Here is a 51,772-nt window from a genome sequence, read left to right on the forward strand (position 1 = left end):
ACGGACGTCCATATCGCACGATACGAGCGAAACGCCGGATGCCGATTTTGGCATCCACCAGCGCTGGAACAGCTCGGGCTGGCTCCACGCCCTGTAAACCGTGCTCGGCGGCGCATTGAATGTCCGCGTTACGACGAGTTCGCGATCCCCTCTGCGCTCGACTGAGGTGCGGTTCTCAGCACCACCTGCACTGTCAACTTGCTGGCTCATCACGTCCCTCCCGGTTCAATTCGCTGATGATGTCGTCCAATGCTTCGAAGCGGGCCTCGAACAGCTTGCGATGCGCCTCGATCCATTCGGCCTCCGCCTTGAGGCCGCGTTTCCCAAGCTTGCAGGTTCTCACCCGTCCGACCTTCTGCGTGACGACGAGCCCCGCCCGCTCGAGAACCTGGACGTGCTTCTTCATGCCGGTCAGCGTCATCTGGAACTTATCCGCGAGACTGGTGATCGACGCGTCCTCTCGCCCAAGCTGATCGATGATCCCGCGGCGGGTCGCATCGGACAGCGCCGCAAACGAGAGATCGAGGGGAGGGCTTACATACTGAACCATATAGTTCAGTGTTTACCCCACTCGCGCAGGAAGCGCAAGCGTCCCGAACTTTCCATGCCGTGGGCCCGCGCCGTGCAGGACACGAATGTTCGTATTCCTCAAGGCATTTCCTCGCCCTTATGCCATGATCCCAACTGCAATCGCGCCGCTTAAAAAGGCGGAGCTTTGCAGCAAAGTTGAATGTTGCGCAGCAGGTTCGTAACGGTGCATGATTCTTGCGGCGGTATCACGCTAAGGAAATTCTGGCCTAAATACGGAGCTAAAGAGATGAAGAACCAGGGCCAGAGTGAGCTGTCTGGTATCGGTGAAATCCGAGCCCAGCTCGGCGGCTGGCCCATATCGACGGCAGGCATGTCGTCTACCTCTCGCGGCCTGCACTTTGATGTGAGAGACGGGAGCCACGGCGTCGAACTGGTTGTGCCTGGGTGTGATCATCATGCAGTGTTGGTGGCGCTGGGATCATCAAGGCAATTCCGTTTTCAAACGCACATAGCGTCCCGCGAGGTATCTTGCAGAGCAGGGGATCTGATTGTTGTCCCGGCCGGTAGCCCAGCACGGCTTGGGGGCGCTATCCCGCCTATGCTTCGGATCGGCATCGACCCGGAGCAACTCAGCGATGGCTCCCGGTTGCGTGAGCCCCTCCGCGGCAGGGATGATCAGACGGGTTCTATCCTTCACGCCAACGATTTGTTTGCACTGTACATCGGCGGCGCGATCCTCGAGGAGATGCGCAAGCCGGATTTTGAATGGCGGATGCCTCTGTTGCGTCACCTTGCGGAAGCGCTAACCGTGCATTTCGTTACAACGTATGGTGTTTACACAGTCTCCGATCACACCGGCGAAATCAGCGACAGGGAAGCCATCCGACGGGTAATCGAGCATCTTGGGCGGACAACACACGACTTTCCTGACCTCGCCTCGCTCGCGAAGCGAACCGGTCTCAGCCGCTTTCACTTCATCCGGGTTTTTAAAGCAGAGATTGGCATGACGCCTGCGCGATACGTGGAGCAATGCAGAATTGAACAAGCGAAGTCATTGATCGAGACAGCCGAAATATCGTTGGCCGATATTGCCGACAAGCTTGGGTTTGTCGATCAAAGCCACCTGACCCGACGTTTCAAAAAGGTCGTAGGTAGCACCCCTGCTGCATATGCACGCGCACAGGGCCGCCGGCATTTGTCAGAGTTATAACAATAATATACAAAGTAATCAATAAACTACCATATACGCGAGGTAACTTCGATACTCATCAAGCGAAAAAGCAGATTTTTCGTCTCATTGTCCTAATTTAAGCAATAACATCCCATATGCAGCAATAAAATGCCATGACCTAATCTCCAAGGTAGTTCATATGTATTGCCAGCAGACGACATCAAGGCAGGAGATATAAACGTGAATATTAGAAACGTTATTCTTGTGCACGGATATTTCCTCGATGGTAATTCTTGGAATAAAGTTATACCGTTACTGTCGGAGCGAAGCATTGATGCAATCGCTGTTCAGATTTCATTGACCTCGTTCTCTGAGGACGTGGCGATTGTTCATCGCGCCATTGAAATGCAGGACGGTCCGGTTATCCTCGTGGGGCAGTCTTATGGTGGCGCGGTCATTACCGAGGCGGGCAACCATGCCCGAGTTGCCGGCCTCGTCTACATCGCCGGCGCTGCGCCAGACAGTGGCCAGTCCGTCGACGACTGGTGGAGCGGTTATGCGACTGCGGCTGTTGTGAATGAACTGAGGCCCTGGGGCGACGCGCATGTTACGCTCACCCGCGAAGGGGTGCGCAAATACCTGGGCCAGGATCTTCCGACCGCAGAAGCCGATATTGTCTACGCCACTCAGGGACCGCTTGGAACACGCAGTAAATTAGAGAAGATCTCAAAAAGCGCGTGGCACACCAAGCCTTCTTGGTACATGGTCACAACGCTCGACCACACGATGCCGCCCGCGGTACAGCAGGATTCAGCCGAACGTATGGGTGCCGAGATCATGGTTGTTCAGGCAAGCCACTTGCCTATGCTTTCACAACCGAAAGTCGTTGCCGAGTTCATCGCCAACGCCGCCGCGTCTTTTGACTGATAATTCGGTCCCAAGCCGAAGCATCATTCGAAACAACATATTCCGGAACGACCTCGCCACAGCGGCGAAACGACGACCCATTCCTGAGCGGCCCATTCCTGAGCGGCCCATTCCTGAGCGGCCCATTCCTGAGCGGAGTGTGTCTGTTCGACCAAGTTCGACCCGGCGCACATCGCCTGGTCACAAAAGCTTCGAAAGAAGCCGTTGGCTCGCTTGCCCCCCAACGGAATTATTTACCCAATCCAAGAAGGAACAGGATCATGTCTACATCACCGAAACCCACCATCGTTTTTTGCCACGGCATTTGGGCCGATGGCTCATGCTTCAGCAAAGTCATCCCTGCATTGCAGGCGGACGGGCACGAAGTCATCGCCGTCCAGTACGGCCTGGACTCCTACGAGGAGGACGTGGCGACGGTTAAGCGGACGCTCAATCGTGTCGGCAGCCCCGTCATCCTCGTCGGGCATTCCTACGGCGGCGCAACGATCACGGCCGCCGGCATCGACGAGCGTGTCGTTGGTCTGGTTTACATCGCCGCGGTCGCCCCGGATGTCGGCGAGACCGTGCAGGATCAGCTCGCCAAGTATCCGTCGGACATCTTCAACCATGTCGAGGCAGCGGACGGCCGGGCCTGGATGCTGCCGAGCGGAACCAAGTTCTTCGCTGGAGACCTCTCGGAGGAAGAGCAGAAGCTTGTATGGGCCACGCACTATGCGCCGGTCGCCGATCTGTTCAACCAGCAAAAGCTCAGTGCCGGCGAGATCGCGTGGAAGTCCAAGCCAAGCTGGTATGTCTTGGCGACGCAGGACCACACGGTGCACCCCGATCTCCAGCGCTGGGTTTCCAAGCGTATGAACGCGACGGTGACCGAGGTGGAAAGCAGCCACGTGCCGATGCTCTCTCAACCCGACGTGGTCATCGATGTCATCCGCAAGGCAGCGGCGGCCGTCCAGCGTCGCTGATATATCGTGGAAATGCATAGGAAGAGACCGTCATGAGGCGGTCTTTTCTGTTATTGGCAGATGCACCTATAAGCGCGTCCGCCAACTGTTCGCCGTGCGAGGGGGATCAGGGAAGGGGTGCGGGGGAGGCGTGGAGCTCGCAATGGGCCTTCAACCCTCCTTGCGACGTGCAAGGAGGGTTGAAACTCAAGGCCGGTTAGGCGGTCCGCCGATACCGGTCGCGCTCTTGCGCGATCTGCTCGGGGGCGTATGGATCGAGCGAAGCCATATGCGACGACGTTAGCGCACAAACGGGTCCAGAGTGCCCCCTCAAAGGGCGGCAGGTGGCACCACCCACCAACCCCAGAGTGTCAGATCATGCTCGACATGCCGAGCGCGCTGAGCAGGTCGTTCTGAATTGGGCTTACCGCGTCGTTCAGCCGCTGGACACCGAGGTCCATGCCCTCAGGCATGACGACCGTGCGCAATGGACGCCGTTCCGTGGCCTCGACCAGCCGTGCGATGGCATCGGCAACCATTTGGGGTCGAGGTGGATTGGCCGAATCGTGGGCGTGGCTGGAGCTGTCTTTGATTTGGCCCGGGATCGCCGCGACCTCGCCATATGATGCCAGCACGCTTTCGTCGGACGGCTCCGGACTGGACGAAAGAAGGTTGCTCGGGAATGGCCCTGGCTCGACGATGACAGAGTCGATTCCGAAGCTCTTCAGCTCGTACCGATAGGCTTCGGCAAGCGCTTCGAGCGCGAACTTGCTCGCGGAATAGGTGCCGAAGAACGGAAAGACCACCCGACCCATCAGCGATGTCACATGAACGAGGAGTCCGCTGCCGGCGGCACGCATATGCGGCAGAACGGCGCGGTCGGCCCGCACGGCGCCGAAGAAGTTGACCGCAAATAGCCGTTCGACGTCCGCGACAGTGTAGGCTTCCGTGACCCCGACGGGCATTATTCCGGCATTGTTGATCAGGGCATCGATCTTTCCGTGCTGCTTAACGACCTGGTCGATCGTCGAATTGACCGACGCCTCGTCGGCAACGTCCATTTCAAGGACCTGCAGCACATGCCCTTTAGCTTTCACCGCGTCGATAAGATCGCTCCGCACTTGGGCATTTCGTCCTTCGACGTCCCGCATGGTCGCAACCACCGTATGGCCCCGCCTTGCAAGCTCCAATACCGTGAGTTTTCCAAAACCACTGCTCGCGCCGGTCACAACAACGACTTTTCCGCTCATCTTAAGTCCTTCTCTGAAATCTAAGGGGCGTCGCACCATATAGACAGACCTGTATGTACTTGCAATCCTAAAATTGACAGAATAGTCTGTCTATATGCGGGCGAAGAATCTGAGGTGATGGAAGATGCAAACGCGCAGCGTGCTTGAGTTTGTGGATGTGGAGGGACAACCGCTTAACGCCCTCGCCCCGCGAGAACGTATATTAAAGACGGCATCGGACCTGTTTTACCGGTTCAGCATCCACTCTGTCGGGATCGACCGCATCATTGCCGAAAGCGGCGTGGCCAAGATGACGTTCTACAAACACTTTCCATCGAAGGCCAGCCTGATCGCCACCTATTTGCGTTACAAAAGTGACATCTGGTTTCAGATGCTCGTGACCTCCACTGAAAGAACCGGACTATCGCCGCTGGAGCGCGTCCTCGCTATTTTTGACGCGTTGGAGGAACCGTTCCGTTCGCCTTCTTTCCGCGGCTGCCCATTCGTAAAGGGGTTAGCCGAGTTCGGACCGGAGGCCAACTCCCCAGACGTACAGGCGACCATCGGCGCGTATTTTAGGGGCTTACATGAATTTGTTGCGTCACTCATCGAGCCATTGGCATTCAGCAAACCCGAAAGAGCCGTGCTCCAGATCCTGTCGCTCTTCCAAGGCGCGATCGTGATCGCACAATCGACGCGCGATCCTGCTATAGTGGACGCAAACCGCGATGCAGCCAGAGTGTTGCTGGAAGATGGCTTGATCTCGTCGTCCGAACCCCGAGTTCGTAAGGTGGTGCGGTAGACGACCCGGCGCCAGCGTCGCTCGAGGTCGCGGCCTCCTTGTGATCAGGCGATGCACAACGGACAGCCACCGAAATGGTTTTCATCGCTTACGCCGGATCTTGCGGCACCGCGGCACGCGCGTCACGTCGCATGAACGCCCAGTCGATTAGTTCCGCCATGGATGGACCGAGTGCGATCCCCATCTCACTCAGTGCATATTCGACCCTTGGCGGGACCTGTGGATAGACGGTTCTTGTCACGATACCGTCCTTCTCCAACTCCTTGAGTTGCTGGATCAGCATCTTCTGATTCACGCCCTCGACGCGCTTTTCGAGCTCCGAAAATCTTAGCGGACCCTTTGCGGCGAAAAGCTGGCAGATGATGACGATCTTCCACTTCCCTTCAAGAGCCCGCAGAGCATCCCGAGTTGCCGCCGCCCATACCATTCGCTGCTTCGGGTCGTCGCAGCGCCAGTCTCGTTCAACTGCCATACTTACCTCTAGGCGGGTTACCCACTTTTTGGTCGGTTCTTGCCGTACCAGGTAGTTAAACCTATTCTTCGGAGCACAACAAGTCACGCCTCCGTTGGGGTGCGTTGAATGCAATATTCACAGCAGGGAAATGGTATGAACATCGGAATTATCGGCGCAGGGAACATTGGGGCAACGCTGGCACGCAAGCTCGCGGCGGCAGGTCACGAGGTCAAACTTGCCAACTCAAAGGACCCGGAATCTATCCGCGACCTCGCTGCGGACGTTCGTGCGACGGCAACGACCAAGCAAGATGCCGTGACGGGGGTGGATATTGTGATCCTTTCCATCCCGTTTTCGGCTCATCGCGATCTTGCCAATTTGTTCGAAAATGTTCCCGAGAACGTCGTTGTCGTAGACACGTCCAATTACTACCCGTTCCGTGACGGAACGATCACCGACGTCGATGATGGCAAACCGGAAGCGGTCTGGGTCACCGAGCAGATCAGGCGACCGATCATAAAAGCCTGGAATGCGGTGCTTTCTGCGACTCTCGCGGAAAAAGGCGTAGACAAGTCGCAACCCGGCCGCATCGCCCTTCCGGTAGCTGGTGATGACCTCGAAAAGAAGTTGCTTGTCATGCAACTGGTAGAGGCGACGGGCTTCGACGCCCTCGATGCCGGGAGCCTTGAGACCTCATGGCGACAACAGCCAGGCACCCCTGCCTATTGCACGGAACTGACTGCTGACGAACTGCAAGCGGCGCTCGAAAAAGCTGACCAAACCCGCTCGGCGGGTAACCGCGAGGCCCTAATCAAGGTCTTCATGGAAAAAGGCGGCAGCCTTACTCACAATGAGATTGTAGCCCAAAACCGCGCCGGGACCGCGTGAGCGATAAGGAGACATCATGCGTGAGATCAACGCTTCAACCCTCCTTGCGACGTGCAAGGAGGGTTGAACTCAAGGCCGGTTAGATCGTCCGCCGATAGCGGTCGCGCTCCTGCGCGATCTGCTCGGGGGCGTATGGATCGAGCGTCTCGTCGAACCGGGTCCATCCCTGCTCGTTATAGGCACGCCGGCGTTCGATCGGGTCGACCCAGTTTGAACCCTGGAGAATAGCCTGCGCCTCGGGCGCGCGGGTGTCGTCGACCTTGGCGGTGACCAAGCTGCCGCCACGGCGGACACCTTCGGCATAGAGGTGGGCATCATCTTCCGAGACGCCGGAGTCGGTGAGGGCGCCGATCAGGCCACCAGCCGCACCGCCAGCGACGGCGCCGGCGACAGCCCCGGCCGCAGTCGCGGCCAGCCAGCCTGCGGCAACCACCGGCCCGACACCGGGGATGGCCATCAGGCCCAGTCCGGTGAGCAGGCCGCCGGCGCCACCGACGGCAGCGCCAATGCCGGCGCCGGTCGCGGCATCCTCGCCAACGTCAGAGTCGCGATCGATGCGGCCAGCCTTGTTGGAGACGATACTGATGTCGCTTGAGGGAATGCCTGCCGCTTCCAATTTGCTGACGGCGGAGCGAGCGTCCGAATAGTCGTCGAAAAGTCCGGTTACAGTTCTCATCATGCTTCTCCTTGGGTTACTTGGCGACGATGTTGCCTTGATAATCGAGGGCGATGGCGACGGCTTTGCCGTCCTTCATGCCGGAGGCCATCCAGATCCCCTTGTCATCGAGCTTGAGATCCTTGACGTCGGTGTAGCCCGCTTCCGCAATGCGATCCTTCGCCTGAGCTTCGGTAAAGCTATTGGCGCCCTCAACGGGCGCGGCCGGATTTTTGGTATCTGGAGTTGCAACCGCAGGTGTATTTCCATCCTTGGATGGAGCGGGTGTGGTTTGGGCAAAGGCTGCAATGGCAGACGCGCCGAGAATTGCCGCCGCGAAGACGATCTTCTTCATAGGTGTTTTCTCCATTTGCGGATCAGATGACGATCCATGCGCTCAAAACACGCAGGAGAGATCTTTGTTCCCAGAGATTATGCAATTGATTTTTATAAATATATGGCAGGGCGGCACGCTGCGGCTCATTCTCTGCGGCGCCGGGGCAATGTAAGCAGGCAGTAACGGTGTGGGGTAACCGACGATCCACGAGCGCCTTGAGGAAACCTCTCGGTGTGAGGTCGGTCCTCTAACTCCTAAAGTTGTGCTGCTGTCAAATATCCCAGGGGGTGGAGGCGCGGGGCCACTTTCCTGCCGGCACTTCTTGCGGTAACGGATGCGGCCCCGGCAATGTCAGTGACTTCACGGAATACGGGCGATGACCTTTATCTCGAAGTCGAAGCCGGCGAGCCAGTTGACGCCGAGCGCAGTCCAGTTCGGGTAGGGTGGTTTGCTGAAAATCTCCTGCTTGACGGCCATGATCGTTCCGAACTGGTTTTCAGGATCGGTGTGGAAGCTGGTGACATCGACAATATCATCCCACGTGCAGCCGGCGGCGCTCAGCGTGGCCTTCAGGTTTTCAAAGGCGAGCCGCACTTGCTGCTCGAAATCGGGTTCGGGTGTTCCGTCCGGACGGCTGCCGACCTGTCCGGAGACAAACAGCAGATCGCCGGACCGGATCGCGGCGGAGTAGCCATGCTCTTCGTAAAGGGCGTGCCGGTTGGCAGGAAAGATTGCTTCGCGTTGGGTCATTCTGATCTCTCTTCATTGTTGACAACGACCGATGAGCGCGGCGTAACGCTTCACAGCTCGCGCCCAATTTGGTATACGGTTCGTATGTGAAATATGCGGCATGCAGAGCGTATGTCAAGTCCAGATACGCTTCGTATATGAAATTGAGGAATGGAATGGCGAAGAAGCGCAGCGAAACGATGCAGGAAAACCGCGTCAAATTGATCGCGGCGGCGCGAAAGGCATTTGCGGAAAAGGGGTACTCCGCAGCCTCCATGGACGAGCTGACGGCCGATGTCGGACTGACAAGGGGCGCGCTTTACCACAACTTCCAAGACAAGCGCGGGCTGCTGGCGGCGGTTGTCGATCAGATCGACACGGAGATGGCGGTGCGCGCTCAGGAGATCGGCGCGCGCGCGGGGGCCGATTGGCAGGGCCTGCTCGCCGAGGGGGCGGCCTATATCGAGATGGCGCTCAATCCGGAAGTCCAGCGCATCGTCCTGCTCGACGGACCTGCGGTGTTGGGGGATCCCTCGCAGTGGCCGAGCCAGAACAATTGTCTGCAGGTGACCAAGAGCACGGTGGAGCGCTTGATCGCCCAAGGCATCCTCAAGCCGCTTGACCCGGAGGCGGCGGCCCGGTTGCTGAGCGGCGCGGCTCTCAATGCTGCGCTTTGGATCGCCGCCAGCGAAGATCCGCAGAGCGTGCTGCCAAAGGCGGTCGAGGCTTTTCATGCCTTGGCGGCAGGTCTGCTGGTGGAGCGTTTGTGAGGGCCAAAGTCGAGCGAAGGGACGTTCACCGCAGTAACGGCGAAGGTGGGTCCTTCTCGTTACTCGCTCTTCGAAGCGAGAGAAGGGAAGCGGCACGGGCTCGATCGGTGGTCGTCGGTTTACCTTCGCCACTGGATGATGATGGAGGAATGGTCTGCTTTCGGCCGATTGTGTTGAAAAACTCCGATGTTGCCTACATCGCAAAACGCTGATTCACTTCGAATATCTGAAGTGGAGCGAAGCAGATGCTGGGACCGAGGCAAGTCGATCAGGCGATGTTGTTTTATGAGTTTTCACTCGAAGGTCACATCCCCGCAGATCATATGCTTCGTTCGATCGACCGCTTCGTTGATCTGTCGGCAGTACGGGGAGAGCTGGCGGGTTTTTACAGTCACACGGGTCGGCCATCGGTCGATCCGGAGCTTATGATCCGCATGCTGCTCGTCGGCTATTGCTTTGGTATACGTTCGGAACGTCGGTTGTGCGAAGAGGTCCATCTGAACTTGGCATATCGCTGGTTCTGTCGTCTCGGTCTTGATGGCCGGGTACCGGATCATTCGACCTTTTCGAAGAACCGTCACGGGCGCTTCAGGGAGTGCGATCTCTTTCGACGTGTGTTCGGGATGGTTGTGTCTCGCTGCATGGAAGAAGGGTTCGTTGGCGGGGAAGGCTTTGCCGTGGATGGCAGTCTTATCAAGGCAGATGCCAATCGCCAGAGCGGTATCGAAGGGACCACCTGGACGGTGCCGGAGAAGGCCAATCGTGCCGTCAAGGAATACGTGGCAGCCTTGGATGACGCGGCGTTCGGGTCAGCAACCGCAGTCACACCGAAGTTCATCTCTCCTGCCGATCCTGCGGCACGTTGGACTGCCGCCAACGGCGGGGCAGCCTTCTTTGCCTATACCGCCAACTACATGATCGATCTCGACCACGCGATCATCGTCGATATCGAGACGACAACCGCCATTCGCCAAGCAGAGGTTACAGCCGCCAAGCGTATGATTGAGCGCACCAGAACGGAGTTTGACCTTTATCCGGCCCGGCTCGCCGCTGACAGCGGATATGGATCGGCAGAAATGCTCGGTTGGCTGGTGCACGAGCAAGGCATCGAGCCGCACATTCCGGTCTTCGATAAGTCGGGCAGAACAGATGGCACATTCTCGCGAAAAGACTTCACGTGGGATCGGCAGAATGACATCTACCGCTGTCCTGCAGACAAGGTGTTGACCACCAGCGGCACCGTCGTCAACGACAACCAGTTCCTGTATCGCGCCAGCAAACGCGACTGCGAGGTCTGCGAACTCAAAGCGAGATGCTGCCCGAAGGAACCGGCACGAAAGGTTCCGCGATCAATCCATGAGGGCGCGCGGGACATGGCACGCGATATCGCCAAAACGGACGCCTATGCGACGTCGAGGCGGCAGAGGAAGAAGATCGAGATGCTGTTTGCCCATCTCAAGCGCATTCTCAAACTGGATCGATTGCGATTAAGAGGGCCGAATGGCGCAAGGGATGAATTCCATCTCGCAGCCACCGCCCAAAACCTCAGAAAGCTCGCTAAACTGATCCCGATGCCGGAGCCCAAGCCAGCTTAAAGGCGGCAAACCCTCGCAAAACCTGGCTGACCATCTATCGTCTCAAGGCGCAGGCCCAAACCGCGCCGACTTTTTCAACGAAATCGGCCCGAAGCGGACTTTTTTCGTTGTCGAAGGACAAGGCTGCTTTGCGCCGTCATAATGGTCATCGAGCCACCCACCCGTCGCTGTTGCTGCAAAGCGGACATGACGCATGTGACAACGCGGGTCGCAGTTGCGCCAAAAGCCGCCATTCCGCCCCATGCGGGTGATTAGATCACGAATTCCTCCTCGTACGTCTGTGGCTCGGGAACGACAGTAACCTCCACCGGAACGATCCAATTGGCCGCGTAGCTCTCGCAGTCGGAACGCTGGAGGTCGGGCTGCACGCACCCCGCCCCATCGATCGCGCGACATCGCAGTATATATCGCCCCACTTCTTCAGGGGTCCACATGTACTCCCACAAGCGCCATGCAAAGGGACGTTCTGTTTCGAGGAGCCTTCCCTCGCGCCAGCCCCTGCCATCTCCGGTGCAGACCTGCACCTGCCGGATAACAGCCTCTCCGCTCCAGGCGGCTCCGAAAATCCGATACGGTTGGCCGGCGATGAGACGCGCCCCCTGCACGGGACGCGCGATCTGCGCTTTGACCTCCATCTCCGCGAGGGGGACCAGCCTGGGTTCCCCGAGGCTGCGCTCCCAACGGAAATAGTCGCGCGCCTGCCAGTAGCCAAGGAACGGTTGTTCCACAACCGTGATATCAGTGATCCACTTGACCCAAGCCATGCCGAACCAGCCACCCACGACCGCGCGTAGCGGGTAGCCGTGATCGCGCGTCAACGGCTCCTCGTTCATCGAATAGGCAAGGATCGTGCTGTCAGCGATGGCCTTCTCAAGCGGTAAACTGCGCGCAAAAGCGATGGGGCCGGGAGAAGCCGTTTTCTTGTTCGCGTCGACGACGCCGCTGTCTGCGCCTACGAGCAGAACCTCACGTGCGGTTCGCTTGACGCCCGCCATTTCTAAAATCTCGCGCAGAAGAACACCTGTCCACGCAGCATTGCCGACGGCTCCGTTCTGCCACTGCAACCCCTCCTTCGGCGGCACATAGTAGACGCGGCCGTTCCCTGCGCACTCGACGACGGCGGTGAAAGTCGTGCTCCGCATCGCCTTGATGCTGTCGAGGTCAAGTTCGATCGGCCGCTCCACCGCCCCGCCAACGCGCAATCTCCAGTCTCGCGCATCGAGGTCCGGCGACGGGAAATGGTTTCGCACGAAGAACAGCTCGGTTGGGATCAGCCAATCGGAGAGCGACGCAAACGGAAACTCGATATTCTCAGGGGATTTCTGTCGAACTATTAGACTGGGTTGCTCTGGTGTCGGCATCGTCCTCGTCTCCCCTTCCAAGAGCACAACGTTGGCACTCGGTCGCGCGAATTCCGGTTCGATCACACCGCCCCTCGCAGTGCGTCTGTCGCGTTCCGCCTTCGGGCCGGCATTCTAGAGCAATTCCAGGAAAAGTGCGAAGCGGTTTTCCCAGGCAAAGCGCGAAGCGGTTTTGCCGGGAATTGCGTAAAAACAAAAGGATAGAGCGGTTCTGCGCTTCCGTTAAAAGCTGAACCGCTCTAGCATATACCGCACGTTCCTCGGATCGACCTCGAACGGCAGCAAAGGGCCCGGATGCTGCTATGGGCCTACGTCTCTTTCGCGCCCGCTTGTCGTTCAGGCACTACCGCTGGAGAAGACCAGCAACATATTGTTGGTCGGCATCTCGATCGTCTCGCGGAGATTAAGTCCAGCGGCCTCACCCACTTGTTCAAGATCAGCGGTATCACGCACCCCCCAGGATGGGTTGCGCTCCTTTAGAGCCGCGTCGAAAGCAGCGTTCGAGGGGGCGTTGTGTGCCCCGTCGCGCATGAATGGGCCGTAGAGAAGAAGAAGCCCACCAGCGTGAAGCAAACGGCCGGCTCCTGCGAACAATCCTAAGCTTGCCGCCCACGGCGCGATATGGATCATATTGATCGACACGATGGCGTCAAAATGCCCCGTTTGTTCGACGCCCCATTGTCCTGAGCACACCTCAATATCCCGCGGTGCCAGCACATTCTTCAGCCCTGCAAATTTGATCCAGCTAGACGTGCTGGTGCGGGCGTCGGCATCCGGATCGCTCGGCTGCCAGGTGAGGTTGGGCATTGCTCCCGCAAAACACACGGCGTGCTCGCCGGTCCCGCATCCAATCTCCAGCACGGCGCCACGTGTTGGAAGGACACGTTTTAGGACCGCGACGATCGGCGCCGAATTTCGCGCAACGGAAGGTGAGAACATGCGCTGGTCGGCGCTTATGTCGCGCTGTTCCAGCGCAACAGGCGAACGGTCCTTCTTCTCTGGGGGCATTGGCCTTGAATCCCCTTTGGGCGATGTTTCCCACCTTATAGCTGAAATGATGGGACAGAAACCAAGGATTTCGGACTTACGAAGGGGGTCGCCGGCGCGTGCGTTCGGCCGAGGGCGACCGAACGTCCACTTCGCGTCAGAAACAGACTTGCGAATCGCATAAGTGTGTGCTTATGTGTGTGCATGATCGAGAATGACATTTTCCGAGCCTTGGCTGACCCTACCCGCCGCGCGATCTTCGAGAAGCTGGCGGCGGGCGGCATGAACGCCAGTGCCCTGCGTGAGGGCATGGAGATCAGCCAGCCGGCAATGTCGCAACACCTCTCGGTTTTGCGGAGCGCAAAGCTCGTGAGGGAAGAACGGCAGGGGCGTTTCGTGAATTACGAAGTCGATCCGGAGGGTCTGGCTCTCATCGCACAATGGTTGGCGAAATATCGCGCCTACTGGCCTGCCCGCATCGAAGCTCTCAAGGTCTTGCTGAAGGATATGGACCAATGAACGATGGAAAGGCCAAGGAGCAGAAAGACGGCATCGAACTGGAATTCGATCTGGATGAACCGCCGCAAAAGGTCTGGCGTGCCATCAGCATTCCGGAATTTCGGGAAAACTGGTTGCCGAAAGACGCTTTGGCCGATCCCGCCCCGGTCACCATCACACCTGGCGAGGAAGTCCGTTATAACATGCGCGACGACGCTCCACCTTTCCTTGAAAGCACGGTGACGTTCACGATCGTCCCGAACGCGACCGGCGGCACCCGCCTGCGCATTATCCACGAGCTAACCGACGCGAGGCTTGACCGGATGGCCAAAACGGCCGCGAACAGCAACAGTCCGACCCTCATGCTCGCCGCCTGACGCGGCAAGCTCTCCCCTTTAATTTCCGGAAGATTGGAGTTCGCCGATGCGCGAAGCGATGCAACTCGTCCCTATGGTCATAGAACAATCCAGCAGAGGGGAGCGGTCTTTTGACATTTACTCCCGCCTTCTGCGCGAACGCATCATCTTCCTCAACGGCGAGGTCAACGATAGCGTTTCCGCTCTGGTCTGCGCGCAGTTGCTGTTCCTTGAGGCCGAGAATCCAAAGAAGCCGATCAATCTTTACATCAATTCTCCGGGCGGCGTCGTGACCAGCGGCCTCGCCATGTACGACACCATGCGCTTTATCCGCGCGCCCGTTCATACGCTTTGCATGGGGACAGCCCGTTCTATGGGATCGTTCCTGCTGATGGCAGGCGAGGCCGGCGGAAGAGCTGCTTTGCCCAATGCCAGTATCCTCATTCACCAGCCATCCGGTGGCTTCCAAGGGCAGGCTTCCGACATGATGATTCATGCCGAAGAAATTCTGAAGACCAAGCAGCGCATGACGCGGCTCTACGCGGAGCATTGCGGACGCTCCTATGAAGACTTTGAGCGCGGGATGGATCGCGACCGCTTCATGACGGCGGAAGAAGCATTGGAATGGGGTCTTATCGACCGTATTCTAACGGTTCGGGAGGACACGGACAGCCTATAGCCTGTCGCGAAACTTCAACTTTTGCGACAGAGCTTTGCGGCGAGAATGCTCGAACGCTTTCAGGAAAGACCTGTAAACGCTCACCCTGTTTGGCGGCTTTCCGATCACGCTATCTGGCGCATAAGGAAGGGCTGAAATGGGGTGGCAACCAGACGGTCGGCTTTGGCGCGCCAAGTCGTTAAAGCCGAGTGGAAGGGCAACGCCGGCCTATAGTGGCTTTCGGAAGAACACGACGCGCTGCGTCTCCTCAAATCCTAAAGCGGTATGGAGCGCATGGCTGGCTGAATTCTCAAGCGGCGCGTCAGAGCCAAACTCAACACACCCAAGCGACTTCCCCCAATCGGCAACGGCATTGCAAAGCAATCGTGCGATACCCTTTCGCCTGTCAACGGGCCGGATATAAATCCCTTCGAGGAAGAGAACGGGCGAGCTGCTGCATCCATTCACATAATCATGTCGCAAAGTGGCCTCAGCAAACCCGACAGCGTCATTCGCAGCATTTCGAGCGATGAACGCGACGGCTTCTCCACTTTCTGAAAGAAACGCCCGGCTCAACTCCGCCCGATGATCTTCGAGCGAGTGATGCGGCCACAGCGCAACGCGAAGCTCCGCCCACGATTCAACATCCTTTATGGTCCCAATCTCGATAATCGATTCCATGGTGTGGTTCTCTTTTGTCGCGAAATTCCCGATGAAAGCGACACATGTTTTCCTGACTTTTGCACCCTCGCAGAGTAGACGGTTTTGCGATGCCGGCAATGTCCGCCATTGGCGCGAAGCGGCCGGCCTCACTCGTAACACCGCAAACTCCTCGCCGCGAGGCCGTGTCGTCGCCGCTGATATCGTCTTGGAAGAACTGAGCTTTGTGCGCTCAATCCGCCTCTAATGGAAATGCCGGGTCTTCACCGTAAGCGGTGTTTCGGTCCCACGTTGCCCTGCTCGCCCTGAGCTGTGATCGACTCTCCCAGGACGCGCAACGGGAGTTTCTCCATGGAGACTAATGGGCGACCGCCGCAGCGTTGCTGGCCGGAATTTGCAAAACCTGCGCCGGCCCCGGATCGGACAGGCACTATCGGTCAGATTCCAGTTCTGCGGCGCAAAACGATCGTGTATCGTTCCAGTGCTGAAAGGGAGACGTCGATTGGGCAAGCTCGACAGCAGGGTGGACGCCGTCTTCGCAGATATGGACGTGCCACAGCACCCCGGCGCGGCGTTGCTCGTCATCGACCGTGACGAGATTGTCTACAGCAAGTGTTATGGCCTCGCTGATCTTGAGACCTTGCGGCCGATTACAACCGACACCTCGTTTTATCTGGCCTCGATCTCCAAGCAGTTCACCGCAATGGCGGCCATGTTGCTGGCTGAGCAGGGGAGATTGAGCTTCGACGACCGCCTGTCTGTCTATTTCCCGCAGCTTCCCTCATGGAGTGCGGAAATTTCGCTTCGCCATTTGCTGCACCACACTGCCGGTCTGCCCGATTATTTTCAGCTATTCAGCTCCAGTGCGACGGTCTCCAAATGGACCCGTGACATGACGGACGTTACCAACGCGGCCGTACTCGACCGGCTCGTGACGGCTGAACCAGATTTCGCTACGGGGGCAAAGCACGCCTACAGCAACACGGGTTACGTGATACTCTCGATGATCGTCGCGATGGTCTCCGGTCAGTCCTTTGCCGACTTCCTGAAAGCCAATGTTTTCGATCCGCTTGGCATGGAGCATACCGTCGTCTTTGACGCCTCCCGTCCCGCGCGCTACAAGCTGGCTCATGGCTATTGGGATGAAAACGCTCGGTTCGAGCGCTGGGATTATCCCCTGCTGACAACGGGCGACGGCGGCATCTTCTCGACGCTCGACGATTTGTTCCTTTGGGACCGAGCTTTGAATACCGAACGCCTCGTCTCGAAAGCTACAATGGATGAAGCCTTCACCTCCGGTGCAACTCATGACGGGGAGACTGTAGGCTACGGCTTCGGCTGGATCACGGATGTCTCGTCATATTTGACGGAAGCCGAACCCGAACAACTACTCACACTTGGCGGGGCTGGTCTGCGCTATGTCGCTCATGGTGGAAACTTGGTTGCCTACAACAACTATGTCGTCCGCTTCCTCGATACTCGGCGCACAATCATCGTGATGACCAATCACCGTGGCGTTCCAGGTCCACGCATCCGAGCGCATCAGGTCGGGCAAATCCTCTTCAGCGAATGAGGACTTGCATATCGCCTCTAGAGGTGAAGGCGAGACAGTTTCACCCACGCAAAGAGTCCAGGCAGGGCGGAACCGTTGCTGCGGCTATCGGTTAATCCGTCGAGGTCGTGGCGTGCCAATCGGACGTGACGGAGATGGTGAACGCACCGGTTTTTCCGATTTCTCGGTGCGGGCGGAAACGCCAGGAGAGCACCTTACCCGTTCGCCGCGACCTCATCCCGCAGAACAGGATTTCGCGATGATCGAACCCGCCAACCAGGGCCACACATCGATCACTGTCTCCTACGCGCGGAAGCCGCCGCCTGCCCATTAAAGGCGGTGGAACACGCGAGCGACGATGCTCCGTGTGGATCGATCAGAGGAGGAGAAGGTCATGAGCAAAAACAATTGGAAGGCCGGGCTTCGCGCGAAGCTGGAGCATCTCGTCGACGACTGCGTTGTGGCCGGGGCCAGGCAGCAGGACGTCTTCGATACGATTATCACGGAGATCGGCAATTTGCGCGCAGCCCTTGAGCGCGATCCCGACCCTGCGGAGGACGACACTGCCGTCATAGAGGAGCCTGCGAACGATTGGCCCGCGGCCGACAAGTGACCTGAATCAGATCGAGAGGGGCACGTGACCTCCTGGGGACGGGGGCTTGTGGAACCAACTGACGCCGCGGAAGGTTATAGTCCTGTCGCTTGGCAATCGGTTTAGCTCGACCTGCGAGACGTGATTGCCCGCGCCGGCCGCTCATCATTCACAAGGGGGAATTGCTATGGAAAGTGCAGGTATCGGCTGGATCGCCGCAATCATCATCGGCGGCATTGCCGGCTGGCTCGCCGAAATGCTTATGAAGAGCAACATGGGCGTGCTGATGAACATCATTCTCGGTATTGTCGGCGCCATCGTCGCCAACTTTATCCTCTCGCTCTTCGGCGTCGTCCTTGGCGGATGGCTGGGTTATCTGATCGCGGGCTTTATCGGAGCCTGCATCCTCATCGCTATTGCGAGAATGGTCAGACGAACGGCCTGATCAAACAGGAGGCGGCTTCGCAAACCGGCCGCCTTCATCACGTTTTCGGGTTGCGCTCACGCGTGGTCGTCCGGCGTTCACGGATTGACCCAGCGGGAGGAAGTCAGCGTGCCCAGTTTGTCGTAGGCAAAGACTGCGCGTCGGTTGTCGGCGTGGCGCAGCTGGAACCAGTCCAGCGTCTCGGCCCGGAATATCAGCACCCCGAAGAAGGCCCGTCCATCGGCGTCTCCGACCGCTGCCTCGCTTACCGGCCGCTTGCCGATCTCGTCGCCGGGCGGCCCGCCCATGTAGGTGCTGCGCGTCGATCGCGGCAGCAGGCTCCAGGCTTCAGTCGCGCACTCGCTTGCCGGTCCATTGAGTTCGGCCGATCCCTGAAGGCGAAGCTGCACTTTCGGCTGCGGCCCATAGCCGAGGATGGTGACCAAGGGATTGGCCGATATTTCCTGCCATTTCGGGCTTCTGACATCCGTATGGATTTCCAGGACGCGCCGCGCCACATCCACGCGCCGCAGCACGACCATGCGGGCCTGCGGCCGGCCGCCGGCATCGACCGAACAGAGGTTCAGATAGCGGAAGGCCGACTGCGGATCGGCGGCAGCACCTTCCAGCTCGGCCCAGGCCGATGCATCGACCTCAGCGAGGTTCACTGTGTCGCCTCCGCCTCAGCCTTCTTGATCTCGCCGGCCTTGACGTTCCAGTTGAAGCACATCGCTGTTCTCCTTGGCGTTGAAGCGATCCTGTCAGACGGACCGGGTAAGGCCGCCGTCGATCTTGAGGCTCTGGCCGGTGATATAACCCGCCCCATCGGAAACGAGGAAGGAAATCGTCGCGGCCACTTCGGCGCTGGTGCCGTAGCGCTTCATCGGCACGCTGTCGCGGCGCTCCTCCGTCGGCGGCAGGCTGTCGATCCAGCCCGGCAACACATTGTTGATGCGGATGCCGTCGCCCGCATAGGTATCGGCGTAAATCTTGGTGTAGGCGGCGAGCCCGGCGCGGAAGACCGCCGAGGTCGGGAACATCGCCGACGGTTCAGCCACCCAGGCGGTGGAGATATTGACGATTGCGCCCGACTTCTGCGCCTGCATGATCGGCGTGACCAGCCGAACCGAACGGATGACGTTCATCAGATAGACGTCGAGGCCGGTATGCCACTGTTCGTCGGTGATCTCGGTGATCGGCGCACGGGGACCGTGACCTGCGCTGTTGACGAGAGCGTCGATCCGACCCCACTTATCCATGCATGCGTCGACCAGGCGCTTCAGGTCGTCGTTGGACTGGTTCGAGCCGGTGACGCCGATGCCGCCCAGTTCGTTGGCAAGCGCCTCGCCCTTGCCTGACGAGGACAGGATGGCGATCTTGAAGCCATCGGCCGCCAGCCGCTTGGCGGCTTCCGCACCCATGCCGCTGCCGCCAGCCGTAATGATCGCTACCTTTTCTACTGTCATCGTCGCTATCCCTATTCGATTTTGCACCCATTGCCGGGCTCTAATCCTTCGAATACCATGGGCTTCAAGCGAGAGCGAACCAGTTTTCGTGAAATATCCCAGTAGAAAAACTATCGGATGTCCATGTCCATCGGTAATCTTCCGTCCCTCAACGGCCTCAAGGCCTTCGACGTGGCGGCGCGTCATCTGAACTTCCGGCTCGCGGCCGAAGAGCTCGGCGTCACCCAGGGAGCCGTCGCCCAGCACGTGCGAGGGCTTGAGGCGGAACTCGGAGTGACATTGTTCGAGCGCCTGCCGAAGTCATTGGCGCTGACGGGCGAGGGGCGAAGCTATGTCGCCGACGTCAGGCGCGCCTTCGAACTGCTTTCAAACGCGACGGCGAACCTGAAGCCTCAGCCGGTCAAACTGGTGGTCAGCACGACACCGACCTTCGCCTCGAGGTGGCTGATCCCGCGTCTTCCGGATTTCACCTCGAGGCATCCCGATCTCGATCTCCACATCCTGGCGACCGACCGCATTTCCAGCTTCCAGCTCGACGGCGTCGATCTTGCCGTGCGATATGGCAGCCCTCCCTTCGGTCCCGGCCTCGCCGCCGAACTGCTGTTCGAGCAGGAGATCATCGCCATCTGCAATCCAAATCTCGTCGCCGAGGGAGCCGAGCCTGAGAACGCGGAAGAACTCTCGAATTACACGCTGCTTCACGATGCCCATAATTCCTGGCCCGAATATATCGATCGCTTCCTCGGCGGCGGCGATCCCACGCTGTTTCGGGGCATCAGCTTCTCACAGACATCGCACGCGATCGAAGCTGCAATCGCCGGGCAGGGCATCGCTACGGCAACCCGCGCTTTCGTCTCGACCGACATCGAGGCGGGCAGGCTGAGGCAAGTCTTCGACGGCGCCCTCAGGGCGAGGTCGCACTTCTATCTGGTGAAGCCGCGATATCGGAAGTCTGAAGCAGTCGAAAAGCTTCAGGACTGGCTGCGGTCAAAGGTGGAGAGCTGACGGTCGGACAGCCATCGCTCAAGGAATGGACCAACTGCGGCAGGTTTGCGCCAATTGCGGCCTGAGGTTGTATTTTGAGATGAAATGATTAAATAAGCGGATAGCCGAAGGAGGATACAGGTGGCGCTATTAAGGTACGTTTCAATCTTTGCAGCGGCCTATTTTCTGATGGCGCTCATAAGCACGGTGATTTTTGGAGAACCGCGGTGGGGAGGTTGCTTCATACTTCTGCTGTTCGCCGAGTTTTCGCGTCTCTTTACGGTGTGGTTCAACTTCGCTTTGCGCGGAAAATAGCACCGACGTTATGGCAGCTTTGGGCCGACAGGTGAGGATGCTCGTCAGGATCGCGTCCAATTGCGGACGGTCACTGCCGGTCCACCGCTTCACCTCGTGCACAACGCAGCATTGCGAGCCACTGAAAGTAACCTGCGACGATGATGAGCGAGAGTGCCAATCCTAGTGCAATCCATAGCAATAACATTGGTGTTGGATCAGTCCCAAATGAAGGCATGCTCCATAGAACCCAAAGCGGTCGGACTATGCAGTAGACAATGTAAACTGCAAATAACTTGGACAAGTAGCTCCAAAACCGACGGTCGAATGTCTCGATGTCAAACCCATAGGTTATGACGGCGGCAACGCCAAAAAACTGCATTACGCCGCCGACTAGCATCTCAACAGTGGGCTCGTCGGTATAGAGAAGATAGATGCAATCTAAGAGGTAGAGAGAAAGCGCCCCTGCAAATAGCTTCCACAGCATGATGTGTCCCGAGGTTTGCCGATTATTGAGGTGGTGTCGCCCTGTAATATCAATTTTTCCGAGCATTCAACCGCGAACTTTGAAGTGTGGTAAACGCAATCGCAAAGGTCGCATTACGGCCATGAACGTCTGCTTCGGGCCAACAGAGGCCGGTGGCCCCCACGTGCTGATATCCCCGACAAGCTCCCGACCTTCTCGGGCGTCTCTTGACCTGCACCAGGAGTGGGCGAAGGTCGAAGCGATCGCCGACTGCGCCGGCGCACCGCCCGCTGTGGGCACTGTCTTCGTTCACCTCTGGGGCTGCTACTCCGATCCTCCGGCTGCCGAGCAGATCTGAGTTCAAAACAGGCGGTCGACGCATCGCTCGGACTCCCACTGCCTGAGGAAATTCGCTTCCCGGGCAATCCAGCCGACCGTCTCGCTTCCCCATTCCTGTGCCCGGCTTGCATACTCGCCCATCAGCCAGATGTGGCGAACGATTACAAACCGATGGGCGGCTTCGAAGTCGTCCGGCGTGATCGGCCGGACGGCCCGATAGGCATCGACGAAGGCGTCCCACATGGCGGTCGACCTTCGCCCGAAGGATATTTGCGCCCACAAAAACACCGACAAGTCGTAGGCGAGGTATCCCGGACCGCCGTCATCGAAGTCGAAAAATACGGCTTCGCCGGCATCGTTGATCCGCGCATTGAAGCCGTGGCAGTCGCCATGGCAATAAGTCCAGCTCAAATTGGCGAAGGCTTCAATCGCCTTTGCCGTCCGCGCCGCGATGTTTTCAAGATCGCTGCGGACCTCGGCGTCGTCCACGACGCCGCTGTCGCCTATGCGGGCGAGCGGGAGATGCAGCAAGTGTTCGAGGTCAAGCCGATAGAGCGCTCCCTCCGGCTGGAATGTCTCGGCGGCGTTGTGCAGCAAAGCAAGGGTCTTGCCGTTGGCCCGTGCATCGCCGGCATCCGTCGCATCCGGCTTGCGGCCGTCGATCGCCCGGAAAAGCACTGCCTGGCGCACGCCCTCCGGCGCCTGTCCCTCAACGAACAAGCTGCCATCGCGTGTCGGGATGGGTGCTGCGACCGGAACACCCGATTGCGAGAGATGCGCCAGGAAAGCTGTTTCGGTCCTGACGTCGGCTGGACCACGCGCGCGGCGATGGGAAAGCCGGAACACATAACGCTCGCCCTTGCTCCCGAGGGCCAGATACACATCATTCAAGCCGCGTTGCAGCATCCGGCAGGAAACCGGCCCTGCTGACGGATAGTGCTGATCGATGAACTGTTCGATAGCCGCAACCTGTGGGGTCGAATAAAGCGGATCGAAGTCGAGCATGGGCGCTGTACCATCGGGCTTTGCTGGAAGGCTGCTTCCGCGGTGAGAAGACCATAGAGGCGGGCGTGGCGCACGCCTGTACCATTGCAATAAGCTGCTGATTGAATAAGGTGAAGCACGCTATTTATAAAACTATGAGATGAAAAACAAAATGCTGGGTTCGCGATTTTTTCGCGCACAGGCGAACCTCCGTCGGCAGCGGCCATTGGGGGCTATGCTGCTCTATCTCTTTGTTTTCACGCAATTCCGGACGGAAAACCGCTTCGCACTTTTCCTGGAATTCCTCTAAGGGCGATTAGTCCGTCTTCGGTTGCACGGGAAGCTGGCCGTAAGCCGTCAGGATGGCCTTGATCAGGCCCGGGAAGCGTTCGTCCAGCTCGGTGCAGCGCGTTTGATTGCGCATCTCCACACCCTGGCGCTCGCTCAGGATCAGCCCGGACTCGCGCAGCACCTTGAAATGGTTGGACAGCGATGACTTTGGAATGACGCGGTCGCCGAGATCGGCAAGCGCGGAGCACGTCCCGCCACTGCTGGCGCCGGCAAGCTTTGCATAAATGGCAACGCGCTCCGGATCGGACAGCGCATAGAGGATCGCCTCGGGCTTGATGTCCTCCAGGGCTGGGTGAAAGAGCGGTCTCATGAATTTTATATAGCGTCCCTTGACATCGAGATCAACAGTTCCGAATTTCTGAACTATGGAACAAGCCTGCCAATCCCGGCGGCTATCCAGATCTGAAGGAACGAGAAATGGCTAAGCTCACAGGAAAGGTCGCTGTCGTAACGGGCGCCTCCAAAGGCATTGGCGCTGCGATTGCCAAGGCGTTCGCGGCGGAAGGTGCGCAAGTGGTGGTCAACTACGCTTCGAGCAAGGCGGGAGCGGACGCCGTGGTCGAGGCGATCGGCGCGGCCGGTGGCAGAGCCATCGCGGTGCAGGGCGATGTTTCGAAGGCCGGTGAGGCACAGGGACTGGTCGATGCTGCGGTCAGGGAGTTCGGCAAGCTCGACGTGCTGGTCAACAACTCGGGCGTCTATGAATTCGCGCCGATCGGTGAGGTGACCGAGGAACAGTATCGTCGCATGTTCGACGTGAATGTTCTCGGCGTTCTCTTGACCAGCCAGGCAGCGGTCAAGCATCTCGGCGAGGGCGGTAGCATCATCAACGTCTCCTCGGTGGTCACCAGCCTAGGGCTGCCGGCCTCGGCCGTCTATACCGGGACGAAGGGAGCCGTCGAGGGCATCAACAGCGTGCTCGCCAAGGAACTCGGCACGCGCAAGATCCGCGTCAACGCCATTCTGCCGGGCATGGTCGAGACTGAGGGCACGCACTCGGCCGGCGTCATCGGCTCGGATTTGCAGCAGACCATGGTTGCCCAGACGCCGCTCGGCCGCATCGGCCAGCCGGACGATATCGCCGACATTGCCGTCTTCCTCGCTTCCGACGATGCCCGCTGGCTGACCGGCGAACGACTGGTTGCCAGCGGCGGTTTCCGCTAGCGCAGGATGGTTTAAGGCCGGGTCGGCCTCAAACCTGAATCTTGTTCTGAATTAAACTGCTAAAGCGCGTCGCGCTCTTTCAGATCGCTCCTCGCGCTTTAGGTCTTTATTTTACGCATGTCGTTATCGCAAAACCGCTGCACACTTTTCCGCGACATGCTCTAGCTGTGGCGATGGTGTGCGTGCGCCAAGCCGCAATGCGGGCTGGCTCGGCGTCTTGGAGATTGGCCCGCCGCAGACGGCTAAGCCACCGTCGGGTGTTCAATCGCTTGACGCATCTCCTGGACATGCCGCGCCGGCGGCGCGCCAAATTGCCGAAGATATTCGCGGCTGAATTGGGAGGCGCTCTCGTATCCGACCGCGAACGCCGCATCCGACGCGCTATGGCCGCCCGCTAGCAACAGTTGGCGGGCTTCCTGCAATCTGAGCTGCTTTTGATACTGAAGAGGACTGAAGCCAGTGATCGCCAGGAAATGGCGATGCAAGCTTGCGCGGCTCATCCCGCTGGCATCGCAAAGGGCTTCGATGCGAAGCTGCGCGTCGGGGTTGTCCCTAATCCACGCGATGGCGCGCCGGACGCGGGCCAAGGCGCCTTCAGGCCGTGCGATCTGACGCAGCAATCGCCCCTGTGGGCCCTGCAGCAACCGGTAGAGTAGCTCGCGCTCGATCATCGGGCTGAGAATGGGAATATCCGCCGGATTATCGAGCAACGACAGCAACCGGAGCAAGGTATCGCGAAGCGGAGCGATCATTGGATTGACCGCGACGCCCATGCCTTTCTGATCGCTCTCTCGTACGGAGGGCATGGTCGCAGCCAGCTCTGCCAACAGCCCCGGCTCCAGGACGAGTGAGACCGCGACATAGGGGCGACCCTTGCCGGCATCCAGGATCTGCCCAGTCAGCGGTAGGTCGAGAGCGCTGATGAAATACTGCGCGCTGTCGTAACTCAGAAGGGTGTCGCCGATTGCAACGCGCTTAGACCCTTGCAGAATGAAGCAGATCATCGAGCGATAAAGGCAAGGCACCTTGCCCGTGGTGTCTTGTCCTACGAACATGTCGAGGCGGGGGATCAGTGTGTCCGTCGAGCCCGTCGCGGCATGACGCAACACAATGTCCAGATGCGGCGCGAGATCGTCTGTCATTTCTCCAGTGTGCCACGGCCCCGCGAAAAAGCAAAGGTTTTGAGACAATCAGGCAAGAGGTTGAGCCGATCGGGCGTGTTCCCAACCCGGCGTTTGCCTATCTTGGATCCAACAAAAGCGCCTGAGGGCGCCACATCCGAGAAAGGCAGCCATGACCCACCCTATCGCACTTATCACCGGCGCAAGCCGCGGCCTTGGCCGCAACATGGCCCTTCACCTGGCCAGGCGGGGGGTCCATATTATCGGCACCTACCGCAATGGTTTGACCGAGGCCAACGCCTTGCGTCAGGAAATAGAAGCGCTGGGCGGCAAGGCGTCGATGCTGGCGCTCGATGTAACCGACACGGCGAGCTTCCCGGCATTCGTTGGCGCCGTCACCGAGACGCTCAGGTCGGACTTCCACCGAGATCGTTTCGACTATCTTGTCAATAATGCCGGCAACGGCCTGTTCTCGAACTTTGTCGATGCGACCGAGGAGCAGTTTGCTTCCCTGGTTTCTACCCATCTACAGGGGCCGATTTTCCTGACCCAGAAGCTTCTGCCGCTGATCGCGGATGGCGGGCGCATCCTGAACGTCTCGTCCGGCTTCGTGCGCTTCACCTTGCCGGGATACAGCCTCTACGCAGCAATGAAGGCGGCGGTCGAGGTGCTTTCACGTTATCTGGCTGTGGAGTTGGGTGAACGCAGGATTCGCGTCAACGCCATCGCGCCGGGCGCCATTGCAACCGATTTTGGTGGCGGCGCAGTGCGCGATAATGAGGGCGTGAACGCATACGTGGCGCAGGGCATCGCGCTGGGCCGCGTCGGCCTGCCGGACGATGTGGGCGGCGCCGTCGCTGCGATCCTGTCCAACGACATGGCTTGGGCCAATGGCACTACGTTCGACATCTCGGGAGGACAATTGCTTTAGACCAGGCAAGTGCTCCCCAGATTGTGGTTATCGAGAGGCCATCATGACGACCAGCAAGCTCACCCTCATCAGCCATCCGCTTTGCCCGTTCGTTCAGCGTGCGGCGATCGTCCTTTTGGAGAAGGGCGTGTCGTTCGACAGGATCGACGTCGATCTCGCTGACAAACCGGACTGGTTCCTGGCGCTTTCTCCGACAGGCAAGGTGCCCTTGCTGAAGGTGGAGCGGGCGGATGACAGGGACGCAATCCTGTTCGAAAGCATGGTGATCTGCGAATATCTCGAAGAGACGCAGGGCGGCGGCAAGCTCTACTCCGAGGATGCGCTGTCGCGCGCACAGCAGCGCGCGTGGATCGAATATGGCACGGCGACCCTCGCCGAAGCCTGGCAATTCCTAAACGCCAAGGATCGTGCGACCGCAGACGCCAAGCGGGCAGCGTTCCGAAACCGGCTAGAGAGGCTCGAGGATGTGCTTGACCAGGGGCCCTACTTCTCTGGATCGACGTTCAGCATGGTCGATGCGGTGTTCGCGCCTCTGTTCCGGTATTTCGACCTCATCAACCCGACCGTGACGCAGATGATATTTCAGGGTCTCCCACGCGTATCGCTATGGCGTGAGGCTTTGGCATTACGAGAGAGCGTCGTCGCGGCCGTGGGGCGGGACTACGGTCGCCGTTTCAAGCAACATCTGGCCGAGCAACAAGCGATCTTGGCCGATTGATTCCCCCCAAGCCCGCTTTCGCTCTCTCGGTGTCTTGACCCGGCGGCGCTCCGAAGAGACGCTTGTACTCACGGCTGAACTGCGAGGCGCTTTCATAGCCGACCGCAAACCCCACCTCGGCTGCACTCACCTGGTTCGCGATCATGCGACGGCGGGCCTCGTGGAGCCGGATATATTTCTGATACTGAAGCGGGCTGACGGCGGCAACGGCTTTAAAGCGGTCGTAAAAGACGGATACGCTCATGCCCGCGAGCGCAGCGACCGCCTTGAAATTGAGGCGCTCGGTGTAGTGGTCGCGGATCCAAGCCATGGCCTTTCGGATGTGCAACAGGCGCGAGTCAGATCCGGCAATCTGACGGAGCAGGCCGCCGTGCGGTCCCATCAGCAGCCGAAACATGAGCTCGTGCTCCAGAGACTGAGCCATGACCGGGATTTCGGTTGGGCGATCGAGTAGTTCCAGTAGTCTTCCCCAAGCGCCCAGAAGCGACGCGCTCGCGGTGCTAACGCCGTATCCCGATTCAATCGGCAACTCTGGTATCGCTGCCATTTCAAGCACGAGATCCGACAGCAGGGCTGGGTCCAAAAACAGACCGATTGCGAGAAACGGTTGATCCTCTGACGCCTCACAGATCTGACCCAACGCAGCGATCTCAGCGGCGACGATCATGCTTTGACCAGGGCCGTACTCAAACATCTTGTCGCCGATAAACATGCGCTGAGTTCCCTGGATCACCAGGGACGCCGCAGGATCGTAGATCAGCGGGTCGATCTCGGTTGTATGGTCGAGGGTGTAAGCGAACAGTCTCGGCAGTTGAGGACTCTGACGGCCAGCGTGGCGCACCGCCATGGCGCGGATTTTGTCGAGTTCGCTCATCAAGGCATCTTAACTCGATTGCCCAGAATTATCAATCATTCCGGAAAATCAGGCAATGGTGGCGGAAGATCTGGCATCGTGGCGTCGCGATTCAAAGCCTATCTTCAGGCTCAACACCGAGGCCATGAGGCTTCTAAATCACCTACGAGGAACTGCCATGCCCAACCCAATCGAAACTGTTTCGGCTTTTTGCGCCACGTTCGTTGAAGACGGCGGAAGGCCAGCCGTCCGTCGCTGGTTCACACCCAACACGCGCTGGGTCAACGAAGGCGTTTCAGTCACGAACGGCGTCGAAGAGGCTATCGCCATGATCGACGGACTGGAGACGTCGATGGGCATCTCGACGGTCCATATCGACATGCTCGCGATTGCCGCCGACGGATCTCGCGTTCTCACCGAAAGGCTCGACCGGTTCGAGCGTGCCGACGGCAGCGAAATCGGACGCGTGATGATCATGGGCATTTTCGAGATCGAAGGTGACAAGATTGTCGAGTGGCGGGACTATTTCGACGTTACAGCCGTCCAGAAGTTCTCTGCCGTCTGAGACGCCTGCTTGTGAACGATGGGGCTGATCGCGGAGATTATTGTCTCCGCGATCAGCACAACGCGCCCAATTAAACTCTCGACGAAAGGCCGTAATCCTGCCCGCGGAGATGGGTCATTGTTCCAAAGATCGACGAAACCTCCGCTACGCTGGTCGTCTCCGCTGATGTCAAATCTTCTGCATTGAGAAATGGAGGCTGTTCAATGTGGCATGCGCTCATAGCCCTGGTCGTTGTTATGTTTTCCACGGTTGCCTGGTCGCCGATCATGTCCGGATGCGTCGCTGTCCTTGCTCCAAGCTCACCCCACGCTCCGTCCTCCTCGGGCTTGACCCGAGGATCCACACTCTCGCCTCCACCGGCGGCGAAGCGCGTCGCGATCTTTCAGATTCGCTTGTCGCTTTAGGCCTTTGTTTTTACGCATGTCGTTATCGCAAAACCGCTGCACACTTTTGCGCGACATGCTTTAGTAGGGCGAGACGCACGCCCGTCGCCGACCGTAGTAGGGCTGGAACGTGTTGTCGTAAGCCCTGTAAGACCGGTAGCGCGCATAGCACCAGCTCGTATGTCCGTTGCCGCCACTATAGACCTGGCGGTAATAGCGCGGCGCGTAGTAGCGCGGACGGTAAAGAGTCGACCCGTAGTAGCGCGGAGCACCGTAATAGGTGGATCCGTAATAGCCCCGGTCGTAGTAGCCCCGATTGTAGTACCCTTGACCGTAGTAGCCTTGACCGTAGTACCCTTGACCGTAATACGGCTGCGCCAGCATTCCGCCGATGATTGCGCCGGCCGCGAGCCCGCCGAGTCCCCAGGCCCAGCCGTTGTTGTGACCACCGTGTCCATGCCCGTAGTAGCCGCCATGGCCGTGGCCGCCGCCGTGATGTCTGTACTGGACCGGCTGCGCCTGTGCGCCTTCGATCTTCGGCACGGCAATGGTGGGAAACGCCATGGCCGGCGGGACGCTCGTCAGCGCCGTCACCAGCGACAGGGTAACGATTGCTAACCTATTCATTGGCTCATCTTTCCTTCTACAGCACCGCGCGTCGAAGTCGGCGCGCAAGGACGTTTCAGTCCTCTAGGTAAACTGATCGATTTTACTCTAAAATTGACTTTGATTCGAGGAATTATGCATGAGCAGGGCAGCTTTCTTCGAAGGAGGGGCCCGGCGAAAGCACGCCCCACCCTCCGTCATCTCATCTGAGCCGGTGGGCGCTCCATGAATCATGCGGCGCGGGGTCATCCATGACGCCGGCAAAGCGCGGTCATCACCGGCCGATATAGGCGGCCAATTCGTCGGCCGTCCCATTGGGGAAGGCCTGCTTGAGAAAGTCCAGGAACGCCGACACGCGCGCGCTGAGCAGCCGCCTGGAGGGGTAGAGCGTCCAGAGGGCGATCTCGGGGCCGTCGATATCCCCCCAATTGACCAGAGTGCCGTCAGCCAGGTCGTGGCTCACCAGCGAAATGGGAAGACGTCCTGCACCGACGCCGGCGCGTACCGCATCGCGGACCATGATGAGCGTCGCCAAGGTGAGCACAGGTTCGATCCTGATCGTCGACCGGCCGCCTTCTGTCTTCACCTGCCATGTTTGGGCTTCGCCAGCGCCGCGCGCAACGCCGGGAGCGGCAAGTCCACCGGTCGGGCGGGGAAGCTCGGGGCTTGCCACCACCACCAGCCGGTCGCGGAGAAACGCCCGTCCGACCAGGCTTTCGTCGGGATCCGGATTGACCCGGATGACCAGATCGTAGCCTTCCTCGATCATATCGACAGGCCGGTCCTCACTCGTCACCTCAAGCCTCACCTCCGGATATTGGAGGGCAAAGCCCGCAGCGATCCTGCCCATCGCGGTCTGGGAAAAATGCAACGGTGCGCTGATCCGCAATCTTCCCTTGGGCTTTTGACCGCCCGAGGCAATTGCCGACGCCGTCTCGTCCAGTTCGGCGAGCAACGCCCCTGTCCGCTCGAACAGCGCCCGTCCTTCCTCGGTGAGCTTCAGGTTACGCGCACCCCGTTCAAACAGCCGCAGAGCGAGGCTGCTTTCCAGCTCGGCAACACGCCGCGACAGGGTTGCCTTCGGCCGGCCCGTCGCCCTTGCCGCTTTGCCGAAGCCACCATGGCGGGCAACGAGATTGAAATCGGCAAGCGCAAGAAGATCCATGAGTGTTCCACCAGCGAGACGGCGTGTCCAAAATTGCCGTCTATCGGACTACCAGTGAACCACACATATTTGACGTGTCAAGCAACCCAACACGGAGAAAGACCATGACCATTCTCGTTACCGGCGCCACAGGCAATGTCGGCCGCCAAGTCGTCGAGCACCTCGTCAAGCGTGGCGCCGATGTCCGCGCTCTTGTCCGCGACCCGTCGAAAGCCGAATTCCCGGCTGGCGTCAGCGTCGTGCAGGGCGACTTCCTCGACGTCGATGCCCTGCGCAACGCCATGTCCGGCGTGCCGACCCTGTTCCTGCTCAACGCCGTGGTGCCGGACGAATTCACCCAGGCCTTGATTGCGCTGAACGTCGCCCGATCGGCCGGCATCGAGCGGATCGTCTACCTCTCGGTGATCCACGCCGACCTCTATGTGAACGTGCCGCATTTCGCCGGAAAGTTCGGGGTCGAGCGGATGATCGAGCAGATGGGCTTCAAGGCGACCATCCTGCGCCCGGCCTACTTCATCCAGAACGATCTGACGGTCAAAGACGTCATCACCGGCTACGGCGCCTACCCGATGCCGGTCGGGCCCAAAGGTCTCGCCATGATCGACGTGCGTGATATCGCCGAGATCGCCGCCCTTGAGCTGCTGCGCCGCGAACAGGCTGCAGAGCCGCTGGCGCTCGAGCGGATCAACCTCGTCGGTCCGCAGACACTGACCGGAGCCGATATCGCCGCCATCTGGTCAGACGTGCTCGCCCGCCCGATCCACTACGGCGGCGATAATACCGAGGGCTTCGAGCAGAATCTCAAGCAGTTCATGCCTGCCTGGATGGCCTACGACATGCGGCTGATGGGCGAGCGCTTCCTGACTGACGGGATGCTGCCTGAGGCCGGCGACGTCGAGCGTCTGACAAAGCTGCTCGGACGCCCGCTGCGCTCCTATCGCGCCTTCGCCTCCGAAACCGTTGCCTCCGCCTGAGGCAGCAACAGCGATCTCAAAAGGATTGTCACCATGATTTATTCCACAGCCACAGTTCCGGTGAACCCGGAAGGCGAAACCCTTTTGACGCGCGCCGAGGCCTGGCAAGGTCTCGAACGCAAGGCACGCGACGCCCGGCTCTTTCTTCCCGCCGGTCTCTGCACCCGTTGCGATGTCGTCGAGGAAAGCCCGACCCACTTCGTGCGCGAGGCGACGATTGCCGGGCAGGATCTGCGCGAGATCATCACCCTCGAACAGCAAAGCAAGGTCACCTTCTTTCAGGCGGCGGGGCCACGCGAGGGAGCGATCATCAACGAACTCTTCGAGGATGAAGAAGGTCAGCTGCAGCTGCGCTTCTACTGCTATCTCGGCCTGCGCGGCAAACAGCCGAACGGCCCGGAAGAGCAGGCCGAGCAGGCGCAATTCGATGGCGAAACGGGCTACAGGGCCGCCCTGCTGTCGACGCTGAAGCGGACCCGCGAGCTGCTGGCAGAGGGAAAGCTCTAAGCCACGACGGGGCGGCTGGGCCTTGATAGATCCGGCCGACCGGCCGCTGCGTGGAAATGCTGGAGACGCTGAAATAAGGTAGAGGTCACATCCATTCCCCTGGCAATAAGGAGAGGCAGCAGGGCGTCGGATTTCCACCGGCGCCCTTGGCTTTATCACAAGGAATGTTGATCAAGCGGCCTTTGCCGCCGTCACGGCGGCGAGCAGAATGCCGGCGGTCTCCACCGATGAACCGGGGTTCTGCCCGGTGATCAGCAGGCCGTCCTGGACGGCATAGGACGACCAGTCATCGCCGCTGGAATAGATGCCGCCGTTCTCCTTCAACATGTCCTCGACGAGGAACGGCACCACCTGGGTCAGACCGACGCCGTCTTCTTCGGAGTTCTTGAAGCCGGTGACTTGTCTGCCCTGAACCAACGGCGTGCCGTCGGCAGCCTTGACGTGGCGCAGCACACCCGGTGCGTGGCAGACGAAGGCGACGGGCTTGCCGGCCTGATAGAGCGATTGGATGAGAGCGATCGAATTCTTGTCTTCCGCCAGATCCCACAGCGGGCCATGGCCGCCCGGATAAAAGACGGCATCGTATTCGTCATGGGAGACCGAAGCGAGCTTTACGGTCGAGGCGAGCACGGCCCGGGCATCCGGGTCGGCATGGAAGCGACGGGTCTGGTCGGTCTGGAAGCCGGGTTCGTCGCTCTTCGGGTCAAGCGGCGGCTGTCCGCCCTTGGGCGATGCGACGGTGATATCGGCGCCGGCTTCGAGGAAGGCATAATAGGGGGCGGCGAACTCTTCGAGCCAGAAGCCGGTCTTCCGGCCGGTGTCGCCCAGTTGGTCGTGCGAGGTGAGAACCATGAGGATTTTCATCTGGAGATCCTTTCGAGACAGATGTCATCGGTTGCTTTCTATGAGGGGATCATGCCTCGGCCATTCTCATTCCTGAAATTTATTTCTTTGATTTCAGTTATGCGTTCGGCAATATATCTGGATGAAGTATGACCTCAACCTTCTCCCTGTCTTCGTGGCGCTCATGGAAGAGCGCAATGTCACGCGCGCAGCCGAACAACTGGGCATGACGCAGCCAGCCGTCTCCAACGCCTTGAACCGCCTTCGCGAGACGCTGCGTGATCCGCTGTTCATCCGCGAGCGCTATGGCATGAAGCCGACTGAAATGGCGCAGGCACTTGCTCCAGTGATCCGCGGGGCCTTGGCGAGCCTGGATGATGTCATTCTCGGTCAGCAGGCGTTCGATCCGGCGCAAGCGACACGGCAGTTCACCATCGCCCCGAACAGCTACGTCGAGTTCGTCCTGATGCCGGTGATCGTGGCGCGGCTGCGCGAATGCGCTCCCGGGATCAGGCTTCGCCTGACGCCCTTCGGCAATGATCTGGCCGAGACCGGCGCGATCTCAGGGGCGACGGAAATGGTGCTCGGCCGGATCGTCGAGCCGCCTGATAACATGGTCGTGCAGCATCTCATGGATGATGGACTGGCCTGTGTCGTGCGTAGAGATCATCCCGAGATCGCCGAAAGCATCTCAGAGGAACAGTATCAACGGATGCGGCATGTGAACGTGCTTCCACCCGGCCGGATGCGCGTCGGCCTGTTCCAGATGCTGCAGCAGGCCGGTCTCAGGCGCGACGTCTCGGTCTCCGTCACCCATTTCCTGGCCGTCCCGGAAATGGTGGCCGTCACCGACTACTGCGCGACACTGCCCCGGCTGATCTGTCAGCGCCTTGCCCGCGACCCGCGTCTCAAAGTCCTGCCCGCGCCGGTCGATCTCGGCAGCTTCCCGGTCGAGCTGGCATGGCATGTCCGCTATCGAAACGATCCCGCCCATCGGTGGTTGCGGTCATTGATATCAGAAGTGGCAAAGGATGTTTCCGACGCTCCGGTGGCAGAAGCGATGGCTGGAAACTGAAAACGCGTGTTCGAGACCTCTGCGAGGCCTTCATGGGCGAAACTGCGGGGCAAAAATCGGTGTTGATGACACCCGATTATGTTGGGATACGTCGCTGTTCCCACTGCAGACGCCACCCCGCGCTCCGTCATCCTCGGGCTTGACCCGAGGATCCACTCTGGCCTCCTCGATCAGCAGCGGGCATGGATCCCAGGCTCAGGTGTACGGCCTTGATACATAGCTGACAGATGTTCGGAGACATGCCTGACACTTCCGGAATGATTTTTCGGGAGGTCGGCATGGTTTGCCGGTCGCTGCCGAACCTCAGGGCATCGGCGGCATCTTTTCGAAGTTCGCCACGTCCGGGTCGAGCCGCTCCCGGGCATTGCCTCCCACTACGACCGGGAAACCGCTCCCGTCCGTGACGGGATTTAGGGCCGGTTTCCTTTCAGCGCTTCCACAAAACGGATGACGTCACCGACCATTCTGTCGTTCAAGATATCGTTGTGACCCGCACCGTCATAGATCAACATCCGCTTGGGCTCGGGTGCGATGCGGTACAACGCCTGCCCTGAAGAAAGCGGGATGCTATCGTCAAGCCGGCCGTGGAGGAACAACTTCGGTTGTCTTACTTTGCCTATGTTGAGGTCCGAGCGAAAGGGATCCTTGAGAAGAACCTCGACCGGGAGGAACGGATAATGCGTCTGCGCAACCGACAGTACCGACAGGTACGGAGACACAAGAATGACGCCCGTGGCCGGCCTCTTCGCGGCGGTATTCACGGCGACGCCAGTGCCAAGTGACCGGCCCAGCACAATGATCTCGCTTCCGCCGTGTGCCGAAAGCCAGTCGAACGCGGCGATCCCGTCTGTCAGCAGGCCCTGCTCGCTGGGTGAGCCGGTCGATCCGGGATAGCCGCGATAGGAAATCGCCAGCAATCCAATCCTCCGCGGGGTCAGCGCCTGGGCGAGAAACGCGTAATTGTCGAGGCGGTCACCGTTTCCGAAAAAGAGGAGCACGCAGGGCTTGTCGCTGTCGCCCTGGCTGTACAGTCCCTGAAGCATCTCTCCGTCGGGCGTCTTGATGTGGACCGTCTCGCCCCAACTCGCGTGCTCCGGAACAGGTGTGGCGCCGGCTCCGGGGTAAAGCAGGGCTCGCTGAGACAGATAGATCAGACCCACGAGCGCCACGTAGGCGACGACCGCCATCAGCGGCAAGATCAGCAAGTACCTTGTAGCGCTCACGACAGACTGTACCCGCCGGTTTGGCAATGACCAGAACGCTATGCGGCAACCGCGGCCCGTTGCGGCGTGGTGTGCTCAGCGCAGCGGCAATATAGGCACAAAGCGTTCCTATGGAGAAGAGGCTCGAGAAACGACGATCGTGCTCGACGAAACCTCGGCGTTCCTGCCTGCAAAAGGGTCCTTCGCCCGTGCCCTCTTAGGCTGGGAAAGGGTTTCGCCATGCATCCAGTTTTTCAAGCCGTCCGTACCACGCTTGGATATGCCGAAACTCGGCGAGTGGAATCCCGGCGGCGGTTGCAAAAGGAAGTGCAGCGGCCAGTGCGAAGTCTGCCACGGTCAGTGTCTCCCCGACGGCGACGCTGTTGTTGGCCAAATGATCGTCGAGCACGCGAGCATGGAGCCGAAAACTCGTCTTCGCATCGTCGATCACGGCGACGTCAGGCTGTCCGCCGAACAACGGCTTGATCAAGGTTTCAAACCACAGCGTTGCCCCGTGCCGGGTGAAATGACTGGCATCCCAACTCAACCAGCGCAGCACGTCGATCTGCCGGTGGTCATGCGGCCAGAAATCCGATGCGACACTGTCAGACAGCCTGCACATGATGGCGTTCGCTTCCCATAAAGTTCCCGCATCATCCTGCAGCACCGGGACTTTCCCGTTCGGGTTAAGCGCCAGGAATTCTGCGGTGCGCTGTTCTCCGCTTGCCAGGTCAACCCTGACGAACTCGACATCGGCTTTGAGAAAACGAGCGGCGGCGCAGGCCTTCCGGGGATTGAGCGTCTCGCAATAATAGAGCTTCATCGCCGCCTTAGGCATGATCCGGCCCTTCGGATTCAGTCCCGAGAAAGACGCTCAACCGCTCGAGACTTTGCGACCAGCCGGCTTCATGACCCTCAAGTGACGATGCGCTATCAAATCCACTCTGCCGAAACGTCATTTCCGTGCCTCCGTCGCTGTCCCTGAACGTGATGGTGACGACCGTTTCCGGGCTGTTTTCGCCGCTTGCGAGCTCCCAGGCATGTGTGAAGACAAGCCTGTGCGGTGGCTCGACCTCCAGATATTTTCCGCCGACCCAATGCTCTTCTCCATTTGGCGCGATCAGACAGGCGCGGTGTCTGCCGCCGGGCCAGGCTTCAAGTCGGTCGCCCACCGCCTTGAAACCGTGAGGGCCGCACCATTGCGCCAACGCTTTCGGGTCGGTCCATGCCCTGAAAACGAGATCGCATGGGGCATCAAACCGTCGGACAAGAACCACGTCGCGGGTGTTGTCGGTATCGGTCTCTGGATTAGTCATTGTCGTATCCTTGTACCTTGGACAGATAGTCATCGAGACGATCAAAGCTTTGATCCCAGAAGCGTCTGTAATCGGCGACCCAATCAGCAACCGTCTTCAACGCAGCCGGCTCGAGCACGCGGGGACGCGAATTCGCTTCACGGCCGGAGCGGATCAATCCGGCCTGTTCCAGGACCTTGAGATGCTTCGATATGGCAGGCTGAGACAACTCGAAGGGATCGGCGAGTTCGGCCACCGTCGCCTTGCCGTTCGCAAGCCGCCCAAGAATTGCTCGCCTCGTGGGATCGGCGAGTGCGGAGAAAATCGCATCGAGCTTGTCGTCCATACATCACCATCTAGCTATATAACCATATGGATATATGCTACGCAGCGTAATGTCAAAAGCAATTTTGCATGGGCGAACTCACGGGGCAAAAATCGGTGTTGATGACACCCGATTATGTTGGGATACGTCGCTGTTCCCACTGCAGACGCCACCCCGCGCTCCGTCATCCTCGGGCTTGACCCGAGGATCCACTCTGGCCTCCTCGATCAGCAGCGGGCATGGATCCCAGGCTCAGGGCCTGGGATGACGGAGGGTAGGGGCGGGTTGCACACGCCTGTCGGTGAAAGCGGCCGATCGTGCTCAAGATGAGATCGCGGCAACAGCAATCAAGGTGACAAAGACGCTGAGCGGCGCAAGGTGCGCATGGTCGCGGTGGCGGAGAACAGTGAAAACCGCAGCCGCGATGATGACTGCCGCAAGCGCCACGCCGACAATGCGGCTGACGGGGAGCGCAATCAGGACGGCGCTCGATATCTCCAGTCCACCCGTCACGATCCCCCACCAGCGCGGATAGCCCCACCGGGCGAAATCGCTTCGCGTCCCCGACGTGCCGATGGCGTTGACGAGGCCTGCGCTTGAGAAGGCGACAACCAGGAACCAGATTGAAAGAACGTGAACCATTTCAGTCAGCCCCGATCATCATGGGGATGGCGACCAGGACCATGACCACCGCCGTCAGGCCGTGAATGGCGAAGGCGCTTTTGGTGGAGCCTTTCGCTGCGAGGATGAGCAGCATGTCGCCCGCAGGGATCATCGCTTCGATCAAAAGCACGATGCCGACCTCGCGTTCTGCACCCCACATCATGAACGCCAGCACGAGCAATCCCGCGACGATATCGCGAACCCCCTTGAGGCGGAGCCACCAAGCGACGTTTGGGCCATCTTCGGGAAGCGGCAGGCCAAAGCTGCGCATCATGGTCGTTGGGCTGGCAATATAGCCGGTGCCGATTGCGATAATAGCGAGGGCGAGCAGCAAGCCGGCCCCGTTGGCAAACCAAAGCATGAGACAATCCTTCTATCGTGGATACAAAAACTAGCACTGCTAGGTAAAATGCGTTAGCATTGCTAGTTAGTCAAGCATTGGTATAATCTTTGATGTGCTGGGCCTGCAGGGGAATGGAGATTGAGCAATGGGGATCGCAGAGCGAAAAAGTCGGGAAAGGGCAGGGCGCGAAGAGCGCATTGTCGCGGCAGCCCGTGCCGTCGCGGAGAGCGAAGGATGGGATGCCGTGACGATCCGACGCCTGGCCAAGGAGATCGAATACAGCCAGCCAATCCTCTATTCGCATTTCGCGAGCAGGGACGCCATCGTTGCCGCGGTTGCAGTCGAGGGCTTCAAGGAGCTCGCAACCGTTCTTCGGGAAGCGGCAGGCGGGGCGAAGGGGCAACGGGAGTCCCTCATGGACGTTGCCATGGCCTATTTTGCCTTCGCACTCAGCCGCCCGGCACTCTACGAGGCCATGTTTATCCTGCCTACCCAACTGCAGTTCGCCGAGGCGGACACGAGATCGGAACTTCGAGCCGGTTTCGACGCCATTGCAGCAGCCGTGTCGCCGTTCTCGCGCCATGTGGAGATCGTGACCGAGACCTTCTGGGCAGCCCTGCATGGGCTTGCCGAGCTCGAACGTTCAGGCCGCATTCGGCCCGGCATGCGTGACAAACGCATCGCGCTTGTTGTTCAGGCGATCGTGGATGCGGGAAGCAACGCGGCTATGCGGGGCTGATGACATTCCGTTGGTTGGCATCGGCTACCGGGTGGACCGCGCATCTTCAACGGAGAGCTGTCGCCGATCATATCCGCATGCGTCGCTGTCCTTGCTCCGGACGCCACCCGACGCTCCGTCCTCCTCGGGCTTGACCCGAGGATCCACGCTCGCCGCCATCAGCTGCGGGCATGGATTCCAGGCTCAAGGCCTGGAATGACGGAGGGTGGGGCGGCGTTTCGCCAGGTCCCGCTGCAGCGGGTATTGGCTGCAGACCGCGCATCTTTAACGTACCGCTGTTGATCATGTCCGGATGCGTCGCTATCCTTGCTCCAAGGCTCACTCCACGCTCCGTCTTCCTCGGGCTTGACCCGAGAATCCACACTTGCCTCCATCAACAGCCGGCATGGATCCCAGGCTCACGCCCGCTTCCGCCGCATCTGCGTGACGCTCCGCCAGACGGCCGAGACCAGGAAATAGAAGGCGCCGAGGCCGGCATAGCCGGCGATGTTGGCAATGGAGGGTGGTTCCGGCATTTGCGCCTGGGCGATGAAGAACGCGCCGGCCACCGCGGATTGGCCGCCGCTGAGGATCATCGCCCACTGGCCGCCATTGGTCTTCCAGCGCCGGACAGCGGTTCCAAGCTGCAGCAGGCCGGAAAAGATCGCCCAGAGGCCAAAGACGCCGAGAACCCAGTTCATGCTCATCGTCAGCGCGACGATCACCGCAGCTGTCGTCACCGCGCTGACGGCGACGTTGATCGCCTGGCTGCGGTTGTTTGCCAGGCCGCCGTTCCGCGCTGCGTCGACCAGATTGGCGGCGGCATCCCAGGCCGGGTAGAGGATCAGCAAGGCGGCCGCGACGGCAAGCGACTGCTGGCCGACCGTCAAGGCGGTTGCGACCCAGATTGCGGAAAAGGCTGCGCGGGTGAAGTAATAGCGCGTCAGCCACTGTTCCCTGTCGTCAGACGCGGCGGTATTTGGATAATCGGTCATCATGATCTCTTTCCTGAATGTGATGGTGTTGGTCTGATAGGGGCGGCTCACCGTCATCTGCGGCGTCGTCCGTCATCGAGATTGCTTTCATGGGCTGCCGATCAGGCGGCATTCCCTGGTAAATCGCCGGTCGAACCGGGGGCGGCCCGGCCGACCGGCGACGACGTGGTCACATGGGCGGGACCACGCCATTTTTCCCGACAAGCACCTGATGGGCGAGGGGCCCCGAGGCAGCCTTTTCGGCGGGGATGAAGACGACGGCGCCGGGAACGAGATCGTCATTGATGGCCGGAGCGATGGTGACGACGGGCGTGCCGTCCGGAATGGCGATCTTCTTTTCCTTGCCGTGATAGGAGACGGTGACGGTGCGGCCATCGACGCCCTTGACGGCGTCGGCCACGGTCGCATTGGTCATGCTGCTGTTGGGCTTGAGGTCCCAACCATAGCTGCCTTCACCCGCACCTTTCATCGCCGGCGGGAAGATCAGCACCTCAAGCGCGCCGTCGCCGCCGCCTGCACTCGGCAGCGATGCGATGCCGACGAAGTCGCCCGGCTTGATGTCGGTGACCGCAGCATTTGCAACGCTCGCCAGTTCCCAGCCGTCGGCAAGCGTCACATCGACGGTCTCTCCCTCGCGGGTCCTCACCTTGAGAGCGGAGCCGCTGTAGCTGACGATGCTGCCCCTGATATGGATCTGCTCGGGTTTCTGGTCTTCGGCATGGACAGGCGCCGCTGGAAGGGCCGCCGACGCGATAGCGGTGAGCCCCAGCACGAGGGCGGAGAGAATGGTCTTGATCATGTCGTTCTTCCTACTAGTTGGTAGTTTAATTGAACGTCGTTGTCACTCCGGGCTTGTGTCGCCGGGAGCTTTATCGCGCGGCGGTCGGAGACAGCCGCTCCAGGGTGGGGGCCAGAATGGTGGCGAAGACCTCCGGGGTGCCGTAGGCACGGGCTGAAAGCATGGCGCCGTGGACGGAGGCCATGAAGGCTTCGGCCTCGACGCGCGGTTCGCTCGACAGTTTCAAACTCCCGTCCTGAGCGCCTCTCTCCATCACCGAAGTCAGCCATGTCGACGCAAAGCGGAAGAAAGCCTTGACCTCGGCTGCGACCTCTGGCGGCAGCGCCGGCAGTTCGCTCGCCAGCAGGGCGCACACGCAAAAAGGCCGGCTGGCGTCCTCGATGCACTGGGCCCAATGGCCCGCATAGGTTTTAAGGAGCGCCAGCGGATCCTGCACCTGCTGCTCCAGGCCGGCGATACCCGCCTCTGCATCTTCGCGATATCGCACGACAAGCGTGCGCACCAGATCGGTCTTGCTCGGAAAGTGGTGATGGATGCTGGCCTTGCGGATGCCGACGACGGCAGCGATATCGGCATAGCTGAAGCCGTTATAGCCTCCGGTCATGATCAGCGCGCGGGCGGAGGCCAGGATTTCGTCGGAGGTCGTCAAAAGATTGCTCATGGCTTTTTCTACCTTCCAGTAGGAAGGCTGTCAAGCGCAAAGCAGATTTTCTGCCGTCAGCGGTGGTGGAGACGGTGACAGACTCACCTTGACTCTGGTGAAAGCGATGGCGGCGTCGGTTGTAGCGACCGGCCTTGACTCGCCTCGAACACCCAGAACATAATCAGAACATCTAATATGCGGAATGGAGTTCTGGATGTGCGGTCGCGTCTATATCAAGACATCGCTTGAGGAACTGGTGCGCAATTTCGCCTTCGCAGAGCGAGGCGCGATCGATGCGCTGGGGAACCGATTTCCACGCTATAACGGCGCGCCGACGCTGGATTATCCGATCATCATTCGCGACATGGTCCGCGAGCCTGACGTCATGGGGCCGGTGTTCGCCTCGGCGCGCTGGGGTCTGATGCCGGCATGGATGAAGCCGGGTGGCCGGCCGCCGCCGATCAATGCGCGCTGCGAGGGCATTGCCACCAACGGCCTATTCCGCTCGGCCTACAGGTCGCGCCGCTGCCTGGTGCCGATCAACGGCTTCTTCGAGTGGAAGGATATCTTCGGCACGGGCAAGAACAAGCAGCCCTATGCGATCGCCATGGCTGACGGCGCGCCCTTTGCGCTCGCCGGCATCTGGGAGATTTGGCGCAGCCCGGAAGGCGTAGACATCAGAAACTTCGCAATCGTGACCTGTGAGCCGAATGCGATGATGGCGCAGATCCATGACCGGATGCCGGTCATCCTGCATCGTGAGGATTATGAACGCTGGCTATCGCCGGAACCCGATCCGGCCGACCTGATGAAGCCGTTCCCGGCGGAGCTGATGACCATGTGGCCGATCGGCCGCAATGTGGGTTCGCCGAAGAACGACACGGCTGACATTATCGATCCGATCGACCCCGATCCGGAACCGACGCTGATCTGAATTCACTGGCTCGGGCGGGAGCCATCCATCAACCATGCGGTCAAAGAGATACCTCGCGAGAGGACGGGACGACGCATGCCAGAACAAATCACTTGGAAATCGTGGGAACATGTCAGCGGCCGGGAAATCAAATACAAATGGCGGCACGCCTGGAAGGAGAAACCCGGCGACGATTACGTCGCTTTTGACGGCGATATCCAGATCGGAAGGATATTCCGGTCCCAGGCAGGCGGAGGGATCGATAATCTATGGTTCTGGATCGTGGCGACAGACGGCAGCCATCGATTGGATTGGCCGTCGGCCGGATACGAAGACAGTGCCTATATCGCCTCGAGGCGGCTGGAAATGATCTATGAGAGCATCAGGAGCGGGAAACCAAGGACGGCGCACCCATGAGCAACGAAGGCCATTCGAGTGCGCCGGGCGCCAATGTGATCGTTGAGCATTATTGCGAGCACCGGCTTGCCGACGGCACACGCTGCAAAGAATGGGGAGGCTGGGGAAACAGCCCATCCCCGGCCGTGCCAACGCGCTGGTGGTGCTTCGAGCATTTCCCGCACAAGACATTTGAACAGGGACAGGCGCTGAGGCTGACGCCGAGAACGGCGTTCTCACCTTGATGCGCGGCGGTGAGCAGGCAGGCGGGATGCCGGCTTCGCCCATCGCGACATGAGGGTCTCACGCGCCCGACGGTGCAACGGCCCGCAACGCGGTCCTGACGATCGCATCGCCGAACTCCGGCGAGACCGGGCGATGGCCGACCAGCAGCCGGAAGAACACCGGTCCGTAGATCATGTCGAGCAGCGCCTCCATATCAGGCGGCGGAACGATCTCTCCCCGAGCCAGAGCCTCCTCCAGGATGACACGACCCGCGTTGCGGCTTGACAGGATCACCTGATTGCGGAAGGCCTTGGTGAATTCGCTTTCCGGGTCGGCGGCCGCAAGTGCCATCGTGATCTGCCGTCCGCGCGTGCTCGCAAAGGCAGTCACCAGTCCGCTCATCTGCGCGCCGAGAGCCGCCTGCGCCGTGCCCCCTCCAACCTCCGCTTCCGGTAGCCGGTTGACCAGGAGAGCGGCCATCGCCAGTTCCTGCGCGTTGGCCCAGGAGCGATAGATCGTCGGCTTGCCGACACCAGAGCGCGCCGCCACGGCTTCGATCGTCATGCGGCCAAAACCTTCGGCCATCAGGATTTCATGGGCGGCCTCCAAGGCACGCCTCTGCGCGGCAGCGCTTGGCGGCCGCCCTCGTTTCTTCGGTGTCGCATTACTCTCTTGACTCATATATTTACGATACGTAACGTTAATGAAGAACCCAGTCAAGGAGGATCATCCATGCCGAGTTTTGCCCGAAAAGTGAGCGCCTACTTCATCGTCAAGGATGCGGCACGGGCCATCGACTTCTACAAGCAGGCTTTCGGCGCCACGGAAGTCTTCCGCATGACCGATCCTTCGGACGGGCGGATCGGCCATGCCGAGCTGCGTTTCGGAGAGACGCTGATGATGCTGGCAGACGAATATCCGGACTTCGGCGCCCTGTCTCCCGATACCGTCGGAGGCTCGCCGGTGACCTTCCACATGGACACGGTGTCGACCGACGAAGCACTGGCGCAGGCGCTGTCGGCCGGGGCGACGATGTTGCGCCCGGCGACCGACCAGAGTTTTGGCGAGCGGGTGGCGCAGGTGCTTGATCCCTTCGGTCATCGCTGGATGTTGTCGCAAACCATCGAGCAGGTCACGCCTGAGGAGATGCAACGCCGCTGGAACGAGGACATGTCGGCGTGAGTGCCGCAGCGACGAGATCAGGCTCGGGACGCATCGATCAGAGCCAGAAAATGACGGTTGTGGTGATACAGATCGCCGACTCGAATCTGATTTGCAGCCCCTTGGAAATCCCTCCGATTCAAGACAAGATCAACCCGGCCTAGTGTCTGGGGAATCCTGATGGAAAACCACGAGCCGTTTTTACGCGAGGCGATTGCGCTCTCGAAATCCGCGGTGGAAAACGGCGACGAACCGTTTGGCTCTGTGCTGGTGAAGGACGGCGAAGTCATCCTGCGCGCCGAAAACAGCGTCTTCACCGGCCACGATATGACCAACCACGCCGAGATGAACCTGGTTAAACTGGCGGCGCAGCACTACGACACTGCTTTTCTCGCCGGCTGCACGCTCTACACCAGCACGGAACCCTGCGCGATGTGCGCCGGGGCGATTTACTGGTCGGGCATCGGGCGCATGGTATTTGCATGCTCCGAAACGCGGCTTGGCGAGATCGCCGGGATCGGGTTGAACGTGCCGAGCCGGGCGGTGTTGCAAACCGGCGCCCGCAACGTCACTGTGGTTGGCCCGACGAACCTCGAAGACGAAGCCGCCGAAGTCCATCAGCAATTCTGGCCGAAGCATCTGGGCAAGGCTTAGAGCGCCGTGCGTCCTTTGGGACGCACAAAGGACGCTCTAACACCTTCAATCCTCGCATCGGCTCACATCAATAGGTCCCGGGCCTAGAACAGGATGATTTTAGGCCCGTTTGGCCTGAAATCTGAATCCTGTTCTACATTAAAGAGTTAGAGCATGATGTCGTCCGAAAACCGCTCACACTTTTCGGCATCATGCTCTAGCTGGTTATCCGAGGTGCGCTGACGATCTTCCGGAACAAGGCCTCCATGGCCTCTTCAATGCCGTCGGTGGGACTGACCGCGAAATAGAAGCCTGGGGTTGCACATTCTTCCATTTTCGCGGCGATTTTGGTCTCGAAAGGCTTTACCCAGTCATTGTAGAAGTCGTTGTCGGGCAGGGGCAGATAGGTCGTATAAAGGACGGCGACTTTGATGCCGCGATCTTTGAGCTTCTGGCAATTGCTCGTGTCGATCGGTTCGATGCATCGTCCGCCGTTTACTCCTTTCGGGCTGGTGCAGCCGGCCGGCTTATAGCTATCCCCAACACCGTCGGCGACAAAAAATACGATCTTCTGGCGATCGGCATTGCTGGTGCCCATGCCGGCGTTGCCCTTGATTTCGGTATCGATCCCTTTCAGCGCTTCGTCAAAGCTCGTCTGCTGGTCGTTGAAGTAGTTCTGAGATGGAATGCTCATAAGATTTATCATGTCGGTCGCGACTGCCACGGCGCCAAGATCATAGTCCAGGTCGGAGACCTTGAAGAGCTTCGCGGCCTTGGCGTCCTGGGCAGTCTTGCCGAACGTATAGGCAGCGACCCGGAATTGGCTTGCCATGGACTGCGTGTCCTTTGCCTTGGCCATCAAGGCTTTGACGGCAGCGGCGACCACGTCGATACGGATCGTCACGCCATTATTGCGTGCGACATTGTAGTAGCTATTCTTATCCTCGACGCCCTTTTCAGAAACGATGTGGCATGCGAATGCGCAGTTTTTATCTTTGCCTTTATCGTGGCCGTTTGCTGTCGCTTTTTTCATGGCGGTGATGTCATCAGGGGTGGCCCCAACGCCCATCGATGGCGTGTTATCCAGCAGCATGAAGAAATCCATGTAGGACGGGGTCTCATACCGGGCGGTTGCCGTCCCGGAAACGGTGATTTGATGAAATCCCATCACCTGCATGAAGGTCGTGGGCATCGTCGCGTTAAAGGATACGGTCGAGCTGAGAATACCGGCCTTTTTTTGAACGCTGATGTCGACGGTGACGGGCACGTCGCCCTGTTTTTTGGACGTCTGCGAAAAGAAGATCTTCTGGGCTTCGGATTTTCCAAGCGTCAGCGATCCATCGCCGGACATCGTGTTTGCTTGCGTTGCCGCATCTGACTTAGGTGTAATGGATCCCACCGCTGCCGCGTCCGCAGCAACATAGAGTTCGGTGCGAAGCGACAGGGCGCTGCCAAAATCAATGGCTGTACCTGCAGCCCCGAGCAGGGGGACGACGAGCAGCGCCGTCATGATTCCGAAGTTGCCGGATCGGTCAAGAATGAAACGACGCAACATACAAAGGCTGCCTTCCCGGTATCCGTGCTGGTGATTGTGTCACAATCAAATTGCTACAATGGCGTTCAATAACAGCGGAACTTAAACCAAAGGCAAAAACGTATGGTTGTATTTTCACTAAATCGCTGAAGAACTCGCGGTCGCAATCATCCGCGCCATCGAAGCCCACAGTAGCCATCTGCATATTCGCCATTGATAGACGAGCGCTCTTGGCGCGCGGGATTTCCACGCTACCTCTGCACGCGGCAATGGAGGAAGACGATGAAAGTCCGTAAGTTCACGGTGACCGACGTGGCGTTGGAGCGTTCCCCCGGGCAGCAGGCAGACATCTTCGTCGGCAATCTGGTTGACGAGCGGCAGGGAGGGCCGGTCACCATCGGCTATGGACGCTACGCGCCCGGCCAGAGCCTCACCGAGACGATTGATGTCGACGACGTCATGATCGTTCTGGAAGGCCGGCTATCGGTCTCGACAGATTTGGGGACAGTCATCGCCGGGCCCGGCGAGATCGTCTACATGCCCAAGGGCGAAGCGGTGACCATCCGCTCGCACGAGGAGGGCGCGCTCACCGCCTATGTCACCTATCCCCATTGGCGCCCGGCGCACGACTAGAGCGCCGTGCGTCCTTTCGGACGCACTAAGGACGCTCTAACACTTTCAATCCTCGCATCGTACTTTCCGAAAATCGATTCCGATTTTCGGGCCGATGCTAGGCCGCGGTCTGCGGCTCAGCGCTTGTATTCGGGCTCGCTGCGATCAAGCGCGCGCTTCACGGACTCCAGATGGAGCCGGGCCGACTCCGGGTCTCCCTCGCGCATTTGCCGATACGCCGCTTCGGCGATCTCAGGCGCGACGGCAAGGACTTCGCGTCCGGTCGACAGGGCGAGCGTCTGCACTTCGCAGGCGCGCTCGAGGTAATAGAGGTCGTCCCAGGCCTCGGCGATATTGGGTGCGCAGACCATCACGCCGTGGTGCTTCATGAAGACGATGTCGGCATCGCCGATTGCGGCAGCGATCCGATCGCCCTCGCGCGCGTCGAGCGCCAGGCCGTTATAGTTGCGGTCGACGGCCGTGCGTCCATAGAATTTCAAGGCGGTCTGCCCGGCAAAGATGAGGGGATCGCCCTCCGTCATCGAAAGGGCGGTGGCATAAGGCATATGGGTGTGGAACGCCGCCTTGGCGCGCGGGACGTTCTTGTGAATCCTGGCGTGGATGTAAAAAGCGGTGGCCTCGGGCTGCCCGCTGCCCGACACGACGTTGCCGTGAAAATCGCAGATCAACAGCATCGAGGCCGTCAGTTCGGCGAAAGCGTAGCCGTACGGGTTGACGATGAACAGGTCGTCATAGCCGGGAACGACGGCCGAGAAGTGGTTGCAGATCCCTTCCTCCATGCCGAGCCTTGCCGCCATCCGGAAGCAGGCGGCAAGATCGACGCGGGCCTGCCAGATGTCGTCCGTATCAAGTTTCGGCTGGTTGGGGCCGCCGGCGGGCGAGGGGGCTGTATTGAGGGAGTGCGCCATGGGTTCGTTTCAGATTGGTGTCGAAGGAGAGGGTGGCTGCGTTCTGGATTACGCCCGGATCAGCCTCGCATCAAGCCGGCTGGAGACAAACATGGTTCGGTTCATTTGCATATTTTGGGTGAATACGCTGCTCGGCGGCTGTGCCTTTCCGTAACTGCGAGCCATGAGTTATCGGGGCGGGTATGGATCCCAGGCTCAAGGCCATTGCTGTCCGGTTCGCGCCAATGGCTGCCCCTCACCCTAACCCTCTCCCCGTAAACGGGTAGAGGGGACATGCCAAACGCAGCGTGGAGGTTGAGGGAGCCGGTGCGGCATATCCCCTTCTCCCCGCATGCGGGGGTCCGGCGGACGGGTCGAGACACGTGGCTCGACCCAGGCAGAGGTGCCGGCAGGCGGATGAGGGGCCGGTGTCGGCAATCTCCTGAGCCGGGATCGCCTGGCATTGAACCTCCTGCTCGGTCTCAAACGCCGTGAAACGTCAGAAGCCGAGTAGAATCAACGCCATGCACCTCGTCCGCATCTATTAACCGGATGGCCGTGGCTCAGGGTCTGGGATAACGGAGGTTGGGGACGTGTTTTTGCATTTTTATGCACCGTTCTCTGGCGATTGCACTGGAAGGTAGTCCATAGGAATGAGGTGGCTATGCAGACCAGGGCCATCGGGTTGCCCCGGATCATAGAAGACGCCGTTATCGGCGTCATAGAGGATGAAGTGGTCTCCTTCGACATGGACTATCGCTACGCCGAAAACATCGCTCCAGCTCTCTGCCTTGCGTAATCCGCCAGTTTGCCAGCCCAGCGCGGTCAGGACGCCGCGCAGTTCTTTCCACGTTGTGTAGTGATTGGTCTGAACGCCCCAATCGATCATGCCGGCAATCTGGTCGTAGGGTTTGCCCGTCAGCATCTGCAAGACGAAAACGCCGCAGCCATCATCCCTTGGACATTGCGTAACAAATTTGAAGCGGACCTTATCGGCTGCGGGTTGTATCAATGTTCAGTTCCTGCGGTTAGGTTTCAGACGCCGCGCCGTACTCCTCGAGAAGAACGCTACGCGCCCAGAGCCTCACAGTCGAAAAATCGTTAGCTTAGCAGCCAGTCGTATTCCCGATCGACAGCAGATGAGCCATTGCATCGGTAATCGCGTGGTTGTCATAGGGTTTCGAGAAGAACCGGCTTCCCGTGGGGAGATTGCTCTCTTCGAGGATTGCTTCGCCGGATGCAACAATCAACCTGACAGGCGGCCACCGATCCCTGATGTAATGGGATAGCTTGATGCCGTCCATCGTGCCAGGCATCTGAACATCGGTGAAGACCAGATCGATGTCGTTTCGCGACTCAAGGATGCGAATTGCCTCATCCGCATCGCACGCCTCAAGCGCTTCGTAGCCCGCAGATACCACCAGATCGACGGCACCCATCCGAATGATCGTGCTGTCTTCGACGACCAGGACGATCGCCTTGCCATTTTTCATCACTCACTCGGTCAAATTGGAGTGTGAACCTCGCGGGCTCCGATAGTGTAGCGCTTGAGAAGCCAATCGGTTCCTATGCGGCCGTAGAAATGTCGGTTCGCAAACCGGCGCTTTCCCAGTGGCGGATTGTGACGGCGGTGCCGGGACCCGCATCGCTCAACTGAATTTCGCCATTCAGGCTCTTTGCGAGCGCCTCCACAATGCCGGTCCCCAGTCCCGCCTTTAGTGCATCGCTACCCGCAGGCATGCCGATGCCGTTGTCAGTAACGGAGAGAGTCCAGTCCTTGCCGGATGAGTGATAGTCGATGACGATTGCGCCCGGTCGTTCATCGGGAAAGGCGTGCTTGAGGGCGTTGATCACAAGCTCGGTCACGACAAGCCCCAAGCGAACGGAAACGTCCGCTGCCACGGCGCTATCGTCGACCGCCACCTGAATCGAAAGCCTGTCTGGGTCAGCGATCATCGACGCGCCGAGGCTTTGGCAAAGCTGAGTGAAATAGTGACGGAGTTCAACCTTGTCGCCGTGGGACATAGAGAGTTGGCGTTGGAGGGCCGCAATCGACATGACCCGGTGATGGGCGTTGTGGAGATGCCCGCGCGCTTCCTCCGACTGGACCCGCCGGGCGCTCTGCATGAGAACGCTGGCAATGATCTGGAGGCTGTTGGCGACCCTGTGCTGGACCTCCTGCAGCAGGATGGCATTATCGCGAACGAGATCATCTTTCAGCCGAGCCTCGGCGCGCACATCGGTCACGTCGGTGATGGCCAGAAGCAGGCGAATATGGTCGATGTCGCCGTCATCGAGTGTCCGTGCATTGACGACCAAATGCCGTGTTTTCTCGTTTGGCCGTTGAAAGTCGATTTCGTAGGCCTCGATGGTCGCACTTCCCAAGGCGGTGGCCTTCAGCAGTGACGCAAGCTTGGGCATCGCCCATTCACCGTTTCCAATTTCGTTGAGGCTTTGGCCGCAAATCGTCTTGGGGTCGATGTCGAAGGCCCGGCAGAAGGATGCGCTCGCTGCGATGACCTTCTGGTCGTCGGACAGGAAAAGCAGCGGTTCATTGGACGATACCACCACGGCAAGAGTGCTCGCCGCTTCGAAATGCACTGTGGGAATCTTTTGCATGGAGAGGCCCTCATGGGCCGGAGACTCGCGGAGCAAGTCATCACTCGGCAACAATGCCAACCGGCCGGAGGCTCAACTGGACAAAGAGACTATAACACGCGTGACGCGTAATACTTTCATACTAAATATCGCGGGCTGCCATACCGTGCGATGGGCCGATTGCTGCGAGCGTCAGAATATCTGTGGCGAGCGCAGGGCGAGAAAATCGATGAAGGTGCGGACTTTGGCGGAAAGGTATTTCCGGCTCGGGTAGACGGCATGAAGTGTGTTGCTGATGCCGAGCGTGTCGGCGAGCACCACTTCCAGCCGGCCCGCTTTCAGATCCTCCTCCACCAGCCATTCCGGCAGGAACACCAGGCCCATTCCCCGCAAAGCCGCCAGGTGCAGCAGCGTCTCGTTGGCACTCAGCAGCACATTGCGGAAGGTGACCTTATGCCGGTCGTTTTGGCGGCCCAACAGCAGGCTTTCGCTGATATTGATGCCATTATAGCGAAGCAGCGCGTGGCCGTTCAGCTCGGCGATGCTCTGGGGTCGCCCGGCGCGCCTGAGATAATCCGGCGATGCCATCAGGCGGAATTCTATCTTCGCCAATGGGCGCGCCACCAGACCCGGATCGAGCCGCTCGGACGACATGGCCCGCAGTGCAAGGTCAAAGCCTTCCTCGACCAGATTGGCGATCCGGCCGCTCAGATCCATATCCAGGCTGACGTCAGGATAACGCTGGTTGTATTCGGCCAGAATATCGACAAAGCCTGAACTGGCCGCCCACACCGGAGCACTGAATTTCAGCGTTCCGCGCGGCGCGACCGTGACATTGCCGATCGACGCTTCCAGTTCGTCGAGCCCTTCGAGCATTTGCCTGGTCTGGTTGAAATAAAGCGCGCCGGCTTCGGTGAGCGTGACACTCCGGCTGGTCCGGTTCAAGAGCCGGCTGCCCAGGCGCGTCTCGAGATGCATCACGTGTTTGCTCACCATCGCCGGCGACAGGTTCAAACGGCCCGCTGCCGCGGTGAAGCTCTTGAGCTCCGCGACCAAGCAAAACACCCGCAGGCTCATCATCGTATCCATGATCATCAACCTAGAGGAAATGATGCATGTTGGCAAAGCCGATTGATCAATCCAGGGAAAACCAGGACAGTCGCTGACAAGACCGGCGGAGTGAGGCGATCGACCCGCCGGACGTCCAGCCGCAGCGGCGGTGCCGAAAGGGAATGGCGACGTGAAGACATCGAGACTGCCCACCTATTTCCTCAGCCATGGCGGCGGCCCCTGGCCCTATATGACCGGTGGTTTTCGCAGCAATTTCGACAAGCTCGAGCAATCCCTGATCGAGATGCGGGCCGAACTTCAGGATCTGCCCAAGGCGGTGCTGGTCGTTTCGGCCACTGGGAGGAGAGGGGCTTTGCCGTCTCTTCGGGCAGCAACCCGGGAATGGTCTACGACTACAGCGGCTTCCCCGACTATCTCTATCAGATCAAATATGGCGCGCCGGGCTCCCCCGAGCTTGCGCGTCACGTGCAGGATCTGCTGCATTCCGCCGGCATCGACGCCAGGCCCGACCCCACTCGCGGCTTCGATCACGGCACGTTCAGCCTGATGAAGCCGCTCTATCCGAACGAAGACATCCCTGTGGTCCAGCTGTCGCTGGATGCCGGTTACGATCCGGCGTTGCATCTCAAGGTCGGCCGGGCGCTCGCACCGCTGCGCGACGAAGGCGTGCTGATCATCGGCAGCGGCCTCAGCTATCACAACCTGTCGGCCATACAGGGCACGGCCGGACATGGCCCCTCCCGTCTTTTTGACGCCTGGCTGCAGGAGACGCTGATCCGGTCGCCGTTCGAGAAGCGCACCGAGCGGCTTGTCGAATGGGAGAAGGCGCCCG

General features: G+C 59.6%; 65 protein-coding genes and 1 pseudogene (2 of these 66 running past the window's edge). 30 read left to right on the forward strand and 36 right to left on the reverse strand.

Annotated elements, in window-relative coordinates:
• On the reverse strand, window positions 1-210 hold the start of the coding sequence (locus CUJ84_RS03945) for an SRPBCC family protein (RefSeq protein WP_105005260.1). It extends 294 nt beyond the left edge of the window; only the first 210 of its 504 coding nucleotides appear in the window; the start codon lies at window positions 208-210; the stop codon falls past the left edge of the window.
• Window positions 194-550: an ArsR/SmtB family transcription factor gene (locus tag CUJ84_RS03950; RefSeq protein WP_105005261.1), complete on the reverse strand. Its 357-nt coding sequence runs from the start codon at window positions 548-550 to the stop codon at window positions 194-196. Before CUJ84_RS03950 ends, CUJ84_RS03945 begins: the two co-directional genes overlap by 17 nt.
• A 267-nt stretch (window positions 551-817) precedes the next feature.
• On the opposite strand from CUJ84_RS03950, the gene CUJ84_RS03955 reads away from it, so the two are divergent.
• From CUJ84_RS03955 to CUJ84_RS03965, 3 genes are all read left to right on the forward strand, one after another.
• Window positions 818-1,741 carry a helix-turn-helix transcriptional regulator gene (locus CUJ84_RS03955; protein ID WP_199788767.1) on the forward strand — a complete coding sequence of 308 codons (924 nt, stop codon included), beginning with the start codon at window positions 818-820 and terminating at the stop codon, window positions 1,739-1,741.
• Window positions 1,742-1,942: 201 nt separating this feature from the next.
• A complete protein-coding gene (locus CUJ84_RS03960) occupies window positions 1,943-2,629 on the forward strand; it encodes an alpha/beta fold hydrolase (protein WP_105005262.1) in 687 nt (228 codons plus the stop codon).
• A 260-nt stretch (window positions 2,630-2,889) separates the two neighbouring features.
• A complete protein-coding gene (locus tag CUJ84_RS03965; RefSeq protein ID WP_105005263.1) occupies window positions 2,890-3,591 on the forward strand; it encodes an alpha/beta fold hydrolase in 702 nt (233 codons plus the stop codon).
• 350 nt (window positions 3,592-3,941) lie between these two features.
• On the opposite strand, the gene CUJ84_RS03970 is transcribed toward CUJ84_RS03965, so the two are convergent.
• The gene (locus CUJ84_RS03970; RefSeq protein ID WP_105005264.1) at window positions 3,942-4,820 is read right to left on the reverse strand and encodes an SDR family oxidoreductase; all 879 of its coding nucleotides are present in this window, start codon (window positions 4,818-4,820) and stop codon (window positions 3,942-3,944) included.
• A 124-nt stretch (window positions 4,821-4,944) separates the two neighbouring features.
• Between CUJ84_RS03970 and CUJ84_RS03975 the strand changes: the two genes are divergently transcribed.
• Window positions 4,945-5,601, forward strand: a complete 657-nt coding sequence (locus tag CUJ84_RS03975) for a TetR/AcrR family transcriptional regulator (RefSeq protein ID WP_105005265.1) — start codon at window positions 4,945-4,947, stop codon at window positions 5,599-5,601.
• An 88-nt stretch (window positions 5,602-5,689) separates the two neighbouring features.
• Here the strand turns inward: CUJ84_RS03975 and CUJ84_RS03980 are convergent, their stop codons facing one another.
• The gene (locus CUJ84_RS03980) at window positions 5,690-6,073 is read right to left on the reverse strand and encodes a winged helix-turn-helix transcriptional regulator (protein WP_105005266.1); all 384 of its coding nucleotides are present in this window, start codon (window positions 6,071-6,073) and stop codon (window positions 5,690-5,692) included.
• 135 nt (window positions 6,074-6,208) lie between these two features.
• Between CUJ84_RS03980 and CUJ84_RS03985 the strand changes: the two genes are divergently transcribed.
• Window positions 6,209-6,943 (forward strand): NADPH-dependent F420 reductase, encoded by a 735-nt coding sequence (locus CUJ84_RS03985; RefSeq protein ID WP_245457522.1) that lies wholly within the window; start codon window positions 6,209-6,211, stop codon window positions 6,941-6,943.
• Between the two features lie 79 nt (window positions 6,944-7,022).
• Here the strand turns inward: CUJ84_RS03985 and CUJ84_RS03990 are convergent, their stop codons facing one another.
• The 3 genes from CUJ84_RS03990 to CUJ84_RS04000 all read right to left on the reverse strand — a co-directional run bounded on the left by CUJ84_RS03990 (window position 7,023) and on the right by CUJ84_RS04000 (window position 8,685).
• A complete protein-coding gene (locus tag CUJ84_RS03990; RefSeq protein ID WP_105005268.1) occupies window positions 7,023-7,619 on the reverse strand; it encodes a general stress protein in 597 nt (198 codons plus the stop codon).
• Window positions 7,620-7,635: 16 nt separating this feature from the next.
• The gene (locus CUJ84_RS03995) at window positions 7,636-7,953 is read right to left on the reverse strand and encodes a PepSY domain-containing protein (RefSeq protein WP_105005269.1); all 318 of its coding nucleotides are present in this window, start codon (window positions 7,951-7,953) and stop codon (window positions 7,636-7,638) included.
• A 342-nt stretch (window positions 7,954-8,295) separates the two neighbouring features.
• Window positions 8,296-8,685, reverse strand: coding sequence for a RidA family protein (locus CUJ84_RS04000; RefSeq protein WP_105005270.1), 390 nt, complete (start codon window positions 8,683-8,685; stop codon window positions 8,296-8,298).
• A gap of 137 nt (window positions 8,686-8,822) precedes the next feature.
• On the opposite strand from CUJ84_RS04000, the gene CUJ84_RS04005 reads away from it, so the two are divergent.
• Both CUJ84_RS04005 and CUJ84_RS04010 read left to right on the forward strand, forming a co-directional pair.
• Entirely contained in the window at window positions 8,823-9,434 is a 612-nt protein-coding gene (locus CUJ84_RS04005; protein ID WP_105005271.1) for a TetR/AcrR family transcriptional regulator, read from the forward strand.
• A gap of 245 nt (window positions 9,435-9,679) precedes the next feature.
• Window positions 9,680-11,029 carry a transposase gene (locus CUJ84_RS04010; RefSeq protein WP_105005272.1) on the forward strand — a complete coding sequence of 450 codons (1,350 nt, stop codon included), beginning with the start codon at window positions 9,680-9,682 and terminating at the stop codon, window positions 11,027-11,029.
• Window positions 11,030-11,280: 251 nt separating this feature from the next.
• Here CUJ84_RS04010 and CUJ84_RS04015 read toward each other — a convergent pair whose 3' ends face one another.
• Together CUJ84_RS04015 and CUJ84_RS04020 are read right to left on the reverse strand one after the other, a co-directional pair.
• Window positions 11,281-12,390, reverse strand: coding sequence for a sulfite oxidase (locus tag CUJ84_RS04015; RefSeq protein ID WP_245457523.1), 1,110 nt, complete (start codon window positions 12,388-12,390; stop codon window positions 11,281-11,283).
• 336 nt (window positions 12,391-12,726) lie between these two features.
• On the reverse strand, window positions 12,727-13,398 hold the full coding sequence (locus CUJ84_RS04020) for a DUF938 domain-containing protein (RefSeq protein ID WP_105005274.1): 672 nt from the start codon (window positions 13,396-13,398) through the stop codon (window positions 12,727-12,729).
• 183 nt (window positions 13,399-13,581) lie between these two features.
• Between CUJ84_RS04020 and CUJ84_RS04025 the strand changes: the two genes are divergently transcribed.
• Genes CUJ84_RS04025 through CUJ84_RS04035 form a run of 3 tightly spaced genes read left to right on the forward strand, consistent with a single transcriptional unit; the run spans window position 13,582 to window position 14,910 of the window.
• Window positions 13,582-13,896, forward strand: a complete 315-nt coding sequence (locus CUJ84_RS04025; protein ID WP_003546150.1) for an ArsR/SmtB family transcription factor — start codon at window positions 13,582-13,584, stop codon at window positions 13,894-13,896.
• Window positions 13,893-14,252 carry an SRPBCC family protein gene (locus tag CUJ84_RS04030; protein WP_105005275.1) on the forward strand — a complete coding sequence of 120 codons (360 nt, stop codon included), beginning with the start codon at window positions 13,893-13,895 and terminating at the stop codon, window positions 14,250-14,252. Before CUJ84_RS04025 ends, CUJ84_RS04030 begins: the two co-directional genes overlap by 4 nt.
• 46 nt (window positions 14,253-14,298) lie before the next feature.
• Complete coding sequence (locus CUJ84_RS04035) at window positions 14,299-14,910, forward strand: ATP-dependent Clp protease proteolytic subunit (RefSeq protein WP_003557365.1); 612 nt, start codon at window positions 14,299-14,301, stop codon at window positions 14,908-14,910.
• 207 nt (window positions 14,911-15,117) lie between these two features.
• Here the strand turns inward: CUJ84_RS04035 and aac(6') are convergent, their stop codons facing one another.
• Window positions 15,118-15,570 (reverse strand): aminoglycoside 6'-N-acetyltransferase, encoded by a 453-nt coding sequence (gene aac(6'), locus CUJ84_RS04040; RefSeq protein ID WP_105005276.1) that lies wholly within the window; start codon window positions 15,568-15,570, stop codon window positions 15,118-15,120.
• A gap of 481 nt (window positions 15,571-16,051) precedes the next feature.
• Between aac(6') and CUJ84_RS04050 the strand changes: the two genes are divergently transcribed.
• The 4 genes from CUJ84_RS04050 (at window position 16,052) to CUJ84_RS04060 (ending at window position 18,138) form a co-directional block, all read left to right on the forward strand.
• Complete coding sequence (locus tag CUJ84_RS04050) at window positions 16,052-17,122, forward strand: serine hydrolase domain-containing protein (RefSeq protein WP_105005278.1); 1,071 nt, start codon at window positions 16,052-16,054, stop codon at window positions 17,120-17,122.
• 112 nt (window positions 17,123-17,234) lie between these two features.
• Window positions 17,235-17,435 (forward strand): hypothetical protein, encoded by a 201-nt coding sequence (locus CUJ84_RS37850; RefSeq protein WP_158686904.1) that lies wholly within the window; start codon window positions 17,235-17,237, stop codon window positions 17,433-17,435.
• A 60-nt stretch (window positions 17,436-17,495) separates the two neighbouring features.
• Window positions 17,496-17,714, forward strand: coding sequence for a hypothetical protein (locus CUJ84_RS04055; protein ID WP_105005279.1), 219 nt, complete (start codon window positions 17,496-17,498; stop codon window positions 17,712-17,714).
• 166 nt (window positions 17,715-17,880) lie between these two features.
• The gene (locus tag CUJ84_RS04060) at window positions 17,881-18,138 is read left to right on the forward strand and encodes a GlsB/YeaQ/YmgE family stress response membrane protein (RefSeq protein ID WP_017993268.1); all 258 of its coding nucleotides are present in this window, start codon (window positions 17,881-17,883) and stop codon (window positions 18,136-18,138) included.
• A 77-nt stretch (window positions 18,139-18,215) separates the two neighbouring features.
• Here CUJ84_RS04060 and CUJ84_RS04065 read toward each other — a convergent pair whose 3' ends face one another.
• Both CUJ84_RS04065 and CUJ84_RS04070 read right to left on the reverse strand, forming a co-directional pair.
• Window positions 18,216-18,785: a pyridoxamine 5'-phosphate oxidase family protein gene (locus CUJ84_RS04065; RefSeq protein ID WP_105005280.1), complete on the reverse strand. Its 570-nt coding sequence runs from the start codon at window positions 18,783-18,785 to the stop codon at window positions 18,216-18,218.
• Window positions 18,786-18,878: 93 nt separating this feature from the next.
• Window positions 18,879-19,583, reverse strand: a complete 705-nt coding sequence (locus CUJ84_RS04070; protein WP_105005281.1) for an SDR family oxidoreductase — start codon at window positions 19,581-19,583, stop codon at window positions 18,879-18,881.
• 117 nt (window positions 19,584-19,700) lie between these two features.
• Between CUJ84_RS04070 and CUJ84_RS04075 the strand changes: the two genes are divergently transcribed.
• The gene (locus tag CUJ84_RS04075; RefSeq protein WP_105005282.1) at window positions 19,701-20,588 is read left to right on the forward strand and encodes a LysR substrate-binding domain-containing protein; all 888 of its coding nucleotides are present in this window, start codon (window positions 19,701-19,703) and stop codon (window positions 20,586-20,588) included.
• 364 nt (window positions 20,589-20,952) lie between these two features.
• On the opposite strand, the gene CUJ84_RS04080 is transcribed toward CUJ84_RS04075, so the two are convergent.
• The 3 genes from CUJ84_RS04080 to CUJ84_RS04090 form a co-directional block, all read right to left on the reverse strand.
• On the reverse strand, window positions 20,953-21,348 hold the full coding sequence (locus CUJ84_RS04080; RefSeq protein WP_018495374.1) for a hypothetical protein: 396 nt from the start codon (window positions 21,346-21,348) through the stop codon (window positions 20,953-20,955).
• 339 nt (window positions 21,349-21,687) lie between these two features.
• Window positions 21,688-22,671, reverse strand: coding sequence for a phosphotransferase enzyme family protein (locus CUJ84_RS04085; RefSeq protein ID WP_105005283.1), 984 nt, complete (start codon window positions 22,669-22,671; stop codon window positions 21,688-21,690).
• A gap of 295 nt (window positions 22,672-22,966) precedes the next feature.
• Window positions 22,967-23,311, reverse strand: coding sequence for an ArsR/SmtB family transcription factor (locus CUJ84_RS04090; RefSeq protein ID WP_105005284.1), 345 nt, complete (start codon window positions 23,309-23,311; stop codon window positions 22,967-22,969).
• Between the two features lie 107 nt (window positions 23,312-23,418).
• Between CUJ84_RS04090 and CUJ84_RS04095 the strand changes: the two genes are divergently transcribed.
• Window positions 23,419-24,165: a glucose 1-dehydrogenase gene (locus tag CUJ84_RS04095; RefSeq protein WP_105005285.1), complete on the forward strand. Its 747-nt coding sequence runs from the start codon at window positions 23,419-23,421 to the stop codon at window positions 24,163-24,165.
• Between the two features lie 242 nt (window positions 24,166-24,407).
• Here CUJ84_RS04095 and CUJ84_RS04100 read toward each other — a convergent pair whose 3' ends face one another.
• Window positions 24,408-25,307 carry an AraC family transcriptional regulator gene (locus CUJ84_RS04100; protein ID WP_105005286.1) on the reverse strand — a complete coding sequence of 300 codons (900 nt, stop codon included), beginning with the start codon at window positions 25,305-25,307 and terminating at the stop codon, window positions 24,408-24,410.
• Window positions 25,308-25,458: 151 nt separating this feature from the next.
• Here CUJ84_RS04100 and CUJ84_RS04105 point away from each other — a divergent pair, with 151 nt between their 5' ends.
• On the forward strand, window positions 25,459-26,217 hold the full coding sequence (locus tag CUJ84_RS04105; RefSeq protein ID WP_105005287.1) for an SDR family NAD(P)-dependent oxidoreductase: 759 nt from the start codon (window positions 25,459-25,461) through the stop codon (window positions 26,215-26,217).
• Between the two features lie 43 nt (window positions 26,218-26,260).
• Window positions 26,261-26,935, forward strand: coding sequence for a glutathione S-transferase family protein (locus CUJ84_RS04110; RefSeq protein ID WP_105005288.1), 675 nt, complete (start codon window positions 26,261-26,263; stop codon window positions 26,933-26,935).
• Here the strand turns inward: CUJ84_RS04110 and CUJ84_RS04115 are convergent.
• On the reverse strand, window positions 26,892-27,809 hold the full coding sequence (locus CUJ84_RS04115) for an AraC family transcriptional regulator (protein ID WP_105005289.1): 918 nt from the start codon (window positions 27,807-27,809) through the stop codon (window positions 26,892-26,894). The two genes, CUJ84_RS04110 and CUJ84_RS04115, sit on opposite strands and share 44 nt — an antisense overlap.
• 55 nt (window positions 27,810-27,864) lie before the next feature.
• Here CUJ84_RS04115 and CUJ84_RS04120 point away from each other — a divergent pair, with 55 nt between their 5' ends.
• Window positions 27,865-28,353 (forward strand): limonene-1,2-epoxide hydrolase, encoded by a 489-nt coding sequence (locus CUJ84_RS04120; protein ID WP_245457524.1) that lies wholly within the window; start codon window positions 27,865-27,867, stop codon window positions 28,351-28,353.
• A 464-nt stretch (window positions 28,354-28,817) separates the two neighbouring features.
• Here the strand turns inward: CUJ84_RS04120 and CUJ84_RS04130 are convergent, their stop codons facing one another.
• Together CUJ84_RS04130 and CUJ84_RS04135 are read right to left on the reverse strand one after the other, a co-directional pair.
• Window positions 28,818-29,363, reverse strand: a complete 546-nt coding sequence (locus tag CUJ84_RS04130) for a BA14K family protein (RefSeq protein ID WP_105005291.1) — start codon at window positions 29,361-29,363, stop codon at window positions 28,818-28,820.
• 253 nt (window positions 29,364-29,616) lie between these two features.
• Entirely contained in the window at window positions 29,617-30,507 is an 891-nt protein-coding gene (locus CUJ84_RS04135; protein ID WP_105005292.1) for a LysR family transcriptional regulator, read from the reverse strand.
• A 104-nt stretch (window positions 30,508-30,611) separates the two neighbouring features.
• On the opposite strand from CUJ84_RS04135, the gene CUJ84_RS04140 reads away from it, so the two are divergent.
• Together CUJ84_RS04140 and CUJ84_RS04145 are read left to right on the forward strand one after the other, a co-directional pair.
• Window positions 30,612-31,481: an SDR family oxidoreductase gene (locus tag CUJ84_RS04140; protein WP_105005293.1), complete on the forward strand. Its 870-nt coding sequence runs from the start codon at window positions 30,612-30,614 to the stop codon at window positions 31,479-31,481.
• Between the two features lie 33 nt (window positions 31,482-31,514).
• Window positions 31,515-31,988 (forward strand): AtaL-like protein, encoded by a 474-nt coding sequence (locus CUJ84_RS04145; protein ID WP_105005294.1) that lies wholly within the window; start codon window positions 31,515-31,517, stop codon window positions 31,986-31,988.
• Window positions 31,989-32,159: 171 nt separating this feature from the next.
• Here the strand turns inward: CUJ84_RS04145 and CUJ84_RS04150 are convergent, their stop codons facing one another.
• Window positions 32,160-32,852: a type 1 glutamine amidotransferase domain-containing protein gene (locus CUJ84_RS04150; RefSeq protein WP_105005295.1), complete on the reverse strand. Its 693-nt coding sequence runs from the start codon at window positions 32,850-32,852 to the stop codon at window positions 32,160-32,162.
• Window positions 32,853-32,973: 121 nt separating this feature from the next.
• Here CUJ84_RS04150 and CUJ84_RS04155 point away from each other — a divergent pair, with 121 nt between their 5' ends.
• Entirely contained in the window at window positions 32,974-33,906 is a 933-nt protein-coding gene (locus CUJ84_RS04155) for a LysR family transcriptional regulator (protein WP_105005296.1), read from the forward strand.
• Between the two features lie 410 nt (window positions 33,907-34,316).
• Here the strand turns inward: CUJ84_RS04155 and CUJ84_RS04160 are convergent, their stop codons facing one another.
• From CUJ84_RS04160 to CUJ84_RS04185, 6 genes are all read right to left on the reverse strand, one after another.
• Window positions 34,317-35,129: an alpha/beta hydrolase gene (locus CUJ84_RS04160; protein ID WP_105005297.1), complete on the reverse strand. Its 813-nt coding sequence runs from the start codon at window positions 35,127-35,129 to the stop codon at window positions 34,317-34,319.
• A gap of 196 nt (window positions 35,130-35,325) precedes the next feature.
• Window positions 35,326-35,946: a glutathione S-transferase family protein gene (locus CUJ84_RS04165; RefSeq protein WP_199788768.1), complete on the reverse strand. Its 621-nt coding sequence runs from the start codon at window positions 35,944-35,946 to the stop codon at window positions 35,326-35,328.
• Entirely contained in the window at window positions 35,939-36,424 is a 486-nt protein-coding gene (locus CUJ84_RS04170; RefSeq protein WP_105005298.1) for an SRPBCC family protein, read from the reverse strand. Before CUJ84_RS04170 ends, CUJ84_RS04165 begins: the two co-directional genes overlap by 8 nt.
• Window positions 36,417-36,749, reverse strand: coding sequence for an ArsR/SmtB family transcription factor (locus tag CUJ84_RS04175; RefSeq protein ID WP_003557417.1), 333 nt, complete (start codon window positions 36,747-36,749; stop codon window positions 36,417-36,419). The genes CUJ84_RS04170 and CUJ84_RS04175 overlap by 8 nt, the downstream gene beginning before the upstream one ends.
• Window positions 36,750-37,049: 300 nt before the next feature.
• Window positions 37,050-37,370 carry a DoxX family protein gene (locus CUJ84_RS04180; protein WP_105005299.1) on the reverse strand — a complete coding sequence of 107 codons (321 nt, stop codon included), beginning with the start codon at window positions 37,368-37,370 and terminating at the stop codon, window positions 37,050-37,052.
• A 1-nt stretch (window position 37,371) separates the two neighbouring features.
• Window positions 37,372-37,752: a DUF4267 domain-containing protein gene (locus CUJ84_RS04185; protein ID WP_105005300.1), complete on the reverse strand. Its 381-nt coding sequence runs from the start codon at window positions 37,750-37,752 to the stop codon at window positions 37,372-37,374.
• Between the two features lie 127 nt (window positions 37,753-37,879).
• On the opposite strand from CUJ84_RS04185, the gene CUJ84_RS04190 reads away from it, so the two are divergent.
• Window positions 37,880-38,473 carry a TetR/AcrR family transcriptional regulator gene (locus tag CUJ84_RS04190; RefSeq protein ID WP_105005301.1) on the forward strand — a complete coding sequence of 198 codons (594 nt, stop codon included), beginning with the start codon at window positions 37,880-37,882 and terminating at the stop codon, window positions 38,471-38,473.
• A 398-nt stretch (window positions 38,474-38,871) separates the two neighbouring features.
• Here CUJ84_RS04190 and CUJ84_RS04195 read toward each other — a convergent pair whose 3' ends face one another.
• The 3 genes from CUJ84_RS04195 to CUJ84_RS04205 form a co-directional block, all read right to left on the reverse strand.
• Window positions 38,872-39,447 (reverse strand): DUF308 domain-containing protein, encoded by a 576-nt coding sequence (locus tag CUJ84_RS04195; protein WP_199788815.1) that lies wholly within the window; start codon window positions 39,445-39,447, stop codon window positions 38,872-38,874.
• Between the two features lie 169 nt (window positions 39,448-39,616).
• Window positions 39,617-40,246 (reverse strand): hypothetical protein, encoded by a 630-nt coding sequence (locus CUJ84_RS04200; protein ID WP_105005303.1) that lies wholly within the window; start codon window positions 40,244-40,246, stop codon window positions 39,617-39,619.
• A 70-nt stretch (window positions 40,247-40,316) separates the two neighbouring features.
• Window positions 40,317-40,907: a TetR/AcrR family transcriptional regulator gene (locus tag CUJ84_RS04205; RefSeq protein ID WP_105005304.1), complete on the reverse strand. Its 591-nt coding sequence runs from the start codon at window positions 40,905-40,907 to the stop codon at window positions 40,317-40,319.
• Window positions 40,908-41,103: 196 nt separating this feature from the next.
• On the opposite strand from CUJ84_RS04205, the gene CUJ84_RS04210 reads away from it, so the two are divergent.
• From CUJ84_RS04210 to CUJ84_RS04220, 3 genes are all read left to right on the forward strand, one after another.
• Window positions 41,104-41,823 (forward strand): SOS response-associated peptidase, encoded by a 720-nt coding sequence (locus CUJ84_RS04210; protein WP_105005305.1) that lies wholly within the window; start codon window positions 41,104-41,106, stop codon window positions 41,821-41,823.
• Window positions 41,824-41,898: 75 nt separating this feature from the next.
• Window positions 41,899-42,219 carry a hypothetical protein gene (locus tag CUJ84_RS04215; RefSeq protein WP_105005306.1) on the forward strand — a complete coding sequence of 107 codons (321 nt, stop codon included), beginning with the start codon at window positions 41,899-41,901 and terminating at the stop codon, window positions 42,217-42,219.
• On the forward strand, window positions 42,216-42,443 hold the full coding sequence (locus CUJ84_RS04220) for a hypothetical protein (protein ID WP_105005307.1): 228 nt from the start codon (window positions 42,216-42,218) through the stop codon (window positions 42,441-42,443). Before CUJ84_RS04215 ends, CUJ84_RS04220 begins: the two co-directional genes overlap by 4 nt.
• A 58-nt stretch (window positions 42,444-42,501) precedes the next feature.
• On the opposite strand, the gene CUJ84_RS04225 is transcribed toward CUJ84_RS04220, so the two are convergent.
• On the reverse strand, window positions 42,502-43,104 hold the full coding sequence (locus CUJ84_RS04225) for a TetR/AcrR family transcriptional regulator (protein ID WP_105005308.1): 603 nt from the start codon (window positions 43,102-43,104) through the stop codon (window positions 42,502-42,504).
• A 51-nt stretch (window positions 43,105-43,155) separates the two neighbouring features.
• Between CUJ84_RS04225 and CUJ84_RS04230 the strand changes: the two genes are divergently transcribed.
• Both CUJ84_RS04230 and CUJ84_RS04235 read left to right on the forward strand, forming a co-directional pair.
• Window positions 43,156-43,605: a VOC family protein gene (locus CUJ84_RS04230; protein ID WP_003557454.1), complete on the forward strand. Its 450-nt coding sequence runs from the start codon at window positions 43,156-43,158 to the stop codon at window positions 43,603-43,605.
• Window positions 43,606-43,764: 159 nt separating this feature from the next.
• Window positions 43,765-44,238 carry a nucleoside deaminase gene (locus CUJ84_RS04235; protein WP_105005309.1) on the forward strand — a complete coding sequence of 158 codons (474 nt, stop codon included), beginning with the start codon at window positions 43,765-43,767 and terminating at the stop codon, window positions 44,236-44,238.
• A gap of 196 nt (window positions 44,239-44,434) precedes the next feature.
• Here CUJ84_RS04235 and CUJ84_RS04240 read toward each other — a convergent pair whose 3' ends face one another.
• On the reverse strand, window positions 44,435-45,772 hold the full coding sequence (locus CUJ84_RS04240) for a TadE/TadG family type IV pilus assembly protein (protein WP_105005310.1): 1,338 nt from the start codon (window positions 45,770-45,772) through the stop codon (window positions 44,435-44,437).
• A gap of 261 nt (window positions 45,773-46,033) precedes the next feature.
• Between CUJ84_RS04240 and CUJ84_RS04245 the strand changes: the two genes are divergently transcribed.
• The gene (locus tag CUJ84_RS04245; protein WP_105005311.1) at window positions 46,034-46,384 is read left to right on the forward strand and encodes an AraC family ligand binding domain-containing protein; all 351 of its coding nucleotides are present in this window, start codon (window positions 46,034-46,036) and stop codon (window positions 46,382-46,384) included.
• 116 nt (window positions 46,385-46,500) lie between these two features.
• On the opposite strand, the gene CUJ84_RS04250 is transcribed toward CUJ84_RS04245, so the two are convergent.
• From CUJ84_RS04250 to CUJ84_RS04270, 5 genes are all read right to left on the reverse strand, one after another.
• Window positions 46,501-47,292 (reverse strand): aldolase, encoded by a 792-nt coding sequence (locus tag CUJ84_RS04250; RefSeq protein ID WP_105005312.1) that lies wholly within the window; start codon window positions 47,290-47,292, stop codon window positions 46,501-46,503.
• Window positions 47,293-47,878: 586 nt separating this feature from the next.
• Window positions 47,879-48,283, reverse strand: coding sequence for a hypothetical protein (locus tag CUJ84_RS04255; RefSeq protein WP_245457525.1), 405 nt, complete (start codon window positions 48,281-48,283; stop codon window positions 47,879-47,881).
• A 94-nt stretch (window positions 48,284-48,377) separates the two neighbouring features.
• The gene (locus tag CUJ84_RS04260) at window positions 48,378-48,764 is read right to left on the reverse strand and encodes a response regulator (protein WP_105005313.1); all 387 of its coding nucleotides are present in this window, start codon (window positions 48,762-48,764) and stop codon (window positions 48,378-48,380) included.
• A 73-nt stretch (window positions 48,765-48,837) separates the two neighbouring features.
• Window positions 48,838-49,890, reverse strand: a complete 1,053-nt coding sequence (locus CUJ84_RS04265) for a sensor histidine kinase (protein ID WP_105005314.1) — start codon at window positions 49,888-49,890, stop codon at window positions 48,838-48,840.
• A gap of 171 nt (window positions 49,891-50,061) precedes the next feature.
• Window positions 50,062-50,958, reverse strand: coding sequence for a LysR family transcriptional regulator (locus CUJ84_RS04270; protein WP_199788769.1), 897 nt, complete (start codon window positions 50,956-50,958; stop codon window positions 50,062-50,064).
• Window positions 50,959-51,109: 151 nt separating this feature from the next.
• On the opposite strand from CUJ84_RS04270, the pseudogene CUJ84_RS04275 reads away from it, so the two are divergent.
• Window positions 51,110-51,772 (forward strand): annotated as a pseudogene (locus CUJ84_RS04275) (DODA-type extradiol aromatic ring-opening family dioxygenase); it runs 185 nt beyond the window's last position.

The sequence above is a fragment of the Rhizobium leguminosarum genome, from assembly GCF_002953715.1.
Taxonomy (GTDB): Bacteria; Pseudomonadota; Alphaproteobacteria; order Rhizobiales; family Rhizobiaceae; genus Rhizobium; species Rhizobium leguminosarum_V.

What these genes read in the sequence shown, in the direction of transcription:
- CUJ84_RS04175 (WP_003557417.1), bottom strand. Translation starts at nt 36,749, where the DNA reads ATGGACGACAAGCTCGATGCGATTTTCTCCGCACTCGCCGATCCCACG.
- CUJ84_RS03980 (WP_105005266.1), bottom strand. Translation starts at nt 6,073, where the DNA reads ATGGCAGTTGAACGAGACTGGCGCTGCGACGACCCGAAGCAGCGAATG.
- CUJ84_RS03955 (WP_199788767.1), top strand. Translation starts at nt 818, where the DNA reads ATGAAGAACCAGGGCCAGAGTGAGCTGTCTGGTATCGGTGAAATCCGA.
- CUJ84_RS04090 (WP_105005284.1), bottom strand. Translation starts at nt 23,311, where the DNA reads ATGAGACCGCTCTTTCACCCAGCCCTGGAGGACATCAAGCCCGAGGCG.
- CUJ84_RS03995 (WP_105005269.1), bottom strand. Translation starts at nt 7,953, where the DNA reads ATGAAGAAGATCGTCTTCGCGGCGGCAATTCTCGGCGCGTCTGCCATT.
- CUJ84_RS04245 (WP_105005311.1), top strand. Translation starts at nt 46,034, where the DNA reads ATGAAAGTCCGTAAGTTCACGGTGACCGACGTGGCGTTGGAGCGTTCC.
- CUJ84_RS04190 (WP_105005301.1), top strand. Translation starts at nt 37,880, where the DNA reads ATGGGGATCGCAGAGCGAAAAAGTCGGGAAAGGGCAGGGCGCGAAGAG.
- CUJ84_RS04235 (WP_105005309.1), top strand. Translation starts at nt 43,765, where the DNA reads ATGGAAAACCACGAGCCGTTTTTACGCGAGGCGATTGCGCTCTCGAAA.
- CUJ84_RS04060 (WP_017993268.1), top strand. Translation starts at nt 17,881, where the DNA reads ATGGAAAGTGCAGGTATCGGCTGGATCGCCGCAATCATCATCGGCGGC.
- CUJ84_RS04225 (WP_105005308.1), bottom strand. Translation starts at nt 43,104, where the DNA reads ATGAGTCAAGAGAGTAATGCGACACCGAAGAAACGAGGGCGGCCGCCA.
- CUJ84_RS04080 (WP_018495374.1), bottom strand. Translation starts at nt 21,348, where the DNA reads ATGCTGTGGAAGCTATTTGCAGGGGCGCTTTCTCTCTACCTCTTAGAT.
- CUJ84_RS03975 (WP_105005265.1), top strand. Translation starts at nt 4,945, where the DNA reads ATGCAAACGCGCAGCGTGCTTGAGTTTGTGGATGTGGAGGGACAACCG.
- CUJ84_RS04010 (WP_105005272.1), top strand. Translation starts at nt 9,680, where the DNA reads ATGCTGGGACCGAGGCAAGTCGATCAGGCGATGTTGTTTTATGAGTTT.
- CUJ84_RS04150 (WP_105005295.1), bottom strand. Translation starts at nt 32,852, where the DNA reads ATGAAAATCCTCATGGTTCTCACCTCGCACGACCAACTGGGCGACACC.
- CUJ84_RS04115 (WP_105005289.1), bottom strand. Translation starts at nt 27,809, where the DNA reads ATGAGCGAACTCGACAAAATCCGCGCCATGGCGGTGCGCCACGCTGGC.
- CUJ84_RS04025 (WP_003546150.1), top strand. Translation starts at nt 13,582, where the DNA reads ATGATCGAGAATGACATTTTCCGAGCCTTGGCTGACCCTACCCGCCGC.
- CUJ84_RS04000 (WP_105005270.1), bottom strand. Translation starts at nt 8,685, where the DNA reads ATGACCCAACGCGAAGCAATCTTTCCTGCCAACCGGCACGCCCTTTAC.
- CUJ84_RS04030 (WP_105005275.1), top strand. Translation starts at nt 13,893, where the DNA reads ATGAACGATGGAAAGGCCAAGGAGCAGAAAGACGGCATCGAACTGGAA.
- CUJ84_RS03990 (WP_105005268.1), bottom strand. Translation starts at nt 7,619, where the DNA reads ATGAGAACTGTAACCGGACTTTTCGACGACTATTCGGACGCTCGCTCC.
- CUJ84_RS03985 (WP_245457522.1), top strand. Translation starts at nt 6,209, where the DNA reads ATGAACATCGGAATTATCGGCGCAGGGAACATTGGGGCAACGCTGGCA.
- CUJ84_RS04140 (WP_105005293.1), top strand. Translation starts at nt 30,612, where the DNA reads ATGACCATTCTCGTTACCGGCGCCACAGGCAATGTCGGCCGCCAAGTC.
- CUJ84_RS04035 (WP_003557365.1), top strand. Translation starts at nt 14,299, where the DNA reads ATGCGCGAAGCGATGCAACTCGTCCCTATGGTCATAGAACAATCCAGC.
- CUJ84_RS03950 (WP_105005261.1), bottom strand. Translation starts at nt 550, where the DNA reads ATGGTTCAGTATGTAAGCCCTCCCCTCGATCTCTCGTTTGCGGCGCTG.
- CUJ84_RS04220 (WP_105005307.1), top strand. Translation starts at nt 42,216, where the DNA reads ATGAGCAACGAAGGCCATTCGAGTGCGCCGGGCGCCAATGTGATCGTT.
- CUJ84_RS04165 (WP_199788768.1), bottom strand. Translation starts at nt 35,946, where the DNA reads ATGCCTAAGGCGGCGATGAAGCTCTATTATTGCGAGACGCTCAATCCC.
- CUJ84_RS04085 (WP_105005283.1), bottom strand. Translation starts at nt 22,671, where the DNA reads ATGCTCGACTTCGATCCGCTTTATTCGACCCCACAGGTTGCGGCTATC.
- CUJ84_RS04170 (WP_105005298.1), bottom strand. Translation starts at nt 36,424, where the DNA reads ATGACTAATCCAGAGACCGATACCGACAACACCCGCGACGTGGTTCTT.
- CUJ84_RS03970 (WP_105005264.1), bottom strand. Translation starts at nt 4,820, where the DNA reads ATGAGCGGAAAAGTCGTTGTTGTGACCGGCGCGAGCAGTGGTTTTGGA.
- CUJ84_RS04145 (WP_105005294.1), top strand. Translation starts at nt 31,515, where the DNA reads ATGATTTATTCCACAGCCACAGTTCCGGTGAACCCGGAAGGCGAAACC.
- CUJ84_RS04005 (WP_105005271.1), top strand. Translation starts at nt 8,823, where the DNA reads ATGAAATTGAGGAATGGAATGGCGAAGAAGCGCAGCGAAACGATGCAG.
- CUJ84_RS04180 (WP_105005299.1), bottom strand. Translation starts at nt 37,370, where the DNA reads ATGGTTCACGTTCTTTCAATCTGGTTCCTGGTTGTCGCCTTCTCAAGC.
- CUJ84_RS04075 (WP_105005282.1), top strand. Translation starts at nt 19,701, where the DNA reads ATGTCCATGTCCATCGGTAATCTTCCGTCCCTCAACGGCCTCAAGGCC.
- CUJ84_RS04155 (WP_105005296.1), top strand. Translation starts at nt 32,974, where the DNA reads ATGAAGTATGACCTCAACCTTCTCCCTGTCTTCGTGGCGCTCATGGAA.
- CUJ84_RS04105 (WP_105005287.1), top strand. Translation starts at nt 25,459, where the DNA reads ATGACCCACCCTATCGCACTTATCACCGGCGCAAGCCGCGGCCTTGGC.
- CUJ84_RS04070 (WP_105005281.1), bottom strand. Translation starts at nt 19,583, where the DNA reads ATGACAGTAGAAAAGGTAGCGATCATTACGGCTGGCGGCAGCGGCATG.
- CUJ84_RS04270 (WP_199788769.1), bottom strand. Translation starts at nt 50,958, where the DNA reads ATGGATACGATGATGAGCCTGCGGGTGTTTTGCTTGGTCGCGGAGCTC.
- CUJ84_RS04100 (WP_105005286.1), bottom strand. Translation starts at nt 25,307, where the DNA reads ATGACAGACGATCTCGCGCCGCATCTGGACATTGTGTTGCGTCATGCC.
- CUJ84_RS04015 (WP_245457523.1), bottom strand. Translation starts at nt 12,390, where the DNA reads ATGCCGACACCAGAGCAACCCAGTCTAATAGTTCGACAGAAATCCCCT.
- CUJ84_RS04055 (WP_105005279.1), top strand. Translation starts at nt 17,496, where the DNA reads ATGAGCAAAAACAATTGGAAGGCCGGGCTTCGCGCGAAGCTGGAGCAT.
- CUJ84_RS04110 (WP_105005288.1), top strand. Translation starts at nt 26,261, where the DNA reads ATGACGACCAGCAAGCTCACCCTCATCAGCCATCCGCTTTGCCCGTTC.
- CUJ84_RS03965 (WP_105005263.1), top strand. Translation starts at nt 2,890, where the DNA reads ATGTCTACATCACCGAAACCCACCATCGTTTTTTGCCACGGCATTTGG.
- CUJ84_RS04135 (WP_105005292.1), bottom strand. Translation starts at nt 30,507, where the DNA reads ATGGATCTTCTTGCGCTTGCCGATTTCAATCTCGTTGCCCGCCATGGT.
- CUJ84_RS04020 (WP_105005274.1), bottom strand. Translation starts at nt 13,398, where the DNA reads ATGCCCCCAGAGAAGAAGGACCGTTCGCCTGTTGCGCTGGAACAGCGC.
- CUJ84_RS04130 (WP_105005291.1), bottom strand. Translation starts at nt 29,363, where the DNA reads ATGAATAGGTTAGCAATCGTTACCCTGTCGCTGGTGACGGCGCTGACG.
- CUJ84_RS04240 (WP_105005310.1), bottom strand. Translation starts at nt 45,772, where the DNA reads ATGTTGCGTCGTTTCATTCTTGACCGATCCGGCAACTTCGGAATCATG.
- CUJ84_RS04195 (WP_199788815.1), bottom strand. Translation starts at nt 39,447, where the DNA reads ATGACCGATTATCCAAATACCGCCGCGTCTGACGACAGGGAACAGTGG.
- CUJ84_RS04260 (WP_105005313.1), bottom strand. Translation starts at nt 48,764, where the DNA reads ATGAAAAATGGCAAGGCGATCGTCCTGGTCGTCGAAGACAGCACGATC.
- CUJ84_RS04215 (WP_105005306.1), top strand. Translation starts at nt 41,899, where the DNA reads ATGCCAGAACAAATCACTTGGAAATCGTGGGAACATGTCAGCGGCCGG.
- CUJ84_RS04095 (WP_105005285.1), top strand. Translation starts at nt 23,419, where the DNA reads ATGGCTAAGCTCACAGGAAAGGTCGCTGTCGTAACGGGCGCCTCCAAA.
- CUJ84_RS04200 (WP_105005303.1), bottom strand. Translation starts at nt 40,246, where the DNA reads ATGATCAAGACCATTCTCTCCGCCCTCGTGCTGGGGCTCACCGCTATC.
- CUJ84_RS04250 (WP_105005312.1), bottom strand. Translation starts at nt 47,292, where the DNA reads ATGGCGCACTCCCTCAATACAGCCCCCTCGCCCGCCGGCGGCCCCAAC.
- CUJ84_RS04120 (WP_245457524.1), top strand. Translation starts at nt 27,865, where the DNA reads ATGGTGGCGGAAGATCTGGCATCGTGGCGTCGCGATTCAAAGCCTATC.
- CUJ84_RS04230 (WP_003557454.1), top strand. Translation starts at nt 43,156, where the DNA reads ATGCCGAGTTTTGCCCGAAAAGTGAGCGCCTACTTCATCGTCAAGGAT.
- CUJ84_RS04185 (WP_105005300.1), bottom strand. Translation starts at nt 37,752, where the DNA reads ATGCTTTGGTTTGCCAACGGGGCCGGCTTGCTGCTCGCCCTCGCTATT.
- CUJ84_RS04210 (WP_105005305.1), top strand. Translation starts at nt 41,104, where the DNA reads ATGTGCGGTCGCGTCTATATCAAGACATCGCTTGAGGAACTGGTGCGC.
- CUJ84_RS04265 (WP_105005314.1), bottom strand. Translation starts at nt 49,890, where the DNA reads ATGCAAAAGATTCCCACAGTGCATTTCGAAGCGGCGAGCACTCTTGCC.
- CUJ84_RS04205 (WP_105005304.1), bottom strand. Translation starts at nt 40,907, where the DNA reads ATGAGCAATCTTTTGACGACCTCCGACGAAATCCTGGCCTCCGCCCGC.